This is a genomic window from Chryseobacterium sp. FH2 (genome assembly GCF_001045455.1).
GTDB lineage: Bacteria > Bacteroidota > Bacteroidia > Flavobacteriales > Weeksellaceae > Chryseobacterium.
The window spans coordinates 288,037-345,707 of the sequence record NZ_LFNE01000004.1 but is presented as its reverse complement, the minus strand read 5'-3'; the positions used below and the strand labels follow the sequence as shown (position 1 = coordinate 345,707).

General features: G+C 34.8%; 49 protein-coding genes (2 of these 49 only partly in view). 33 read left to right on the top strand and 16 right to left on the bottom strand.

The window, feature by feature from the left end; genetic code table 11:
• From ACM39_RS08765 to ACM39_RS08755, 3 genes are all read left to right on the top strand, one after another.
• Positions 1 to 950 carry the 3' portion of an FGGY-family carbohydrate kinase gene (locus tag ACM39_RS08765; RefSeq protein ID WP_048510648.1) on the top strand. The gene continues 436 nt to the left of window position 1, outside the view, so only the last 950 of its 1,386 coding nucleotides appear in the window; its start codon lies beyond the left edge, outside the window; it ends in the stop codon at positions 948 to 950.
• A 4-nt stretch (positions 951 to 954) separates the two neighbouring features.
• Positions 955 to 2,106, top strand: coding sequence for an alpha-hydroxy acid oxidase (locus ACM39_RS08760; protein ID WP_048510647.1), 1,152 nt, complete (start codon positions 955 to 957; stop codon positions 2,104 to 2,106).
• A 195-nt stretch (positions 2,107 to 2,301) separates the two neighbouring features.
• Entirely contained in the window at positions 2,302 to 2,745 is a 444-nt protein-coding gene (locus ACM39_RS08755; RefSeq protein WP_048510723.1) for a nuclear transport factor 2 family protein, read from the top strand.
• A 69-nt stretch (positions 2,746 to 2,814) separates the two neighbouring features.
• Here the strand turns inward: ACM39_RS08755 and ACM39_RS08750 are convergent, their stop codons facing one another.
• From ACM39_RS08750 to ACM39_RS08725, 6 genes are all read right to left on the bottom strand, one after another.
• Positions 2,815 to 3,861 carry a winged helix-turn-helix domain-containing protein gene (locus ACM39_RS08750; RefSeq protein ID WP_048510646.1) on the bottom strand — a complete coding sequence of 349 codons (1,047 nt, stop codon included), beginning with the start codon at positions 3,859 to 3,861 and terminating at the stop codon, positions 2,815 to 2,817.
• A gap of 326 nt (positions 3,862 to 4,187) precedes the next feature.
• Positions 4,188 to 5,279, bottom strand: coding sequence for a twin-arginine translocation signal domain-containing protein (locus tag ACM39_RS08745; protein WP_048510645.1), 1,092 nt, complete (start codon positions 5,277 to 5,279; stop codon positions 4,188 to 4,190).
• A 172-nt stretch (positions 5,280 to 5,451) separates the two neighbouring features.
• Positions 5,452 to 6,858 carry a polysaccharide lyase family 1 protein gene (locus ACM39_RS08740; protein WP_053073312.1) on the bottom strand — a complete coding sequence of 469 codons (1,407 nt, stop codon included), beginning with the start codon at positions 6,856 to 6,858 and terminating at the stop codon, positions 5,452 to 5,454.
• Positions 6,859 to 7,112: 254 nt separating this feature from the next.
• Entirely contained in the window at positions 7,113 to 9,248 is a 2,136-nt protein-coding gene (locus tag ACM39_RS08735; RefSeq protein ID WP_048510644.1) for a hypothetical protein, read from the bottom strand.
• A gap of 536 nt (positions 9,249 to 9,784) precedes the next feature.
• Positions 9,785 to 13,348, bottom strand: coding sequence for a DUF4450 domain-containing protein (locus tag ACM39_RS08730; RefSeq protein ID WP_048510643.1), 3,564 nt, complete (start codon positions 13,346 to 13,348; stop codon positions 9,785 to 9,787).
• A gap of 1 nt (position 13,349) precedes the next feature.
• Positions 13,350 to 14,753, bottom strand: a complete 1,404-nt coding sequence (locus tag ACM39_RS08725) for a glycoside hydrolase family 28 protein (protein ID WP_048510642.1) — start codon at positions 14,751 to 14,753, stop codon at positions 13,350 to 13,352.
• 311 nt (positions 14,754 to 15,064) lie between these two features.
• Here ACM39_RS08725 and ACM39_RS08720 point away from each other — a divergent pair, with 311 nt between their 5' ends.
• The 3 genes from ACM39_RS08720 to ACM39_RS08710 all read left to right on the top strand — a co-directional run bounded on the left by ACM39_RS08720 (position 15,065) and on the right by ACM39_RS08710 (position 17,689).
• Positions 15,065 to 15,337 carry a hypothetical protein gene (locus ACM39_RS08720; protein WP_048510641.1) on the top strand — a complete coding sequence of 91 codons (273 nt, stop codon included), beginning with the start codon at positions 15,065 to 15,067 and terminating at the stop codon, positions 15,335 to 15,337.
• A 323-nt stretch (positions 15,338 to 15,660) separates the two neighbouring features.
• A complete protein-coding gene (locus ACM39_RS08715) occupies positions 15,661 to 15,981 on the top strand; it encodes a hypothetical protein (protein WP_048510640.1) in 321 nt (106 codons plus the stop codon).
• A gap of 409 nt (positions 15,982 to 16,390) precedes the next feature.
• Positions 16,391 to 17,689 carry a T9SS type A sorting domain-containing protein gene (locus tag ACM39_RS08710; protein ID WP_048510639.1) on the top strand — a complete coding sequence of 433 codons (1,299 nt, stop codon included), beginning with the start codon at positions 16,391 to 16,393 and terminating at the stop codon, positions 17,687 to 17,689.
• Positions 17,690 to 17,805: 116 nt separating this feature from the next.
• Here ACM39_RS08710 and ACM39_RS18715 read toward each other — a convergent pair whose 3' ends face one another.
• Positions 17,806 to 19,413 carry a tetratricopeptide repeat protein gene (locus ACM39_RS18715; protein WP_082140552.1) on the bottom strand — a complete coding sequence of 536 codons (1,608 nt, stop codon included), beginning with the start codon at positions 19,411 to 19,413 and terminating at the stop codon, positions 17,806 to 17,808.
• 518 nt (positions 19,414 to 19,931) lie between these two features.
• On the opposite strand from ACM39_RS18715, the gene ACM39_RS08700 reads away from it, so the two are divergent.
• The 17 genes from ACM39_RS08700 (at position 19,932) to ACM39_RS08620 (ending at position 33,806) form a co-directional block, all read left to right on the top strand.
• A complete protein-coding gene (locus ACM39_RS08700; protein ID WP_131701433.1) occupies positions 19,932 to 20,747 on the top strand; it encodes a hypothetical protein in 816 nt (271 codons plus the stop codon).
• Positions 20,748 to 20,765: 18 nt separating this feature from the next.
• Positions 20,766 to 21,671: a hypothetical protein gene (locus tag ACM39_RS08695; RefSeq protein ID WP_048510637.1), complete on the top strand. Its 906-nt coding sequence runs from the start codon at positions 20,766 to 20,768 to the stop codon at positions 21,669 to 21,671.
• An 18-nt stretch (positions 21,672 to 21,689) separates the two neighbouring features.
• Positions 21,690 to 22,490 (top strand): hypothetical protein, encoded by an 801-nt coding sequence (locus ACM39_RS08690; RefSeq protein ID WP_048510636.1) that lies wholly within the window; start codon positions 21,690 to 21,692, stop codon positions 22,488 to 22,490.
• A 65-nt stretch (positions 22,491 to 22,555) separates the two neighbouring features.
• Entirely contained in the window at positions 22,556 to 22,768 is a 213-nt protein-coding gene (locus tag ACM39_RS08685; protein ID WP_048510635.1) for a hypothetical protein, read from the top strand.
• Positions 22,769 to 22,944: 176 nt separating this feature from the next.
• Positions 22,945 to 23,250, top strand: coding sequence for a hypothetical protein (locus ACM39_RS08680; RefSeq protein WP_316932888.1), 306 nt, complete (start codon positions 22,945 to 22,947; stop codon positions 23,248 to 23,250).
• Positions 23,251 to 23,258: 8 nt separating this feature from the next.
• Entirely contained in the window at positions 23,259 to 23,582 is a 324-nt protein-coding gene (locus ACM39_RS08675; RefSeq protein ID WP_048510633.1) for a transposase, read from the top strand.
• 315 nt (positions 23,583 to 23,897) lie between these two features.
• Entirely contained in the window at positions 23,898 to 25,397 is a 1,500-nt protein-coding gene (locus ACM39_RS18710) for a hypothetical protein (protein ID WP_053073310.1), read from the top strand.
• 78 nt (positions 25,398 to 25,475) lie between these two features.
• Entirely contained in the window at positions 25,476 to 26,327 is an 852-nt protein-coding gene (locus ACM39_RS08665; protein ID WP_117590732.1) for a hypothetical protein, read from the top strand.
• Between the two features lie 10 nt (positions 26,328 to 26,337).
• Positions 26,338 to 27,171, top strand: coding sequence for a hypothetical protein (locus ACM39_RS08660; protein WP_048510631.1), 834 nt, complete (start codon positions 26,338 to 26,340; stop codon positions 27,169 to 27,171).
• A gap of 12 nt (positions 27,172 to 27,183) precedes the next feature.
• A complete protein-coding gene (locus ACM39_RS08655) occupies positions 27,184 to 28,089 on the top strand; it encodes a hypothetical protein (protein WP_048510630.1) in 906 nt (301 codons plus the stop codon).
• Between the two features lie 191 nt (positions 28,090 to 28,280).
• Complete coding sequence (locus ACM39_RS08650) at positions 28,281 to 29,036, top strand: SDR family oxidoreductase (protein WP_048510629.1); 756 nt, start codon at positions 28,281 to 28,283, stop codon at positions 29,034 to 29,036.
• Between the two features lie 85 nt (positions 29,037 to 29,121).
• The gene (locus ACM39_RS08645) at positions 29,122 to 29,484 is read left to right on the top strand and encodes a DoxX family protein (RefSeq protein ID WP_228377083.1); all 363 of its coding nucleotides are present in this window, start codon (positions 29,122 to 29,124) and stop codon (positions 29,482 to 29,484) included.
• Entirely contained in the window at positions 29,481 to 29,897 is a 417-nt protein-coding gene (locus tag ACM39_RS08640; protein WP_048510628.1) for a hypothetical protein, read from the top strand. The genes ACM39_RS08645 and ACM39_RS08640 overlap by 4 nt, the downstream gene beginning before the upstream one ends.
• Positions 29,898 to 29,913: 16 nt before the next feature.
• Positions 29,914 to 31,287 carry an aldehyde dehydrogenase family protein gene (locus ACM39_RS08635; RefSeq protein ID WP_048510627.1) on the top strand — a complete coding sequence of 458 codons (1,374 nt, stop codon included), beginning with the start codon at positions 29,914 to 29,916 and terminating at the stop codon, positions 31,285 to 31,287.
• Between the two features lie 11 nt (positions 31,288 to 31,298).
• A complete protein-coding gene (locus tag ACM39_RS08630; RefSeq protein ID WP_048510626.1) occupies positions 31,299 to 31,967 on the top strand; it encodes a potassium channel family protein in 669 nt (222 codons plus the stop codon).
• Between the two features lie 6 nt (positions 31,968 to 31,973).
• Complete coding sequence (locus ACM39_RS08625) at positions 31,974 to 32,990, top strand: bestrophin family protein (protein ID WP_048510625.1); 1,017 nt, start codon at positions 31,974 to 31,976, stop codon at positions 32,988 to 32,990.
• 81 nt (positions 32,991 to 33,071) lie between these two features.
• Entirely contained in the window at positions 33,072 to 33,806 is a 735-nt protein-coding gene (locus tag ACM39_RS08620; RefSeq protein ID WP_048510624.1) for a hypothetical protein, read from the top strand.
• A gap of 88 nt (positions 33,807 to 33,894) precedes the next feature.
• On the opposite strand, the gene ACM39_RS08615 is transcribed toward ACM39_RS08620, so the two are convergent.
• The 4 genes from ACM39_RS08615 to ACM39_RS08600 all read right to left on the bottom strand — a co-directional run bounded on the left by ACM39_RS08615 (position 33,895) and on the right by ACM39_RS08600 (position 39,480).
• Complete coding sequence (locus ACM39_RS08615; protein WP_048510623.1) at positions 33,895 to 35,349, bottom strand: sigma 54-interacting transcriptional regulator; 1,455 nt, start codon at positions 35,347 to 35,349, stop codon at positions 33,895 to 33,897.
• Between the two features lie 6 nt (positions 35,350 to 35,355).
• Positions 35,356 to 36,498 (bottom strand): vWA domain-containing protein, encoded by a 1,143-nt coding sequence (locus ACM39_RS08610; RefSeq protein ID WP_048510622.1) that lies wholly within the window; start codon positions 36,496 to 36,498, stop codon positions 35,356 to 35,358.
• 299 nt (positions 36,499 to 36,797) lie between these two features.
• Entirely contained in the window at positions 36,798 to 38,114 is a 1,317-nt protein-coding gene (locus ACM39_RS08605; protein ID WP_048510621.1) for a sensor histidine kinase, read from the bottom strand.
• 22 nt (positions 38,115 to 38,136) lie between these two features.
• Positions 38,137 to 39,480, bottom strand: coding sequence for a sigma-54-dependent transcriptional regulator (locus ACM39_RS08600; RefSeq protein WP_048510620.1), 1,344 nt, complete (start codon positions 39,478 to 39,480; stop codon positions 38,137 to 38,139).
• A 204-nt stretch (positions 39,481 to 39,684) separates the two neighbouring features.
• Here ACM39_RS08600 and ACM39_RS08595 point away from each other — a divergent pair, with 204 nt between their 5' ends.
• The 4 genes from ACM39_RS08595 to ACM39_RS08580 all read left to right on the top strand — a co-directional run bounded on the left by ACM39_RS08595 (position 39,685) and on the right by ACM39_RS08580 (position 45,575).
• The gene (locus tag ACM39_RS08595) at positions 39,685 to 40,932 is read left to right on the top strand and encodes an efflux RND transporter periplasmic adaptor subunit (RefSeq protein ID WP_048510619.1); all 1,248 of its coding nucleotides are present in this window, start codon (positions 39,685 to 39,687) and stop codon (positions 40,930 to 40,932) included.
• 29 nt (positions 40,933 to 40,961) lie between these two features.
• The gene (locus tag ACM39_RS08590) at positions 40,962 to 41,684 is read left to right on the top strand and encodes an ABC transporter ATP-binding protein (protein WP_048510618.1); all 723 of its coding nucleotides are present in this window, start codon (positions 40,962 to 40,964) and stop codon (positions 41,682 to 41,684) included.
• 124 nt (positions 41,685 to 41,808) lie between these two features.
• A complete protein-coding gene (locus tag ACM39_RS08585; protein WP_048510718.1) occupies positions 41,809 to 44,223 on the top strand; it encodes an ABC transporter permease in 2,415 nt (804 codons plus the stop codon).
• 53 nt (positions 44,224 to 44,276) lie between these two features.
• Positions 44,277 to 45,575 carry a TolC family protein gene (locus ACM39_RS08580; protein WP_048510717.1) on the top strand — a complete coding sequence of 433 codons (1,299 nt, stop codon included), beginning with the start codon at positions 44,277 to 44,279 and terminating at the stop codon, positions 45,573 to 45,575.
• A gap of 81 nt (positions 45,576 to 45,656) precedes the next feature.
• On the opposite strand, the gene ACM39_RS08575 is transcribed toward ACM39_RS08580, so the two are convergent.
• The 4 genes from ACM39_RS08575 to ACM39_RS08560 all read right to left on the bottom strand — a co-directional run bounded on the left by ACM39_RS08575 (position 45,657) and on the right by ACM39_RS08560 (position 47,460).
• Positions 45,657 to 46,229 (bottom strand): ferritin-like domain-containing protein, encoded by a 573-nt coding sequence (locus ACM39_RS08575; protein ID WP_048510617.1) that lies wholly within the window; start codon positions 46,227 to 46,229, stop codon positions 45,657 to 45,659.
• Between the two features lie 118 nt (positions 46,230 to 46,347).
• A complete protein-coding gene (locus tag ACM39_RS08570) occupies positions 46,348 to 46,959 on the bottom strand; it encodes an alpha-ketoglutarate-dependent dioxygenase AlkB family protein (protein ID WP_048510616.1) in 612 nt (203 codons plus the stop codon).
• Between the two features lie 35 nt (positions 46,960 to 46,994).
• Positions 46,995 to 47,222: a hypothetical protein gene (locus ACM39_RS08565; protein ID WP_131701432.1), complete on the bottom strand. Its 228-nt coding sequence runs from the start codon at positions 47,220 to 47,222 to the stop codon at positions 46,995 to 46,997.
• 10 nt (positions 47,223 to 47,232) lie between these two features.
• Entirely contained in the window at positions 47,233 to 47,460 is a 228-nt protein-coding gene (locus ACM39_RS08560) for a hypothetical protein (protein ID WP_048510614.1), read from the bottom strand.
• 187 nt (positions 47,461 to 47,647) lie between these two features.
• Here ACM39_RS08560 and egtD point away from each other — a divergent pair, with 187 nt between their 5' ends.
• The 4 genes from egtD to ACM39_RS08540 are packed head-to-tail and all read left to right on the top strand — an operon-like array spanning position 47,648 to position 52,317.
• On the top strand, positions 47,648 to 48,634 hold the full coding sequence (gene egtD / locus ACM39_RS08555) for an L-histidine N(alpha)-methyltransferase (protein ID WP_048510613.1): 987 nt from the start codon (positions 47,648 to 47,650) through the stop codon (positions 48,632 to 48,634).
• A gap of 15 nt (positions 48,635 to 48,649) precedes the next feature.
• The gene (gene egtB, locus ACM39_RS08550) at positions 48,650 to 49,822 is read left to right on the top strand and encodes an ergothioneine biosynthesis protein EgtB (protein ID WP_048510612.1); all 1,173 of its coding nucleotides are present in this window, start codon (positions 48,650 to 48,652) and stop codon (positions 49,820 to 49,822) included.
• A 9-nt stretch (positions 49,823 to 49,831) separates the two neighbouring features.
• Complete coding sequence (locus ACM39_RS08545) at positions 49,832 to 50,755, top strand: ABC transporter ATP-binding protein (RefSeq protein WP_048510611.1); 924 nt, start codon at positions 49,832 to 49,834, stop codon at positions 50,753 to 50,755.
• Positions 50,752 to 52,317, top strand: coding sequence for an ABC transporter permease/substrate-binding protein (locus tag ACM39_RS08540; RefSeq protein ID WP_048510610.1), 1,566 nt, complete (start codon positions 50,752 to 50,754; stop codon positions 52,315 to 52,317). The genes ACM39_RS08545 and ACM39_RS08540 overlap by 4 nt, the downstream gene beginning before the upstream one ends.
• A 56-nt stretch (positions 52,318 to 52,373) precedes the next feature.
• Here the strand turns inward: ACM39_RS08540 and ACM39_RS08535 are convergent, their stop codons facing one another.
• Positions 52,374 to 55,265: an AsmA-like C-terminal region-containing protein gene (locus ACM39_RS08535; RefSeq protein WP_048510609.1), complete on the bottom strand. Its 2,892-nt coding sequence runs from the start codon at positions 55,263 to 55,265 to the stop codon at positions 52,374 to 52,376.
• A gap of 636 nt (positions 55,266 to 55,901) precedes the next feature.
• Between ACM39_RS08535 and ACM39_RS08530 the strand changes: the two genes are divergently transcribed.
• Both ACM39_RS08530 and ACM39_RS08525 read left to right on the top strand, forming a co-directional pair.
• A complete protein-coding gene (locus ACM39_RS08530) occupies positions 55,902 to 57,377 on the top strand; it encodes an ATP-binding protein (protein WP_048510608.1) in 1,476 nt (491 codons plus the stop codon).
• 4 nt (positions 57,378 to 57,381) lie between these two features.
• Positions 57,382 to 57,671 carry the beginning of a response regulator gene (locus ACM39_RS08525; protein ID WP_048510607.1) on the top strand. Its footprint extends 3,322 nt past the window's final position, so the window shows 290 of its 3,612 coding nt (coding positions 1–290); it begins with the start codon at positions 57,382 to 57,384; the stop codon falls past the right edge of the window.

The following is a 57,671-nucleotide window of genomic DNA, read 5'->3' as shown; positions in this document are numbered from 1 at the left end:
AACATCCGGAAACATTCAAAAAAATTCGTTACAGTCTTCATTTGCCTCAGTATTTATCATATTTATTTACAGGAATTTGTGTCTCGGAATTTACCTCAATAGGTTGTCACACCAATTTGTGGAACTATGATAAAAACGATTATCATGAGTGGGTTTACGAAGAGGAAATAGATTCTTTATTACCGCCAATTGTACCAACTTCAGCAAGCATCAATACATCTTACAGAAACAAAAAAATTAAAATCGGGGTGGGAATTCATGATAGCTCTTCTGCATTGCTTCCTTATATTTTAAGCAAAAAAGAACCATTTTTATTACTTTCGACAGGAACCTGGAGTATTTCTCTGAATCCTTTTAATGATGAAAGCTTAACAGATGAAGATATTGAAAATAATTGCCTGAACTATATGCGAATTGATGGTAAACGCGTAAAAGCATCCCGTTTTTTCATGGGTAACGAGTATAAAATTCAGGTTGAAAAATTATGTGCCCATTACGGAAAAGAATATGGCTTTCACAGGGAAGTGCAGTTTGATCAGGATTTGTATCTCCGCTTGATGAAGCATAAAGCGGTGTATTTTCGTTTTGAAGGGATTGCACTGAAACGGAAAATGATTAGCGAAACAGATTTAAATTCTTTCCCGACTTTTGAAGAAGCCTACCATCAGTTAATGATCGAATTAATGGATTTACAGATTCATACAATTAAAAATGCCATAGGAAATTCAGAAATTGAAACCATTTATATTGATGGAGGGTTCACAGATAACGATGTATTTATGAAGCTGATGTCTCATCATTTTCAGCATTACAGCGTGATGTCCACACATTCTCCGCTGGGCTCAGCGTTGGGAGCGTCGATGGTCATTTCCAATAAAGAAATTGATGAAACTTTTTTACAACAGCATTATCAGATGAATTTGCTTCAACCTTTAATTTTTAATTCTTAAAACCATGTCATTTCCATTTGATACCCGTTATGCTTCACTTGAGCTCCTTATCGAAAGAGCTAAAAAAAGAATGCCCCGTTTCGCCTTCGAATATTTGGATGGCGGTTGTAATGAAAATATAAACCGTGACAGAAATACAAACGAACTGAGAGATGTTCTGCTTCGCCCGCGTTATTTGAATAATAATTACGCTGAAGCAAATATGGAAGCCGAATTATTTAGCGTAAAATATTCTGCACCTTTCGGAATTTCCCCTGTTGGTTTACAGGGTTTAATGTGGCCAAATGCTCCTGAGATTCTTGCAAAAGCGGCTTTTAAACACAATATTCCTTTTATTTTGAGCACTGTCACAACAAGTAGTATTGAAAGAATTGCGGAATTAACGGAAGGAAAAGCCTGGTATCAACTGTATCATCCGAGAGAAGAGTGGTTGCGGGACGATATTATTGACCGTTGTGAGGCTTCTGGTTATGATGTGCTTGTTGTTTTGGCTGATGTCCCTACTTTTGGTTACAGGGCAAAAGAAATCCGAAACGGCTTGGCAATGCCACCTCAACTGAATTTCCGAAATGTTTCCCAGGCTTTGGTAAAACCCCAATGGTGCCTGGAAATGCTGAAACATGGTGTTCCCGGTTTTAAAACGATGGAAAAATATATGGATAAAAACATGAACGTGAAACAGTTGGGACAGTTTATGAATTCCACTTTTTCCGGGAGATTAAATCCAGATAGAATAAAGGCAATTCGTGATAAATGGAAAGGCAAGCTGGTTATTAAAGGTGTCGCTTCCGATGAAGATGCGGAAGAAGCTGTAAGGTTAGGTTTTGATGGAATGATTATTTCCAATCACGGCGGAAGACAGCTGGATGCCGGAGAGTCTACCATTGCCGTAGTCAAAGAAATCAGCGAAAAATACAAAGATCAAATCAGAATAATGATGGACAGCGGGGTAAGAACCGGTCCTGATGTTGCCCGTGCATTGAGTTGTGGTGCAGAATTTACCTTTATGGGTAGAACATTTATGTATGCCGTAGGTGCTTTAGGGGAAAAAGGTGGTGATCATATTATTGAGATGCTCAAAATGCAGTTCAGACAGGTGATGGAACAGCTTTGTTGTGAAAAACCTGAAGATTTACAGAACTTCAGGGTAAAATAAAATATTTTTAATAGTATTCATTAAGACATGTATGTCTCAAAAGTTTAAATTATTTGAGTGAGTTATCATTCCGAGGCAGGAAAAATCTTAGAATCAACAAGGTTAGATCCTTTATATTTCATTCAGAATGGTATTGGATACTTTTACTTTTTAATAAATAAAAGAAATAAAGAAAATCAATTTACATTTACAATTATGATTAAGAAATTAATTTTTGCCATAAGTTTTTTAATGGCATTCGCAGTATCAGGACAGAAAAAAAATGATACAGATGCTGTCACTGATGCTGCTGAAAAGCTGAGGTTGGCGATGATAAGCGGAGACAAATCAATATTAGAATCTTTGATTTTACCGGAATTAACTTATGGACATTCAGGAGGTCATATAGACGATGCAACGGAATTTGTGGAAAAATTGGTCAGTAAAAAATCAGATTTTGTGACCATTGATATTACCAACCAAAGTATCGCTATCGTCGGAAATACAGCGATTGTTCGGCACCATTTATATGCAACGACTGCTGATCTTGGAAAAGCTCCGGGCGATGTGACATTGGAGGTATTATTGGTTTGGGCAAAAACCGGAAACCACTGGAAATTACTAGCCAGGCAAGCCGTAAAATCTGAAAAGAAAAAATAAATCATCAAAATGATAACTATTAAAAAATTCGCAGAGTCAGCTTTGCGAATTTTTTGAATGATATAAGTTTTACAGAGAATCCCTCTGAATAAATTTAAAAACATTGTTCACCTGTTCCTTTTTATTTTTCAGGATCATATAGGCGGCAGATTCTCCCATTGCTTTAAAATCTGTTGTAATCACAGTAATTCCGAGCAATTCTTTGAGGGGAGTTTCGTTATAGGAAATAATTCCGATGTCTTTCCCTAATTCAAGGTTTTTCTGTCTGATCTGCTTGACCAAATTTACCAGGTCACGTTCCCGGATGGTAATGAAAATATCTTTTTCCTGCAGTTCCATGTCCGGATAAATCTCGTTGAGAATTTCATAATCCAGTTTAAAATCCCTGCAAAAATTCTCAAATCCGTGTACAATACGGAATGGATAGGGATGTACGGACTTATCAGGATAGACCAAAATGATTTTTTCGTATTTCTTTATTTTGGCTAGACCTTCCTTTAAGGCATTGTAAATGTCATGTTCAAAATCCTGAAAAATGGAACCGTATTCTCCTGAGATGTCGGGTTTGGTATTGTCCAGCATCAGCAATTTATTTTTCGGAATTTTTTCAATCATTTCTATGACTTCTCTGGTAGAACTGGTGTGCTTGGACTGCTCATCCCGGAAATGTGGCATGATCACATAATAATCAAATCCTCCCAGATTCTTTTTTAAAGAATTAATAAAAAGTGTTTCATCGCAGTGATAAATATACATTTCAACGTTTCCTTTGGTACCGATTGCATTAACAAAATAATTATAAATCATCATTTTATACGTGCTGGGTTTGTTGATCAGGAAGAAAATATTGATGACATCATTTTTATTAATACGTGAAATATAATAACCTTTTCCCTTTACGGATTCGATGATTTGCCTTTTTCGAAGTTCTTTATAGGCTTTTTCTACGGTATCTCTTGAAAGAAAGCAGGATTCGCTGAGCTCGTTTATGGAAGGAATCTTTTCTCCAATCTTAATTTCTCCGCTATCAATTCCATTGAGAATAGAATCTACAATTTGTTTATATTTAGGAACTCTGGAGTGCTCGTTGATCATTATTTCAAATGTTTCTGCCATGACATTTAGATAGGAAATAGTATTTCAGTTAAAAAAACAGTTACAAAAATTAACTAACGATGTGAGACAAGTTACAAAAATTTATGATAACTTGTTTTTAATATGTTTTAATGATTGATAACATATTAAATTTTTCATTTTCAACAGATTATTATTATGAATATTCTGGCAGAGACTAAACCAAAAAATACAAATTTTAACATGAAACAGCCAAATTGCAATATTTTCGATTTAAAAGTCAAGTTGGTAATCTGAAACAGATTTTGTAATAAGTAATGATTTAAACTTTTGATATAGGTGAAAATACAAGATCGGGTTTAAACAATTTAAATTCTGGGATTTGTAATTTCAAATATAAAAGGTGTTGAAGTTTCATACTTTCCTCCTTGTGTTGCCCCGAATAGGAATTTTGGGGTTTTCGTGTCTTTGTCCATCAAAATCATTGGACGTTCCAATCTTCCGAATCGTTTTAAATGTTTAGGCGGATCGGGTTCATTAATATAACTCTTCATGTCGAGATAAGCTATTTTCGGTTTTGACCAGCTTAATCCGTCTTGGGAAGTTAAATGCAGACCGTACTCGTGGTTAAAAAATCCCATATCGCGTGCTATTATGTGAAATTTTTCATTTTGTTTCCAGATAAAAGCATCTTCCAATTGGGCATTATCGGGCAGCAATGAAAAATCAATTACAGGATTTGCTGCCACTTTTTCGTAAGGGCCTGAAGGATGATTGGCCTTTGCCAGTCCGTATTTTCGGTTTCCCCTGACAGTTCCTTTTTGATTTTCATATTCTTCGGTATTCCAGGATTTATAAAAAAGCCAAAATTTACCGTCATTTCCTTTTACAAAAGCCGGATTTGTAGTGCAATGGTCGTCCCAGGCCCCTTTTTCTCCGGGAAGAAGTATAGGTGTTTCAGATCTGATCCAATCTCCATCAAGATTTTTTGAAGTTGCGAGCCCAATTCTTTTGGTATTTGTTTTTCCATTGGAATTTCCCATATAAAATAGATAATACTCATCATCTACTTTGGTTATTAAAGGATTATGACAAGTGGTAGCATCCCAAAATCCGCTTCCTCTGGGAGCGAGAATAATTTGTTTATGCTGGAATTCATCGAAAGGAGATTCCGCTTCTGCACGACAAATTTCAGAACCATTGAGCCAGCCACCCATTCCTTTTTCTTTTTTCCATCTGGAATAAAAAAGATGAACCTTTCCGTCTTTACCCCAGATCGGAGAATTACACCAGATAAAGTAATTTTCCAATGAAAATGGCCTCCCGATTGGTTTTAAATTGAAATATGGCTTATCAGAACGGGATGTATTTGTAAATGACAGCCCCAAAGCTACAGCTGCAATTCCAATGGCTGAAGTCTGTAAAAAATCTCTGCGTGTAATATATCCTGATTTGTTCATCTAATGTTGGTTTACCGCTAATTTAGCATAAACATACAAATAGAGTATCCTGCACTTTCGGTTTATTGTTTGGTCTGAATTAATCTGATGAGAATTATCTGAAACTAACCAAGCCCAATAAATCAATTAATAGTTTTATTGGGCTTGGAGTTAGGGAAATTTATACGCAATTTTATTTCATTATATTGTTGAAATATACTTCAATATTTAAATAATTTTTACAAAATTTATTGATTTTTAGGGCATCTGAAGCATCACGGGGGTTAAGACCCATTTTGATTTCAACAGCATCCGGTATTCCATCCAAATCACTGTCCTGAGCACTTTGATAGGCAGGGTAATTACCCAATCCGCTGTTAGCAATAGGAAGATCGGTTTCCCTGTAAACATACATACCCTGAGTTCCTTTTGAGCTTACTTCGGAAATAATTAGGTCATCCACTTCATCCCGAGCCGGAAAATTGGCCCCGGCATTTTGTATAACGTGGTAAAAAGCCTGATTAGCAGATAAATTGGTTGTTTTGAGCGGATAATTAAATGGCGCATCCATAAACTGTACTGGTGTATTTCCCGGAAATCCTGTTGTATTATGAGGAACTAAATTCCCATCCAAAACACCGTTTTTATTGTTATCGTAATAATTTCCGGATTCATACATATGAAAAGTGCTGGTTCCTCTGCTGAACGGGGTAGTCTGATTGTCGACATTTAAAGGGCCTGCGACAAAATAATTATTGATAATATTTACTTCTGAAATTCCTGCGGAATCTCCCATAATATAACCATCTCCGGAAACCGTATGTCCATAAGTATTCCCTTGGTTGCCATAATTGTAAATGACATTATTAACGAATTCGTTCTTGCCCTTTACTTTAGGATTTCTTGTTTTGTTACTTTCATATAAAGATTTTAAAATACTGACGTGACCCTCGGTTTGCATCAAACCACCTGCAGAATGATTATGACGATGTAATCCCTGTGCGATAATAGAATTCTGGATAGTTATACTGTCTGGTTCAAAGCCTTTATTATCCCAGTTGATGGAAAAAACTTCGTCAAGTCCCCACGAAAACGACATGTGATCCAGCATGATATGTTTGCCGTTGGCAATTCCTGAAGCGTCGGTGTTTTTAGATAAAGTATTTGAATTTCCCAGTCTTATTCTGAAATATCTTGCAATCGTATTATTTGCACCTGTAAATGACACTTTCTGACCATACAAAACGATTCCTTTCCCCGGAGCAGTTTGTCCGGCAATGGTAAGATTGGGTGAAATTGCGACAGGAGACTGTAAATTAATAATACCACTTACAGAAAATACAATAAACCTTCCGGGTTGGCTCACCGCGTCCCGAAAGGAACCCATTCCGCTGTCATTCAGGTTATTGACGATATACACTGTAGGATTGGCCACGCCTCTTGCACCTTTTGAAAATTTTCCAAAACCTTCTGCTTCAGGAAAAGCTAAAGCTCTTTCTGCGTTACAGATTTCGGTTGTTGGTGCACCTGAGCCGGGTTCTTCATGATTACAGGATAAAAAAAGCAGAGAACACAAAAGCGTTGTTGTAATTTTTTTCATATATAATAAATTTTTGATTGATTTTATTAAATTAGGAATTTGTGACTCTGAAATTATCCTGTACTATACTGTATTTTTAATATTATCTTAATGACGTTGAGAAAGTTACAGTTTGATAGCATTTATAAGCCTTATAAAATTTAAATAACCTAATATATTAAAGGTTTGAATATAGAATGTTGCCATTCATCAATCTGTTTATAACAAAAAAGCCTGCCATTTCTGGCAGACCCTAACTAAAATATGAATGTTTTTTAAGGCATCTTTTTAAAACCTTCGGCTTTTATTTTCCAGCTTCCATCTTTCGGAAAACCTGGAAATTCTCCTGTCGAATTATCCCAACCTTCCAGCATCATTGCAACAGTAGTTAAAACGCCGCCATTTCCCGGAAGATAAATTCTCAGTCTTCCATCTTGGTAATTATGTCCGTTTTTTAGATAAGTATTGGTTTGAATATCCATAAATAAAGCATCCAAAGCCTTATTCGGAAGACCTAATCTTGCAGCATTCATTGCCGTCATTGGGAAATCCCAGCCCCAGGTGTGCCCCCAGTTCCATCTTGCCCAAACGATATCCAATGTGTTTTTCATAATTTTTTTATCGAGTTTTGGCGATTCGGGGACCATTCCCAGTGCGCCAAGAACGGCAGGATGGTCTGTCATCCACTTCGGAAATGTGAAAGAATCTTTTGCGGATTCAGTCGATAAATAAACGCCATCCTGAACCGGAAGCGGAGCCAGTTTTGTAATCACATCATCCCATTTTTTATCCCTCGATTCTCCTAATCTTTCTTTCCATTGCTGGGCAACTTTCAATGCCCAATCCCAATACGCCACTTCATAGGTCGGGTTATATGTATCTTTGGCAGGGAATACTTCCTGTGCAGGAATTACGCCTTTTCCAAGATTGTAGCGGTTTTTCTCTTTGTCGTAAGTCGCAAAATCAGCCATAAATTCTGCTGTCGCAAAAACCAGGTCTTTATATTTTTCAAGAACTTTTTTGTCCTTGTTATGACGATACAAAAGCTCGGTCATATAAATCAGATGCGGTTGTTCCCAAATCAAAAAAGCAGCAACGGAAGATGGGCTTTCATTGCCTTCATTATCCGACATTTTAATCCAACGAACACCCTTGTAACCTTGTCTTTCGGCTAATTTTTTAGCTTTTTCAAACGACCTGAAATAATAATCCAGCTGCTTTTCCAGAATCTCCGGCCTTCCCCACAAGGCGAAGTGAACGCCGTGCCACCAATGCATTTCTGTATGCGGTTTTCCGTACCAGCTGTTGAATGTCAAACCGGTTTCCTGCGGCGGATTGCTTCCTCCACACTGAATTTTCGTTAAATATTCCGACAATACAACTCTGCGCTCCAGTTCGGAGGCTCTCGGGTCTGTACTCCCTTCAAAATCAACAGCTGCACCGCTTTCCCAGAAGTTTTTCCATCCTGATGTGCTTTCTTTTTCAGCATCAGCAAATAATGTTTTATTACTTTTTAAATTTTTAGCTGAAAATTCAATACTTAATTCGATAGTTTTGTTTTTAACAGAAGGTTCGTAAACGAAATAATGTTTTCCTGTTTCACTTAGTTTCCCGTCGGTAAAATATAACCGTGTATAATAATCGGCGGTTTGTAGTTTATGCTCAATCAATCCCTGAGTGGGGCTGGATGAAATCAATTTTGTTGAATGTTGATTTTCGTTTCCATAAAAAGCTGCGTCATCCAAAAATTGTCCGGTCGGAGAAGGATAACGTGCAAAAACTTTTAATCTTTTTTGACCAATTAAATCAGACTCGATTTTAACTCCGATTTTGTCTGAAGTTTGGAAAGAAGCCGTCCATACTTTTATCGGAGTTCCTTCCAAAGAAAATTCACTTGTGATAATTCCTGTCCACAAATCAATTTTCTGATTGATGTTTTGTAAATCGGAAATTTTTGCTTTCTGGCCGTCTTTTTTAGTCAGTTCAATACCGATATTTCCCAGTTGCAAACGATGCTGATTCACCCGGAAATATTCAACCGCTTTTTTATTTCTTTCAGGTTCTTTGAGCTGAACGCTATATAACGCTTTTCGCCCGTCGTTATTGAAATCGTAAGGCTTTAAAGTTTCCTCAAACTTATAATTTTCCGTATTCGGAAAGCTGTTCCAGCCCCATTCTGATTGGGTTCCCAAAGAAACTCCGTTTTTGTAATATTCAGGGAACGACTGCATTCCGGTGATGTCAACGGTGTAGGCAAATTTCCCGTTTCCCACTGTCAAAGACGATAAAGTATCCGCTTTTGTGTTGACGATATTATGTCGCTGAACGACCTTTTTTCGGTCTATTTTCTGGGCATTTAAGGACGAAAATCCTATCAGGAAAAGACTTAGATATAATGTTAATTTCTTCATTTTTAAATTTATTTTATGGAATCAGGCATTTTCAAATTTTAAATAGGTTTCGGCTAAAACCTTGATGTTTTTCATTATTTACAGATGGTCTAAAGCCCCGCCACTGTTGATGTTTTATAACTTTTTTTTAGTATTTGATTGTATAAATTATTACATATAAGTTTTAAATTTCTTGCTTTTCTGATAGCGTTCCTACGGAACGCATTTTATGTCTTGGTTTCTTTTGCTACACAGATAACGTTCCTATGGAACATTTTTTATTGATTCCGTTAGGAATCATATCTGTGTAGATAATTTTAGCGTAAATTTTTGGGCGTTCCGTAGGAACGGTATCTTTTTTCTGTTTTATTTTTTAAACATTCTATAAAATCTAGATTAAATTTTAGATTTTATTTATTTATCTACGCTTGTCATTGACTCCGTCGAATCTTCGATTTCTGAGCGAAACAAAGTGTAGTGAAGAATCTTTTTAATCACAAATAGATTCCTCGTTCCTCGGAATGACAACCTTCAATTATATTTACTAATCATTATCACTATTTCAAAACAGTAGCACTCATCATTCCGATGACAACATCGTTGCTTACTGCGGTTAATTTTATTGATTTTAATTCTTTGTTCGCATCAATTGGCAAATCTAAAATTGTCGCAGCTCCGCCTTCTACAGCGCGGTCTGTAAATCCTTTGATACTTGAATATTTACTTAAAGTTCCGCCTTTGTACAATTCTCCTGTCTTCAGTTTTACACGATACGGAATCTTATCATCCGGAATTTCAAAAGCGAAATTATCATCAAACAAATCCTGCTCAATCGGCCACCAATTCACCGGATTTTTCAGTTCTAATGCTATTGTGGAACCGTCCGCATATTGAACCGTAATTTTTCCGTTAATAATCTGTGACTGCATCGGATTGGTAGAACCCGCCATTAGGAAGTAGATTTTCTTTCCTTTGCCTGAAACAGGAATTTCAACAGAGTTCGGATAATTATCCCACTGACTTATAAATGCAATATTTTTGTCTGAATTATCTATTAAAAAAGGAATTCCAAGGAAATCAACCTTGCCGTTTTTTCTCTTGTTCATCAATCCGCTGTCGTCGATTTGAGCGTTGATTAACGGATAACACCAGTTTCCGATTCCCTGCCAAGGAAGCTGCAGGGTAGGAACTTCCAGTCTTGGAGAAAGGTATTTCTGATTGAAAATCTCAGTCACCTTTTCATTGTATTTTGAAGCTAATGAAATGTTGTTGAATTCGCCTTGATTCTCAATTTCCCAGTCTGTAATTTCAATATTTTGTTTGATTCCGTTGTAATCGAGTTCAATAGAATTGGTTCCTTTGCTTAAAACATTGACCGGAATTTCAATCGATAACTTTTGGTTTTTTTGAACTGAAAAAGTTTTATTTAAACTATTAACAGTCAGTTTTCCATTAATTGGATTGGATGATTTTAATTGAATCTGCAGTTTTTTATTGACCCATTTTGTTTCCAAAGGAAAACGGATGTCCACATTGACGGGTTGCCACCAAGTTGCTCCGTTCTGCTCGACCTGAACGAAAAATGTTCCTTTCCTTTCTTCTTTAATTAAATCAAACTGATTCCCATTTCGGGTTTTAATCAATTCCTGAGGGTCAAGAACGTCTTTGATTTTCTTTTTTGAATCGAAATTCAATTGAAGATTTTCAGAAATATAATTGACATAATCGGTTTGCTCGTTTTTCAGTTCTTCTCCTGAATAATTGATTTCAATTTTAAAATCTTTTCCTGTCGGCGTTTCAAACTGAACAAAAGGTTGCAGAATGGAATTGGGTTTTATTTTCCAATCCACTTTTTTACCATTCACATTTACCGATTTGATGCTGGGATGATTTACCGGAATCTGCATTTCCAGCGAAACCGGATTTTCATAATTTGATTTAAATACATACTCAGTTTTTTTCGCAGTTCTGGTAAACTGATATTCCCAGTCCGGAAGTTTCAATTCTGCAGAATTCCAGTCTTTTGGGAAACCCGGCTTGATGCTGATTTTATTCTCCAGTAAATTCGGATTAACCCCGAAAAGTCCTTCCGTCAACGTTCGTGAAGCCACACCAATCGGGTCGGCAAAATCTCTGTACAATTCACCACGAAATGCATCGTAATGAGAAAGCTGCTCAAAGTTCCCCGGACTGATGCCGTAATACATACTTTCAACCAGATTTCCTTTCCACAGTTGGTAGGCATCCTCGTTTCTTCCGGCTTGCCAATATGCCAAAGCGGTCTGTAAATTCTCTGCCAGAGCGACATTGTTGATAGACCAGTCGTAAGGCTGCCAATTTGTAGTTGATAATGTGTAATAATCTTTATTTTGTGCACCTTTCACCGTCACCGGAATTTTAGGCGTATGATTATTAATATATTGTAAGTTTTGGTAATTCTCAAATTCATTCAGAATAAACGCATCCGAAACGTGATAAATCGACCAGATTCCCGGTTTGTCGTGAATGATTTGATTGCCCAAAGCATCTTTATACTCCGCAAAATAACCTTTGTTTTTAATCCAAAGCTGGTTTTTCATTGCCTTTAAAATCGCATCAGCTTCCTGCTCGTAAGGCTGAGGGTTTTCACCAATGATTTTCGCCAGTTTTGCCATTTCACGGTTGGCCCTGTAATTATACGCCGAAGTGTGCGTCACTTTTCCACCAGAATATTGCAGCGCATCGCTTGCCCAAATTGCCGCATACGCATCGTACAAATCGTCACGTTTGAAATTTCGTTTTTCCCAATCCATATGACGAACCATCGTAGGCCACATTTTTCTTAGAAATTCTTTGTCTTCGGTATAATTAAAATGCGAAAACATCTGGTCAAAAAACACCAGGTTCATATCGTAATGATGCGGTTTTGAGTTGTCATTTGGATTCCTGGAAATATATCCGCTTGAAAAAACAGAAGTTCCCATTTTTTCTGCGTGTCTTGCCAAATGCAGCAATGTATCCATTTCGACAGGCGCAAAATCGGGCTTCAAAACCTGTGAATTGGCATAACTTTCAAAATGTTCTTTCGCTCTGTCGTGCCAATGTAAAGCATCAGCTGTGTAAGCGCCACGCCACGCATTCAGCCGCATTCTCCAGGCAACAGCGCCGTGAAGGAAGGTGGGGCTTTCCCAAATTCCGTCGGCGGCAACCGCTAAATTGGCTCCGAAATTATTCAAATCTGCATCCGGAGTTTTTAATTGAATTCTGTTGGTTAATGCTAAACGTGACTTTTCAGCTTCATTAAAAATGTTTTTCAACGCTTCATCCGAAAAGTTTTTATCAGATTTTCCTTTTTTAATCTGAATATAAACAGGATTTTTCTGCGCTGAATAACCTGCGTAAACAATCGGAGATTTTTCTGTTTTATTTTGAGTGAAATCTAAAAGTTTTTCTAAAGTTGTAGCATCGGTTTGCTGTAATGAACTGACATTAGAAAAACTTCCGCTGACGGTTTGAGTTTCTTTTTTCTTGTTTAAATAATTTAATTGGAATTGATTTTTATTAATTTTAAACTGATTATTCAGACAATATTCAGGTAACAGATAAAATCCCGATTCCGGGTCTGCACCGATGTCGCCGTTTCTGCTGAAAGTCGTTCCGCTCGCTCCTCCATAAACCGCGTAGATTTTTGTTGATGAATCTATGTTTTCAGTTTCCATTTTTACAACCAAACCTTCTTCTTTAGCTTGTGCTAAGACTGTCAGTTTTAAAGTTCCGGTTCCAAAAATCGGGTCTTTGATTTCATATAACATCGAACCCGGACGATAACGGGTTTCAATTTTATCAGCATTAATTAATTTCTTAATTGAATTTCCTTTTTGAATCACAAATTGAAGATTGCCGCCCATTCCGGGAAGATAGAGTGCAAATTCCGGTAAATCTCCGGCTTCAACTCTCGAAGCACGGTTATCGCCATACAAAGCCCTGTTGAATCTGTATTTTCCGTTGACCAGTAAAAAATCGCCTTTATCTTCTTTGTAATGCAGTTCACGCTCGTTGTTCTGCCAATGTTTCGACTGGGAAAACGAATGTGAAAATGCCGACAAAGCAATCAGTCCGGCGACAATGGTTTTTCTTCGCATTTTATGGTTTTAACTCGGTTAATGGCTGTCCGTTAACGGTTACATTTTTTAAAGTCGCATTTTTCAGGTAATCCACTTTATAAGGGATTTCAACGCCGGTCATTTTAGTATTAATCATTGTGAAATCCGTTACCGGGGAAGATTCATAGGCATCAGAGAATACAGCATATTTTCCGCCTTTTTCCACCGTTAAATTTTCTACCCAGATATTTCTGATAGTTGGAATGAAGTTTCCGGGTTTTTCATAATGCATATTGAAACGTACCGCTGCTTCTTTGTAAGCACCGACTTTTGTGTTGTAGAAAAATACATTTTCGATGATTCCGCCACGGCTTGAACTGGTTTTAATTCTTAAAGCACGGTCAAGATTCTGGCTGTCCATCACGTTTCCGATAGCGTAGATATTTTTTGCTCCACCTGCGATTTCGCTTCCAATCACAACACCGCCGTGACCGTCTTTCATTTCACAGTTTTCGATGATGTGGTTTTCAGCAGGTCTTCCGATGTCTCTTCCGTCCTCGTCTCTTCCTGATTTGATGGCGATACAGTCGTCTCCTGTGTCAAAATAGGAATCTTTAATCCATACATTTTTACAAGCTTCAGGGTCGAAACCATCGTTATTAGGGCCGTGGCTGATGACTTTTACTCTTTCAACCAAAACATTTTCACACAAAACGGGATTCAGATTCCACATCGGGGAATTCTTGACCAGAACATCTGCCATATAGAAGTTTTTGGATTTATAGGGCTGAACGAAATTTGGTCTCAAATAATATCCGTCTCCGAAAATTCTTTCTCTTGCGGGTTTCCTCTGAGCCATATATTCGTGAAGCTTTGCACGGGCAGGATTCTGTCTTCCCGGGCGAGACTCGTTGTAACCATATTTTGTGGCGCCGCACCAGAACCACCAGTTATCATTATCTGCATTTCCGTCTAAAGTTCCTTTTCCGGTGATGGCGATGTTTTCTTCTGCGTACGCGTAAATCAATGATGAGTAATTCATACATTCCATTCCTTCCCAACGTGTGAAAACGATAGGGTAGTCTTTGCTGTCCTGACTGAAAAGAACAGTAGAACCGTCGCTTAAATGAAGATTGACGTTACTTTTTAAATAAATTGCTCCCGTCAAGAAAACGCCGTTTGGAACGATAACTCTTCCGCCGCCTTCAGCATTACATTTCTCAATCGCTTTTTTGAAAGCTTCGGTATTTTTCGTTTTTCCGTCTCCAACTGCACCGAAATCTGTTATCAAATAATCTGCTTTTCTGAATTCAGGTTTTTTGATTTGTTTTTTTAAAGCTTTGATTTCTTTTAAGGGCTGTTTTGCGGAAGTCCAGGGCTGGTATTGGGCTGATAAAGATATTGATATTAGGCATATTAGGAAGAGAAGAATATGTTTTTTCATAATGTTGGAAAATTTAGGTATAATATAGGCAACTGTTTTCAGGACATTTTTCTTTATTTATCGCAATATAGAATTATTGTTGATAAAAATTGTCCTGCACTGTCGGTATCATAAAAACATTGAAAGTTTCATTCTTATTAAGATTATGAAAAAGAATTAAATGTAGAGTTAAACTATGGCAGTTTCTCGTTCTTTTTTATATCTAGAAAAAACGTATAATATTATGTTATAAAGTATTAGGATGTAAAATTGTATTATTAATACTGTGTTTGTATATAATAAATTATATATATTTGCAAAAACACAAATTAATGACGAAAATATATTCTATTTTTATCATCTTTTCGTTTCTTTATTTTAGTAATGCAAAAAAGGCTAATACAGGAATTGATAAAGGATATTCTATACAGTTTAATAAAAATTCAACATATAATAATTTGCCGTATCGCTATTTCTCCGATACAGCTTTAGTATTTGATGAATTTCAAAGTAGTGAAAATTTAACTAACTTTATTATCCCTAATGAATTTACCGAACTTTTATCTGGTATTGTTATAAAAAGGAAATTTATACCCAAGTATTAATATGTATACTCGTTTTTGATTCCACAGCAAGGGATTGAGGTTGGAAAGAAAAACTTCTAATCAAGATCTATTGAAAATCCGGATTTAAATGAAATAATTTATAGTTAGATATGACTATAGTTTTTGTGTATTACTGAAAAAAATCTTTTGTGAAAATGAAAATTAACAATACAAATTTTTATAAGGCTCTAGAATGAAATGATTGTAAAAGTTATCAAAGAGAAAAACTTAAACAAGTAAGATTATTATCTTCTCTCTGATTTACAGAGATTCCTCGAATAAATAAAATACAGAATAATAAATATCAAAAAACACAAATTAAAATGAAGCTAATTGAAATAATTGAAGCGTTAAGAACAAATACAATACAAGATTTATTAAATGAAAATTCCGTCGCTATCAAATATGATTTGATCGATATATACGCAAAATATTCATTAGGAATAGAATCTGATTATTATTTTTTTAATGCAAAGAAGAGACCCCGAACCAATATATTTGAAGAAAACGGAATTAAATATGAAAATCTTTGCTCATTATCAAAATTAAAAGATTTAGTATGTAGTTATGCCAATTTAAATGCCAAAAGGACTAGTGAAATTTTGGTATTTGATGTTCTTGATTATTTGGAAAATGAAAAATAATATACACAAATCTTATTTAAAATACTGCTGGGACTGTATTGTATTTTTCTATCAAACAAATTCTATGTAATCTTAGGTATTTTTCTTAAATATTTCCCGAATTTCTAAAGAGATAGGTTTTAAAAAAGAAATGCTGGAAAGCTGTACTCTTTTATGACTGAATACTTTGGTATTAGAAGTTTTAAAAAAATTATAAAGTTGAGGCCAGATCAGTTATCTTACAGAGGTCTTCGGCTTTACAGCCATTTCAAAAAAGTAATTCATTCTTGTTAAAGCTGATAATTGAAAGGATGAAACAGGCTTGTAAAATTAGATAAATTTGAAAAATGATTTCTTAATTTCTCACACACGTATATTTCAAAAACGACATAAATAAGGCAATTTTGAGATAATAAAATATTTTTTAGTTATGAAAAAAGTCTACTTACTTTCAGCCTGCTTATTTTTAAGCAGTTTGAATGCTCAAAGCAATCTAAGGGTTTTAACGGGCTGGGGAACACGTCTTTATGATATCAATAACAATGGCAATGCAGTCCATTCCGGAGGCTATTACAATTATTCTACAGACTCAAGTATACCCATAGAATCCGTCGCTGATGCAACTAACCGACTGAATAATGAAGAAAATATTGCGGGAAATATGCCATTTATAGCAACGGATGGGTCAAACCTGAGCCAGGCAGCTTATAGAAAAAACGGAGTATGGACAGCAATTGGCTATTTCCCTGGGGATATACCTGGAAATAGTTGGTTTGGAGACACAAAGGGAATTTCATCAAACAGTATATATGTAGCAGGACAAATGACGTCCAATAATCCCGGAAGTAGCTATCCTTTTATTTTTAATACGGAGACCGGTACGCTTACTAAGCTTACAGGTGATCTTACCTACACCAATGGTCGCGGGGCTGATGTAAATGATAACGGAATTGTGGCTGGTTGGGTAGATAGAGAAGATATTTTCGGAACAGGAACTTTTCGGGTACCTGCATACTTTGACACCAACGGAATTTTACATTATATTGATTTTACTACTCCTGAATATGGAGAGGCCAATGATGTAAATAATGCAGGACAAATTGTGGGCTATAAAGGAAGTAAAGCTTTTATTTACAATACTGCCACCAATGTATATCAGGCTTTTGATGCGCCTTCGGGATATACCGATGCTGTATTTGTATCAGTATCAGAGAATGGTACTGCTTTAGGATACTGTGGAATGATAGGTGATAGGGAAGTAATTATTTATCATCCGTCTTTAGGGGCCAATCCCATTTTACTTACTGATCTTTTGATTTCTCAAAATATTCCAATAGCCACATTTGATACAAAGCTTGGTACTGGAATGGGAATATCACCAGATGGGAAGTATATTTGTGGATTTGATAATACTATTCCCCCGATATTTGCTGCAGGATGGATTGTTAAACTAGACGATGAAATACTTGCTACAACTGATGTAAAAAACAATGATTTCAAATTTAATATTTATCCCAACCCGGTACAGGATTTTCTTAATATTTCCAACGAAAAAATAATAAAGTCGTTATCTATATATGATCTTACCGGAAAATTGTTAATTAACAATAAATCAATTAATAATAAAAACATTAAAATAGATTTGTCTATGATTACCAAAGGAATATATGTCGGAAGTGTAGTCTCAGATAAAGGAAACATTAAAACTTTTAAAATTATAAAGCAATAGGATTTATTTTAACATTATAAAAACGGTTTATCAAAATTTTGATAAACTGTTTTTATAATGTTCCTCTTATGATTTCTTTTTTCAAGAAATAGACTGAAAATAGTTGTCGTTTTTTATTAAGCTTCTATATTTATATCATCTTTTTTGAGCTGGCTTATAAAATAGGAAGGAGTAACTCCGGTTTCTTTTTTAAATATAACAGCGAAGACTTCTCTTGAAGAAAATCCGCAGGCTTCTGCCAGATAACTTATCTTATATTCCCGGAAAACAGGAGTTTCATATAATTTGTTGGTGATATAGTGTATCCGGAGTCCGTTAATATAATTATTAAAACTTTTACCTCTGTGCTGCTTTATAATTTCTGATAGGTATCTGGGATTCGTATTTAATGAATTTGATAAAGAAGTGAGGTTCATGTCTTTTTTCAGAAACTTTTCAGATTTTTCAAATTTAGAAAGTTTATTTAATAGGGAAGTGGTAGTATCTTCAGAGATATTTATAACGTTTTCGGGGCTTTTATCATCAACTTCACTTAAAACAGGCTCAATTTCTTTTATTTTTGTTTCATTTTTGAGGGTTTCAATAACTGTTTTATATTTCTTGTGAATGTTATTTTGATTTTGTTTCCAGAAAAGCCAACCTCCTAATGATAGCATCATAATAATACATGAAGCTATTATTACTATTTTTTGAATATCACTGGTATATATTTTTTCTTTTTCATCAATAATATGTTTCACGGGGGTATTTATTGCTTTTTTTTCTATATTTATAATACTGTCATTCAGTTTAGTATAGAGGTTCATATATTTTTTAGAAATTTCTTTTTCCCCAAGTTCTACGCATGATTTAAAGTAGACTTCATAAATATCCCTTCGAATATAAGGAAGCCCAACCCCTTTTTCAAGGGCTTCTGCCTTTTCTGCAAGAGATTTCGCTTTATCATATTTTTTTTGATCAAAATATAACCATGCAAATTCATTAAGAACAGTTACTTCGAGATCTTTACCAACAACATATTTTTTATTCTGACAAATTTCCAGTGCTTTTTCAAAATAAATTTCTGCATCTTTTGTGCGGTGTAATGCGACACTTGTTTTTCCTAAATTAATGTAAGACAGAGTAATCGTAAAATATTTTTTATTAATAAAATCTTTATTTTCGTCTAAAAGAATGGCAGATTCCAAGCATTTTTTCTGATAGTACATTACAGAATCTATAGGTGCATTGATATGTGCATAATAACTCGCAAATACGTTGTAAACCATAGCCTTTTGGTAGTTTTTATCATTTTTAGATGTTATTTCTCCTGAAATTTCTAAGGCTTTTTTTAATTCTTTCAAACATTCGTCATTAAATCCTAATTCTGTATAAGAAGAACCTCGAAGTCTGTAAGTATTCGACAATATCACATTATCATTTATTTCTTTTGCTAATTTTTCTGCATCTTTACTTATCTCGATAACTTTTTTGAAATCTCCTGCATCATAAAATTTAGCCATCAGAATATTATTGCATTCCAGCATACCTTTTTTATATCCTTTTTCTTTAGCAATGCGATAAATATTTTTGCAAAGCTCAATACTTTTATTGGGATTATTTGCAGACAGTGATTTTGCTTTTTGAATATCAGCATCAATTTGTGATTCAGTATAAGACTGGGCATATATAAAACTGAAAATCACACATACCAAAAGTAGAATAATTTTTTTCGTCATCATCATTTCATAAAGTTTTTTAGGGTTGCAATTTTAATGCTATTTTAATGTTTACTTATGATTATCCTGTAATAGATTCCGAAATTATAACAGTATAAATTTAGATTAAAATATTAATAACCAATGGTTTGAGTCAGAAGTATTTTGATAATTCTTTGTTAAATTATTGGTAATATTACATATTCAAAATTTCACATTCTTTCTTGTACATACTTTCACATTTTCTTTATGTTAAAATACGACTTATTTTGAACACTAATGTTATTATTTAGTAATAATAAAGCAATTCTTAATCTATTTTTTAAGTTGAGATTTCCGAATTCACAACTCATATTACTTTGAAATGACCCTTAAAAAGCCCTAACATTGTACTGTAATTCTAAAGAATAATTGAATTTACCTTTGAATCTTCGTAATATACTGATTCTAAAAACACACACACGACAAATGATTAAAAATTTAATTGCTTTTGAAAAAAAAGAGTTTGATCCAATTTACAGTTAATAACACTTAAAAAATTGATGATGAAAAAACACTATTTTATTTCGCTAGTTATGTATGGGGCTCTGTGGCATGCTCAAATAGCTATTGCTCCCAATCCTTCCGACCACGACCCGCATCAGAATTCAATTCTGGACGTGAAATCTACAACACCTTCAAAAGCAGTGTTGTTGCCCGTAGTTTCACAGATTATTGATGCGGCAGATCCTGATAATGATAACAATTATAGAGGAGCAATAGCCTACAGTAAAAACAATGCTACCATTTATGAACATGACGGAACCAATTGGTCGAGCATCTACAATTATGTTGTAGAAGTCAGGCCGCAGTATTTTGCCCATTTTTCACGTTCCACTAATCTTAATCTTTCCTGCAATGGCGGTTTTCTTCCTCCTTATGGCTGTTCAGCTTCAGGGATTATATCACTTACAAATGCCGGAAGTTCTGATTTTCAGGGAAGTTCTATGAATCTTTCTTTGGCATCAAACGTTGTAACAGTAAACGAAACAGGTTTGTACAGAATTACCTACAGGTCTTATGCTACTTTCAACGGATTGAATACGAACGAGATACAGTTAAGACTCCAAAAAGCAGCAGTGGCAACGCCTACAGTATTCTCAACGATTGATTCTAAGTCTTTTACAAGTGCTAATGACAATCTGGGATATTCACCTGTTTTTAACGGATCAATCGTTATACAGGTTAACGCTGGAGAAAAATTCCGTTTGCAAGGTTTTATGCAATCCGGATTTTCACCTTTGGTTAACTCGTCAACCAGCTTTCAAAATAATAATACTTACGGAGCAGGTGAGTTGATTTTCGAAAAAATTGTTTTATAAATCATTAATTCTAAAATTATGTATCCTAAAATATATGCAACAGTTACAGCTTTACTGGCTGCAACATTTTTCAATGCACAGGTGATGATTTCCAAAACGGCTGGTTCTGCTCATCAAAATGCTTTACTAGACATAAAAGATGCCACCAGGGGCACGATTTTTACCCGTGCTGAAAATATTACCGCTTTCCCATTGTTTAATAATGCTGAAGAAGATTATTTTAATGACGAAGCCGCTCTCGAAGGTGCAATTTTGTACAATAAAGAAGACAAGCAGTATTATAAATACGATGGAACAACGTGGATTCCTGCGCTTCAGCTCGGAGGATGGTACAATCCTTATCTTACAAGAAGAAAAGCTGACAACTCAAAAACATGGAATTGTTTAGGAGTACAAATTTTCAATCCGTTCCCGCCATTTACTCCTATAACTGTAAGTACATGTAGTGTTTTAGCACTTTTTGGAAGTAATAGTAAGCAGACTATTTCGCTCTCTCCTGTTAATAACAGATCTCAATTATTAGTAAATAACCTGAATACAACAATGCCTACAAATGGTGCTGATAATGTAATCCAAATACCGCAAGCCGGGCTTTATCATATTTCCGGAGTTACGGGATTTGGTGGGTTTTCATTAGGATCCTTAGGAAAAGATGCTACATTTTGGGTAAGTATTGATGTTAGTTACGACGGAGGTACAACCTGGTCTACATTGGCATTTGAAGAAACCAAGCTGTATGGTGGAATTTTTATTGATTTGGGGCAGGGAGGAAATAAAAGTGCAAGTGTTTCTGCTTCTGTTACATTACCTGCAAATTCACGGATAAGGCTTCAGGCCGCTGTAAATACAGATTCTGTAATATCTACCTTTTCAAATTCCATGGATCATAGAGAAACCTTCGTTAATATTCAAAAATTAAGATAATCCCATAAAATTAAAGTAATGAAAAAATATTTAACATTGACAGGTATGTTGGGATTCATGTTGGTAAATTCCCAGGTTGTTATAGGAAGTGAAACCCTTTCCAGTACTCATACCCAGTTGGAACTTCAAAATTCGGGGCAAAAAGTACTGATTCTTCCTGTTGCGGAAAACGAAACCACATTACCAAAATATAACAGTTCTCAACCCGATAAGTATGACGACGATGCCACGATGGAAGCCATGCTGATGTACAATAAAGATGAAAGTCTTACAAAAGTTTATGATGGTACAAAATGGGAACAGGCCTTTAATCCTAAAAACAGATCAACTACCTGGACGCGTGCTAATATAAACAGTACTAATATGACCTGCATTTCTACTTCTGATCTTTTTGGGCAGCTATTACAGCTTTGCAGTTCTGATAATTTAAAATTTTCTGTTCCTGCAAATAGTCCGCAGTTTTCTGATTATCTGTCCGTTGTTAGAAATCCTGAAACTTTCAGGATAAGACAGAAAGGACTATACAGGATCAATTTTAATGTATTGTTCAGTGGTTTTACAGCCGGATTTGATTTTAACGGTGCCCGAATTACAATAGTTGCTGTGGTGAATGGAGTTGAGAAGGCTTATATGTCGGGTATAGCATCTCCTTTTATCAATGTGGGTAATTATCTGGTTTCTACAGACAGCGTTTTATTTTTAGATGTCAATAATGATGTTACGTTCCGTCTGGTTTTAGATGGATCTTCTTGGTCTATCAGTAGTTATAATTTTGGAGGTACATCAGAAAGTAGTGTAAGTATCGAAAGAATATTATAAATAGGGCAAGATTATTCTGAAAGCACAAATGAAAATTTTATTTATAAAAACATTACTTTGAAAAAATGCAACAAAATAACTATGAGGTACTTATAGGAAAAACAATTTTGGAAGCTCAGTTTTTGCTAAAAGATTATAAACTCGAGAAGATACAAGCCGTAGGGTATGAATGTATCCTTAAAAAATATTTCTTCGGGTTAGTAAAAAAAAGACTGTTTTTATATTGTACGGATAATACGGATAACAGAGTAAGAGATATTTATGTTACCACTTATTAAAAAACACAAATTTTAAATATAAAATATTTTTATTCATGATTCTCGATCTGAAAAATATCCATATTGGAAAGTTAATATGTGAGCGTGTGACAGAAAAGGGGTTTGATTCATTTCGAATATGTAAATTTTTAAAATGTACTGATCTGGAATGGAAATCAATACAATCCCAAAAGTCTTTGGATACTGACATTGTATTAAGGCTGAGCACTTTGCTTGAGTACGATTTTTTCAGGGTTTATTCCCAGCACCTGATCTTATATGCTCCTCAAGCCAATGCTCATTATAACAATATTGCAAACAAAAAATCCTCACTTCCATACTATAGAAAAAACATTTACACAAAAGAAATGGTAGATTTTGTTTTGGAGCAAGTAGAAAATGGTATTAAAACAAAATCACAGATTATAGAAGAGTACAGAATTCCGAAAACGACTTTATATAAATGGATAAGTAAATATAATCACTTAAAAAAAGAAGAATAAAGAAAGATATGGAAAACACACCTGATTATAAAAAAATATACAGTGATATGATTAATATAAAGTATCCTGAAAAAAAAGAAATATGTGATCAATTATTATCCAAAGCTAATTTATCAACACTAGACATTATAGAAATTAGCAGGATTCTTTTCAATAAAAGTTCTAAAGAAAGTTCTGGATTTAACCAAAGACACCGTTCTTATAATAAATCGACAATTTTTCAAATATTAGAATATCAGAAAAAAAATAAATTGAATAACTCCCAACTTGCGAAGCATTTTAAATTAAGCAGGAATACAGTGACAAAATGGAAAAATCAGTTTCCAATGTAAGGAATTTCAATTTTTGTTATTTTCTGTGTACATATGACTTTAGCACTTTCAACAGATTAATGATTATTAACTCAATATATTATCCTAAAACATATTTAAACATATATAAAAATGAAAAAAAGCTATCATTAGTAATTTTATCTTGTCATTAACTTCTGCTCAAATAGGAATTAATACAGGGAATTTGAAGCAATCTTCTATATAATGAAAACCGGTTCTTCTGTCACTGTGAAAAGACATAGCCGGAGTAAGAAGATCCTATCACAGAAAAATTCCAATTAAACATTACAAATTATAATTAAAAAAAAACATAAAATGAAAAAAAGTATCATTCTCTTAGCCACCTTAACTATTTCTACAGTAGTTTATTCTCAGGTGGGTATCAATAATGATAATCCCAAAGCCACACTGGATATTACAGCAAAAACAACAGATGCTACAAAAGCAGAAGGTATCATTGCTCCCAGACTTTTAGGTGACCAGATCAAAGGCAAAGACCTACAGTATGATGCCCCCCAAAAAGGAGCCATTGTATATGCTACCTCGGCTGTGAATGCTCCATCTGCAAAAACAATCAATATTACAGCAGAAGGGTATTACTATTTCGACGGGTCGATCTGGAAGAAATTCGGAAACGAAACTGAACCTTGGTATAACCAGGCAGACGGTACTCAGGCTACGTCCAATACCCAGAATATCTATCAAACAGGTAGAGTAGCTATTAATAAAGCCACCACTGACAAACAGTTGGAAGTAGCCGGAGATATAAAAGCTACTTATAATGGTTCCGGCGTTCATAGCTTTTTTGATACTAATTTCTCAGGTATTGGAGAAGGCTCTAACATGTTGGCGAGCGCAGATAGCGAAGATCTGAACACTGCATCAAAGGCAAATATGGTTTATACAAATAATATTGCAGGTATTACGGGATTTTCGAGTAAGAACGGAACTTATAAAGCCGAGGTCGCGGGAACTTCTCTCCCGGGGGTAAGTTCTGCTCAGCTGAGATCTGCTAATGATTCAAATCAATATCAGAGTGTGATAGGAGCAAATACAACCATAGGCGTTGAACTATATGATAATCTAACTTCGGGATTAGGGTTAGGATCCAGAGTTACGATCAACAGGGCAGAGGGTGTTAGATTTCGTTTCTTCAATTCAAGTGGTGCGAATGAGGGACAGTATATTTTCCCTAGAAATAACGGCTCTGTCAATCAGGTGCTTACCACAAATGGAAATGGTACTGCAGCAGCCTTATCTTGGAAAGATGTTTCGTCACTAGCACCGGAACCGTGGCAAGTACAGGGCGGAACTACTGCAGCCACTGCCAATACACAGAATATTTATCAGGCAGGAAGTGTTTCCATCGGATCATCAATGCCTATTGCACCGTTTACATCCAATGGATCTACCATTACTCCAAAATTATCTGTTAGCGGTGATGTAGCTGCTACAGGAGCTTTCTATACCACTACAGGTAAATATGCCGATTATGTTTTTGAAGATTACTTTGATGGTACATCTAAGATCAACAGTGATTACAATTTCAGATCATTAACAGAAGTTGCAGCATATGTTAAAGCTAATAAACATTTGCCGGGGGTTACCGCCATTAAAGATGTTTTAAAAACTAAAGACGGCTATACGGTTAACTTGTCAGAGTTATCTATACAGCAATTAGAAAAAATAGAAGAGTTATACTTATATACCATAGAACAAGAGGAAAAAATTGCCCATCAAAAATCAGAGATCAATCAGTTGAAGCTCCGTATGGAAAAATTAGAACAACTTCTTTTGAAACAAACCAATAATTAATAATCCAAATTTCTTAAAATGAAAAATAATTATAAAGGAATACATAAAATACAACTACTGTCAATATTCTATTGCTGTATGGGGTTAACCTATGCTCAAACAGGGATAGGAACGCAAAATCCGCAAGGAGCTTTACATGTAGATGGTGGTAAAGATAATGCAGCTACCGGAATACCAACAGCAACCCAAGTATCTAATGATGTTATTATTAACAAAACAACGGGCTTTATTGGTTTAGGGGTGCTTGCTCCAAAGGTAAAATTAGATATGAGGTCAGCAGCTAATGAAAATGCTTTAGGTTTAGGTACTACTAATATGTCTGCGGTCACAGCTGCTGCAGGTGCTGTCCGATATGATGTGAACAATGTACCCGTAGGAGCAAAAATTGAGGTATCAGATGGCTCTGTGTGGCATAAAGCTTATGTTGCTCCTCAAAAAGCGGTAGTGGTGGTACGTAAAGTTACAAGTCAATCAATAATACAGGGTTCGGCTACTACTATTGACAATTGGAATGTAGTACGTGATATGAGCAACAGTTTTGTTCCAAATACAGGTGAATTTACAGCTCCTCGTGATGGGACCTACACTTTTTTATTGACTTTTAATTTTAATAGTGCTGTTATTAATGACGGTTCCAGAGTTGAATCTCAGTTTTATAATCCTACAACAAATACAGTTTTGGCCAGTGTGTATAAAACATTTGGCCAATCGATGACGGGGACTTCCGACGATGCCAATTCTACCCGAACCACACAGGCCGGAGGATCAAGTACCGTTACACTTACCTTATCTGCCGGTACAAAAGTAGTGGCAAGACTGCTCCATACTCTTGTCACGAGCGGTTCCGTTTCACTTAGGGTTACTAGTGATTCTTCAAATCCTGCAAATCCAGATGATGGGTTTAATAATTTAACTATTATAGAACATTAAAAAATACATTATGAAAAAGAAAATTAATATCATATATAAATTATTGCCTTGTATTTTAATTTTTTCTGCGAGTCAAATAGCTGCACAAACAGGGTTTTTCACCCAAAATCCTGTACATCCTCTGCAAATAGATGCTGGAAAGGACAACGGCTCCACACCAGATGCTGGAAAACTGTCCAATGATGTGGTAGCAACATCTGACGGTAAATTGGGAGTAGGGCTGCTAAATCCCATAACGAAAGTAGATGTCCGTTCAGCAGATAATAAAGGTCTTATTGGTGTTGGTACCAATACACAAACCCCAGCCGAAGCCGGCGCTGGTGCAATACGCTATAATACGGGTGGTTTTTTAGACTACTCCGATGGTGAACAGTGGATTTCTTTACCACTTGCACCACCAACTAAGGCACTTGTAAATGCCAGCAAAAGCTCTGCCCAAAATATCCCTAATAATACTCTCACCTATATAGAGGGCTGGACTGAAACAGTTGATTTCGGCAATAACTTCAACAGTAATGGTACTTTTACGGCGCCACGTGATGGGTTCTATCTGGTATCCTTCAGTATTACTTTAGCTAATGGCAATATACCTAAAAATACTTTTATAGAAACAGCAATAGAGAGTAGTCGAACCAGTGATAATATTCCAATATTTAAAACGGTAAATTCTTATCCCGCATTTCAGGCTGGTGCGGTGAGTAACTATATAAGTGGTAATTGCAATGCTATTTTTAACCTTAAAAAGGATGATACTATAAAGTTTAGTGTTAAGCATAATATAGGTAGTGCAAGAAATACTTTAAATGATGGTAAATTAAATAATTTAAGCATTAGCGAATTGTAAAAAAGCATAACAATGATGATACAACAAAATAAAATAAAAAGTTTAGCAAGTACTTTTATACCTATGTTATTTCTAGCAACACAGGTCAATGCCCAAATAGGAGTGGGCGTACAAAGCCCTACAAATCCTGTCGAAATTAAAACTGATGCGGGAAATGTAATTGTAGATAATACAGGTAAAGTGGGTGTATTGGTTGCCAACCCAAAGGTAGCTGTAGATTTACGTAGTGGTACCAATGGTTCGGTAGCAATAGGAAATACTGATAAAACAGCTGCGCAGGCTGGAGCGGGTGCATTACGCTATGTTGCAAGTCCGGCAATTGGGGTAAAAGGTTACCTGGAATTTTCTGATGGTACCGATTGGATTAGTTTCTATCCTAAAGGTAAGCCACGTATTGTGGTAATGGCTAAGAAAACGACTCAAGATACGTATGTCTTTGAAAGTACAATACCTTCAGAGTTGGGTACTAAATCAGGTATTGTTCAACGCAGATCTTCTTATTTAACTAATTGGACAGAAGTATTAGATTCTGATTCGGGTGTTCCAACTACTAATTTTGATCCGGCTACGGGTGAGTTTATAGCACCGCGTGCTGGTGTATACTTTGCAACCTTTACTTTTGCATTGCAGCCAAGTCAGGTAAATACAGGAGGAAATAATCAGACAGAAGCTATTTGGGAAGTTAGAAATCCAGCCGGAACAATTACCCAAAGGGTAAAAACCAATAATGGCTACGCTTCGGATACTGGAGCTAATTCAGTGCCCGTAGGTTCGGCCTGTACAGTAAGTGTTTATTTGAATAAAGGAGATAAATTAAGACCTTTTACCTGGATTACAGTAGGGTTTGATGGGACAGTAAGCCAATTTGATACTTCCGGAGGCGGAATTTACAATGCCCTTACTATAGTAGAACAATAAGAATTTAAGCAAGGAAAACAAGTTTTTATCAGACTGACCTATAAGAGAGGAACTTCTAAGGTATAGCTCATTGTGAGCTCGAAGAGGCGTCTATGAAATTCGGAAAATCTAACAACTTCCGAAAAGTTCACCACGATTTGAAGTATGAAGATGATTAGATTTGTTCTACCTAACAATTAAAAAAACATTTCATGTCAAAAAATGATGTAAAAGGAAAAGTAGTATTAATTGCCGGAGGTGGTAAAAACCTTGGCGGATTACTAAGCAGAGATTTTGCTGCAAAAGGCGCAAAATTAGCAATTCATTACAATAGTGAAGGCTCTAAGGCAGAAAGTGAAAAAACTTTGGCTGAAGTTCAGGCTTTAGGAGCTGAAGCATTTTTATTCCAGGGAGATTTGACCAAGGTAGAAAATGTTACCAAACTCTTTGATGAAACAATTGCTAAATTCGGGGGTATTGATGTTGCCATCAATACGGTAGGTATGGTACTAAAAAAACCATTTACCGAAACTACAGAAGCAGAGTATGATACAATGTTTGGTGTTAACTCAAAATCTGCTTATTTTTTCCTGCAGGAAGCAGGTAAAAAACTAAATGATAATGGAAAAGTCTGTACAATTGTAACTTCGTTATTAGCTGCTTACACTGGTTTGTATTCTACATATGCAGGTGCAAAAGCTCCGGTAGAACATTTTACAAGAGCAGCTTCTAAAGAATTTGGTACAAGAGGGATCTCTGTAACAGCGGTTGCACCGGGCCCGATGGACACCCCTTTTTTCTATGGGCAGGAGAGTGATGATGCAGTAGCCTATCATAAATCTGCTGCAGCATTAGGAGGATTGACTGATATCAAAGACATTGCACCATTAGTGGAGTTTTTAGTAACTGACGGATGGTGGATCACTGGCCAGACTATTTTTGCTAACGGAGGTTATACAACAAGATAGATCTAGAATACATAATTGACTAAATAATGGATAATTAGGGTTTTATATAAAATTCGATTATCCATTGTTTGTTTAAAGTTAAAAAATGATGGCGTTAAAAATAATCAATTCACTATTAATCCTAATAGCTGTATTTATGGGGCTGAAGCAAGGCTATGCTATGTTTTCGGGTAAACCTGAAATGATAGAAATGTTTGGTAAATGGGGATTTAACAAAACAGGGTTGGTTATAAATGGATTAATTACAATAATAGCTGCTTTACTGATTCTTTTTCCCAAGACTTTTGTTTGGGGAAATTTTATGATGGCTGCGGGGATATTGCTCATTATTTGTTTTCATCTTTTAGATAAGGATGTGAAAGGTGTTTACGTTGAATTACCTTTTTTATTGATAAATCTGGTAATCATTTATTTGCAGCATCCTTTCAAAAGCGGGTTCCTTTTATGAAAAATTTATTCATAATTCTGGCGGCTTGTTTTGCAGTATCTTCCTATGCACAAAAAACTGAAAAAATCAACAATAATTATAAAAACCAACAAATTATGGATTTAAATAAAATAAAGAACGAAAACGTAAAAAATGCGCTCGAGGCATTGGAAAGCGGAGATGAAATTTGGTATTCTTACTTTACAGAGAATCCTGAGATGACTGATGATGGTAACAAGGTAGATTTTAAATCTTTCTTTGCAAAGGCATTGGGAAATGAAAAATTCCTTAGCATTGACAGAGTGGAAAATGAGGGGAAAGATATCTATGGAAATTTTAAGGCAGGGAATTGGGGAACGTTCATGGTTTTCTTTAAATTCCATCAAAGTGTCGGCGGAAAATTTGACAGACTGGATATAGGGCAAGCAAATTAATTTAAAAAAATAGATCATGAATAACTATCAAGCTCTTTTTGATATACAAAAAGAGTTTTTCTATACAGATACCACCAAAACTTATGATTGGAGGATGGATCAGCTCAACAGACTGGAAAAATTGCTTACTGAAAATCAGGAAGTATTTTGTCAGGCTTTAAAAACAGATTTTAATAAACCTCCTTTCGAACAGCTTTTTGAGATTACTGTACCACTAGGGAATATAAAATATTATAAGGAAAATCTGCGGAAATTAATGGCTCCGGAGCAGGTAGCAATACCTAAAGGATTAGAAGAGACAGGAAATAAAGGAATTATTTACAAAGAGCCTTTTGGGGTTACGTTGGTTATTGGTCCCTTCAATGCACCTGTTTTATTACTGCTTGATCCTGCAATTGCAGCATTGGCAGCAGGAAATCCTGTGGTTTTAAAACCGGCTAATACAACGCCAACTGTTGCTGCGCTTTTTAAAGAACTTATTCCAAAATACTTTGAACCGGAAGCCGTAAGTGTAGTTACCGGAGGAAGAGAAGAAATTACAGAATTACTGAAATTACCATTTGATTTTATCTTTTTTACAGGAAGTTCTGCCGTTGGAAAAGTAATAATGCGTGCTGCTGCCGAAAACCTTACTCCTGTTATTCTGGAATTGGGAGGGCAAAATCCGACCGTGGTAGACGAAACCGCTAATCTTGATATTGCGGCTGACCGCATTATCTGGGGGCATATGGCAATATCCGGCCAATGGTGTATCGCTCCGGGTTATATATATGTACACGAAAGTATTGCCGATGAGTTTATAGATAAATTGAAAAAGGCAACCATAAAAATGTATGGCGAAGACCCTAGTGAAAGTCCCGATTTTGCAAGAATGATTAGTGAACACGATGCTGAAAGGGTAGCTTCCTACATCATTCCGGAAAAAGTAGTTCTGGGAGGACGTTTTAACATCAAAGACAGATATGTAGAGCCTACAATCCTATATCCAAGTACATGGGAAGATGCAGCCATGCAACAGGAAATTTTCGGTCCCGTATTTCCGGTATTGGTGTACAATGACCTAAAAGAAATTGTTGAAATCATTAAACGTAAACCTAAATCACTGGCCGCTTATTTTTTTAGTAAAAATCAAACGAATATTGATTATTTTCTGAATGCTGTATCCTTTGGAGGCGGCTGTATCAACCAAACTAATCTGCATTGCTGGATAGACAGCCTTCCGTTTGGCGGAGTGGGCTATGCCGGGATGGGAAAATACTACGGAAAAGCTGGCTTTGATGCACTGAGCAATACCAAAGCGATGCTGATCGGAAATCCAGATTTGGAATTAGACGTTTTTCCTCCTTATGCAGGTAAAGATATTGCTAAAAACCTGAGCGTATTTGGGTAGGAATTGGAATTATGAGTGAATTAATACTTGAAAAGCTGGGTAAAAGAAAATACGAGTTATTATTTTTTGCATTAATTCAGCATTTATTTATAGGAGTTTTCTTAACAGACCTTACTTTTTATACAAGAGTAATCTGGCCTGTCAATATGCTGTTATTAGGGTTGGGAAGTATTTTTATATTTACAGGAAAACACAGTTGGAAGCATTGGTTCCGCAATATTCATTTTATTATTGTGCTGTTGCTTCCTATTGGTATTCCGTTTTTTAAAGATATTTCGTGGTATTTTGCCTTTCTTAATATTAACTATGTGATATTTTTTGCTTTCCTGTTTTTAGAGCTACTGCGTTTTCTATTAAAGCCGGGATATATCAACAGTGATATTATTTCAGCTTCGGTATGCGGTTATTTTTTACTTATTGAAATTTCAACATTTTTACTGCAGATTTTTGAGTACCATGATTTTAATTCTTTTAAAGGAATTGATATTTCTTCACCGGCAAGTATTTTTACAGACTTAGTATATTTTTGTTCTATAACCTTTACAAGTATCGGTTTTGGAGATATTACACCCAATACGCACATAACTAAATTAATTACTGCCTTTATCGGTATAGGAGGTCAGTTTTATACAGTAGTATTGGTAGGAATTTTAATCAGCAAATTTTCATCAAAAAATTAATTTAATATGAATATAAGTTCTCATTATAAACTCTATCATTTCCTTCCCTGGACAAGAGCAAAGATTTATAAAATGCTTCTTTTAAGTATCATTCCTACATCTTTATTTTATTTTCTTGATTGGAAATGGCTTGCCATTCCTTGGGTTCCTGTGGCTCTGCTTGGCACGGCAACAGCTTTTATTTCGGGGTTTAAAAATACCCAAACTTACAACAGAATGTGGGAAGCACGCCAGATTTATGGTGCTATTATTAACAGTAGCCGGAGTTTTGGGATTTTAGTAAAAGATTTTATACGTTCCGAAGACAAGGCGATTGAAAAGGAGATGCATCAGCAAATTATTTACCGCCATTTTGCTTGGCTTACCGCTTTACGTTTTCAGTTGCGAGAAACAAAAAGCTGGGAAAATATAAAAACAAAAAGCTACAACCGTGAATATCTTAAGTATTATAAAGTCCCGGAATGGGAGAGCAGCTTAGATGAAGAATTGGAACCATTTTTATCGCAAGAAGAATACCTCTATATTTTATCTACCAAAAACAGAGCTACACAAATGATAGCTTTGCAATCATCACAATTAAAAAATCTCAATAAAGAGGGTAAAGTTTCTGATTATAATTATGTTGCGTTAGAAAACCAATTAAAAGAATTATATGATCAGCAGGGAAAATGTGAACGGATTAAAAATTTCCCTTATCCCAGACAATTTTCGAGTATTAATTTATATTTTACCAATGCTTTGTGTTTTTTACTGCCTCTTGGATTTATAGGTGAGTTTTCTAAAATGACAGAAAAATTTGGAGAAAATATCATCTGGCTTGCCATACCTTTCAGTGTATTGCTAGGGTGGGTATTTTTAGTTTTGGAACAGATAGGCGAAAGTACAGAAAACCCATTTGAAGGGAATGCTAACGATATTCCGATTACACAGATAAGCAGGAATATAGAAATCGACCTGCGCGAAATGCTGGGAGAAAAAGACCTGCCTCCGGTAATTGCAGCACAGAATAATATTGTTTTGTAAAGTATTAGCCATACATAAGTAAATCAATACGGTTCGTTTTAATCAGATATCTGTTATTGATAAAATAAAATTATATAAATTATGAGTATAGAATCCGTTAGAAAATGGTATCCAAAAGCTTTAACATCTATTGATACTGTTAATCGTTTATTAGACACCATTGAAAAATATTTAGATTTAAAACCTGATCAGTTAATGCATGCAGACAGTATGTGTTGTGATGATGTGAATGCTATACAATATCCACCAAGAGCTTATGAAATGCTTGGTCCTTTTCATTTGGGAGGTTTGGATGGTTTTCCTTTCGCGGGTATTACAGGAATGAATGCTTTTGCCCATCACGTTCCGGAAGATGGTGCTGTAATTATATTTTATGCCCCGCATATAGGAATTACCAAAAATGGAAACATAGGTGAGATTAGTAGAATAGGGCAGAATGGCAGTTCTGCATGTTGCGGTGCTGCTAAAGGTGCCCTGGGAAAGCTTTCAGCGGGGCAGATTGTTGAAGGAAATATAACTTCATTAGATTTTCAGATGAATACCATCGAGCAGATCTTTCATCATCATAAGAACAGAATTCTGAATGCTGAAAATCAAATATTTGAAGCTACCGAAGTGATGTATGAAGCTATTGATGAAAGGATAGAAGTTTTAGTGAAAGAAACTAATTATCCGTGTAAATATGTAATTTTGGTTGGGGGTATTTTTATCAATGGAGATAAGGATATGGGATCTTTCTGTCAGTATAAAAAGTTCGAATATATTGATCTGGAATCCGGTGAAAGAAAAAGTCTGATAAGAGAATACTATGAATAATTTAAATATAAAAAAAGGAAAAAGGAGCTATTTATTAATGGCTCCTTTCTTTTTAATAAGTTTTATGGTTTTTCAATTAGAATATACCTTAATTACGTAAAAACTGACCAATATCCGCAGAATCAAAAGTAAAAGCAGTTTGATTTTCAGATTTATCTAATTTTTTACTGATAGTTAATGCCCATAAAACCAATTCTTTACAAAAATTTTGATCTTCCATACTCAATTCTGAAGCATTTTCCTCAACTACTGCTACTAAAGGAGCTACGCTGTTGAGCTTGTTGTAGAACGTTTCATCCGTGTCAGTGTAATTGAGTTCAAGATGATTCTTGTTAAACCATTTGATTAAGTCGGTGTACGGAGTTTTTATGCTTTCTTTTTCCAGTTTGGATATTCGGGGGAAAATATGTTCAAATTGTACCATAACGGCTTTATCAATTAATATTTTCGCCACGTAATCCGCACCTTCCTGTTCACCTTCATAGACAAGCTCAATTTTTCCTGTTATCGACGGAATGATTGACATAAAATCAAGCAGACGAACGGAAGTCTTTTCAGCATTTGTTTCTATTAAGCGCAATTTTGCTGCTGCTACTAGATTTTCCATAGCACTGATGGTGAGTCTTGCACTTACGCCACTTTTTGCATCTACATATTCGCTGTTACGTGCAGCAAAAGCAACCTCTTCCAAAAGATCTTTTGCCAGATTGGGAATTTGTATCTGTGACTTATCTCCACTCGAAATCATCGCTTCCTGCTCCGTAATCTGCCTTGCGAGAGCAATCGTTTTTGGATAATGTGTGAAAATCTGTGATCCAATTCTATCTTTCAAAGGAGTTACAATACTTCCCCGGTTGGTATAATCTTCAGGGTTTGCAGTAAAAACAAATTGGATATCAAGAGGCATTCTCAATTGAAATCCACGAATCTGAATATCTCCTTCCTGCAAAATATTAAATAAGGAAACCTGGATCCTTGCCTGTAAATCCGGCAGTTCGTTTAGTACAAATATGGAACGGTTCGCACGCGGAATCATCCCGTAATGTAAAACACGCTCGTCTGAATAAGGAAGCTTTAAGGTCGCTGCTTTTATGGGATCGATATCACCAATCAGATCAGCAACATTCACATCGGGTGTTGCCAGTTTTTCAAAGAAACGATCGGAACGGTGTACCCATGAAATCGGAGTTTCGTCACCAAGTTCTGCAATAAGATCTCTTGCGTATTTTGAAATGGGCTGAAATGGACTGTCATTAATCTCAGAACCTTTTACAACCGGAATATATTCATCAAGAAGATTCACCATACTTCTCGCTATCCTCGTTTTTGCCTGCCCTCGCAACCCTAAAAGATTAATATGGTGACCGGCAAGAATAGCTTTTTTTAATTGCGGAATTACAGAATCTTCATATCCCCAGAGACCTTCAAATACAGGTTTTTTAGCTTTAATTTTTGTAATTAAATTTGCCTGGATTTCCTGATTAATTGTTTTATCAGTATAGCCGGAATCTTTTAATTCCTTGAATGTAATATCGTTTTTCATTTTCTTTTATATTCTCTTAATTCTATTTTTTTCGTAATCTTCAAAAATCATTTGTCCTAAACCTGAAAGACCTGTTAAGAAAGCCTTTCCTTTATTTTGAGCCGTAAATGCTTCCACAAATTGTCGCAGATAAGGATCTTGTGCAATCATAAAGGTAGTGATGGGAATTTTCAATTTTCTTGCTTGTGCCGCTTTATTCAGACATTGGGTAATAATCATTTCATCCAGGCCATAGCTATTCATATAAAATTCTCCGGTAGGCAATTTAATACAACTTGGCTTTCCGTCAGTAATCATAAAAATCTGCTTGTTGGTATTTCTTTTTCGGCGAAGAATATCCATTGCCAGTTCTAAACCGGCAACAGTATTGGTATGATAAGGCCCAACCTTCAGGTAGGGAAGGTCTTTGATTTTAATAGGCCAGGCTTCATTTCCGAAAACAATAATGTCAATGGAATCTTTGGGATATTTTCGTTTAATTAATTCTACCAATGCCATTGCCACTTTTTTGGCAGGGGTGATGCGGTCTTCACCATACAAAATCATAGAATGGCTGATGTCGATCATCAAAACAGTGCTCATTTGCGCTTTATGCTTGGTTTCTTCTACGATAAGATCATCTTCTGTCAGGCGCAAATCCGAAATCCCGTTATTGATCTGAGCATTTTTTAAGCTTTCCGTCATATTTACCAGGGACAAATCATCTCCATATTGATAGGAACGATTTTCACCATCCCGCTCGTCACCGATTCCTGCTTTTGGGGTACGATGATTTCCTATCCCGCTTTTTTTCAGTTTCCCAAATATCTGATCTAATGCGTACTCACGTAAAGCAGCCTCTAATTTTGCGGTCAATATATTTTTGCCTTTTCCGGATCCTGAATTGCCATCTTTAGGATCATTATCTTCCTTGATATATCCGCGTTTTTTTAAATCTTCCTCAAAATCTTCGAGGGAATATTCATCATTAAAAATGTTATATTCTTTATCAAGCATATCGAGCCATTCAAAAGCTTCCTCGATATCACCTGAAGTATGGGTAAGCAAATCTTTGAAAACATCAAAAACCCGGTCAAAATGTGATATTTCTTCAGGAATATGTTTACTGAATGTAAAGCCTTTTTGAAAATTAAAATCTTTATTTGTCATAAGATGCTGCTTTTTCTGTTACCTGCCTTTACTATAATTGTCATAAAGTTAGTAAGTTAAGCGGATTGTTTGTTAGTTTAATGTAAGGAACCTGCCAGAAAATTTTCTCTATTTCTTCCCTTTATTTTAAACATACAAGTTATGAAAATATCATAATTAGGAATGCTTCCTGAAAATAGAAAATACTAATGACCGTGATATGAAATGAGAATATATCTTCATGAAAAATTAATGAGCCTAATATTATTACTCAAACAGATTTCAAAATTAATAAAATTATGATTTTGGGAACTTTGAATTTATTTTATAAACCACATCTCAAAGCAGCTTCCTTCTTCCAATGGTTCATAGACAAGATATCCCCGATGAGCTTCCATAATACTTTTTGAAAGAGTAAGGCCAATTCCTGAGCCTCCATTTCTTGTGGTAAAAAACGGAAGAAAAATTTTATCTTTGATTTCATTGGTAATGCCTGAACCATTATCTGTTACACTTAAAATTACTCGATTGTTTTGTGATTTTATTGAGGTTTTAATAATTTTTTTTTGTTTCTCGGAAACGGCAAATATCGCGTTGAGATACAGATTGATAAGACTTCGTTCTATCATTTTTTTATCCGCAGAAACAAAATGATCTTCCAAATTTAAAATAACCTGAATATTATTTTTTTCGAATTCCCGTTTTAAAAAATCGATGGCAGATTCTGTTATTTTTTTTAGAGAAACATTTTTAAACAGGGGCTTTGGCAACTCTGCGACTTGCCTGTAATCGTCAACAAAATTGAGAAGCTGTTTTGATTTTGAATTGATAATCATAAGACTTTCTTTCATTTCTTCCTGATCATCTTTGTCAACAATATCTTGATTGCTAATATATTCTAAATTTTGGATTAAACTATTAACGGGTGTCAATGTATTTAAAAGTTCATGAGAAATAACCTTCATGAGATTATTCCAAGCCAATTTTTCTTTTTGTTCAATGATTTTCTGAACAGATTCTAAAGTTATAATATAAAACCGGTGCTGTACATTCTTAACTTGTTTTGTTCTCAGGGAAAAAGACTGTTTGGCATTTTGACGAATAGAAATGTCAAAGAAATCCTGTGAGCTTTCATAATCTGTCTTTTCAATTATTCGATAAAATTCAGGAATTTTAGAAGCATACAGTTCCCAAGAGTTATATTTTGGGATTTCTAAAATTTCAAGGAAAGAAGGATTTACATAAAAAACCTTCCATTCCTTTTCTATTTCAGATAAAATCATCAGACCAGTATCTAATTGGTCTAAAATACTTTCATAAAGTAGTTTATAGGAGGATAAAGAAAGGTATTCGCTTTTACTTTGATAATATAGATGTATGCTGCTATTAATTAAATCAGAATCTTCTTCCTTTGGAAATAATGAAAAATCTTTTTTTATGATAGATTGAATAATTTTCTCTGTTTTTGAAATTTGAGATAAAAATGAAGCGTTTGCTAAAAACAATAACGTAATAGTCAGTAAAGAAAAAAGTATCACATTAATCCATCTTTCTTTGACAAAAAAATGATAACATAAAACTCCGCTGATGATACACAAAGAGAGGTAAATCAACCAGATGTAATTATTTTTACTCATTAAAATTTACATATATATTCAATTATAATCCGAATTTTTCCATTCTTCTGTATAAAGCAGCCCTTGAAAGCCCCAAATCCTCAGCAGCTAAAGATATGTTTCCTTTATGTTTTGTTAAAGCTTTTTTTATGAGTGTTTCTTCCATTTCTTCAATATTAAGATTGATAATTGTACTTTCATATTCTTCAGATTGAGGCATTAATAGTTGAAGATGTTTGTCGTTTGATAAAATTACGCTTCTTTCTATGCAGTGATCAAGCTCTCGAATGTTTCCCGGCCAACGGTAATTTTTGAGTTGAGTTAATAGATTTTCGGATAATTCTAAATTGGGTTTATGATATTTTAGCCTGTATCTGTCTAAAAAATATACTGAAAGAATATCAATGTCTTCCTGTCTCTCTCTTAACGCGGGAATATTAATTTCTACGGTATTGATTCTATAATATAAATCCTGACGGAAGCGGTTCTCGGCTACGGCTTTTTTCAGATTTTCATTGGTTGCAAAGATGAAGCGGACATCTAATAATCTTTCTTTTGTTTCTCCAATTCTGGATAGTTTTCTGTTTTGGATTAAACTCAACAGCTTAGTTTGAAGTTGCAGAGGAAGATTGCCTATTTCATCTAAAAAAACAGTCCCATTTTGGGCATTTTCTATTTTTCCTGCATAGTCCTGATAAGCATCTGTAAAAGCTCCTTTTTTATACCCAAATAATTCAGCTTCAAAAAGATTTTCAGAAATACTGCCTAAATCAACATGCACAAAAGGTTCGCTTCTCCTGCTAGATTGTTCATGAATAGACTCCGCCAAAACATATTTTCCCGTTCCGTTTTCACCTAAAAGAAGAATATTGGCATCAGTTGGGGAAACTTTTTTTATTTGTTCAAGGACTTCATGCATCTTATCCGAATGACTATCCAGCTGATATTGATTGCTTTTTATATTAATATTTTCCCATTGACTGAGTTTTTTATTTTTTCGGGAAATATCTACCGCAAGGTTTACGGACGCGTACAGTTTTTCGTTATTCCACGGTTTGAGAATGAAATCAGAAGCTCCGTTTTTTAAGGCTTCGACTGCCAATTCCACTTCACCGTATGCGGTCATGAGAATAATGGGAAGCTGTGGCTCAAGGGTTTTTATTTCGTTCATCCAATACAGACCATCCTGGCCATTTTCGAATCCTTTTCTAAAATTCATATCTAAAACAACGGTGTCAATTTGATTTTCAGTTAAAAATTTGACGATTTTTGACGGTTGGCTGAGACAGCTCACCTGTGAGAAAAATTTTTTAAGCCAAACCTTTGCAGAAAATAAAATATCTTCATCATCGTCTACAATCAAAATATGAGCTTCTTTTTTACGCATTATCTTTAATAATTAATTAAAATAAAAAAAACTCATTTGAAAAATATAAGCTCAGTGTTCGTTTTCGTACAAAAAGTGTTCGAAAATGAACAGTTTTCAGAATAGATTTTAAAGCTTTATTCCAGATTTTCAAAGACTTACAAAATTATAATTTTATGGCACTTGCATTGTGTAATTAATTGTAAGCAAACGAGTTATCTTAATATGGATACGAAAATAGTAAAAAAGAAATCTAAACTGAAATTTGTTTTAACCGGATTGTTGATAATTGTGGGATTATCCCTCTTCAGCATGTATTTTATCAAACAAAAAAAGACGTATAATATTTCAACAGAAGAGATTCAGGCTGATGAAGTTACACATGGGAAGTTTGAAGATATGCTGATGGTAACTGCACAGACGCAATCTCTGAACTCTTCTCTGGTAAATGTTTTGGAAGGTGGTGCGATAAAGCAACTATTTGCTGAGGACGGGCAGATGCTGATCAAAGGTCAGCCAATCGCACAGGTTTACAATCCGAATACAGAATTTAATTACCTGAATCAGGAAACGGGTATTATGCAGCAAATCAGCCAGATGAGAAGTACCCTTCTTGAACTTAAAAATCAGGAGTTTGCTGAAGATAAAGAACTATTACAGTCTCAAAATGATTATAATACAGCTTTGCAATCATATAATTTACAAAAACGTCTTTATGATGCGGAAATAGGTAAAAAGACAGACTATGATATAAGCCTGCAGAATCTTAATTATCAGAAACAAAGAAAATCAATCATAGAAAAAGGAGCTTTTAACGAAAAAAAATCCAGAGGTTCACAGATAGCTGCTGTTAATTCCTCCATCAGCCAAATGGAAAAAAGTCTTGAGATATTACGTTCCAATAAAAATAACTTTTTGATTATGGCACCTGCATCCGGGCGGCTGTCATCTTTTAATGTTTCAATCGGAGAAAATCTTACTACAGGGCAGAGCATTGGTAAAATTGATTGGATGGATGGATATAAGCTGGTTGCCAAAGTTGATGAATATTACATTAATAAACTTCAGAACGGCATTAAAGGAAATTTGGATAATGATGGTAAGCAATACAATGTGATTATTACAAAAATTCTTCCTGAAGTAAAAGACGGTCAATTTTCCACAGAACTGAATTTTACAGACGAAAAACCGCAAAACCTGAAAATAGGGATGACTTTTGGCGTTAAACTTAAGCTTTCAGCAGATACTCAAAGCATGATGATTCCTAAAGGGAATTTTTATAAAGATACCAACGGAAAATGGATCTTTGTAATAAAGGGAAATAAAGCAGAGAAAAGAAATATTGTTTTGGGCCGTGAAAATCCTTTATATTACGAAGTTGTTTCAGGGCTGAAAAGTGGTGAAACCGTGATAACATCAGATTATTCAGATATTAAAAAATACGAAATCCTTGAGATTAAAAATAAAAATTAATTAAACTTTAAACGTAAACAAGAATTACAATGATCAATATTCAGAATCTTTCTAAAATTTATAAAACTGAGGACGTACAGACCAATGCCCTGAGCAACATAAGCCTTAATATCAAAGAAGGAGAGTTTGTAGCCATTATGGGGCCTTCAGGTTGTGGAAAATCTACATTTCTTAATATTCTTGGCTTATTGGATGATGCTTCTTCCGGTTCCTACAAATTTGCGGGAGAGGAAACAATCAAGGCAGGAGAAAAAAAGAAGTCTGCGATTCGAAAGAAAAATATAGGATTTATTTTCCAAAATTTTAATCTGATAGACGAGCTAAATGTTTATGAAAATATAGAATTACCATTAATTTATAACGGTGTCTCCTCTTCTGAAAGGAAAAAGCGTGTCGAGGAAATTATGGAACAAATAAATATCAGCCATCGTGCAAAGCACTATCCACAACAGCTCTCAGGGGGACAACAGCAGAGAGCGGCAGTTGCAAGGGCTCTGGTAACGAAACCGAGATTAATTCTTGCTGATGAACCTACGGGAAATCTTGACAGTTCAAATGGCAATGAAGTGATGAATCTTTTAGCAGAACTTCACAGGGAAGGTTCTACCATTGTGATGGTAACGCATTCTTCTTACGATGCAGGTTTTGCATCAAGGATTGTAAATATGAAAGACGGCGAAATATTTAATGAAGAACATGCTTCTCAAAGAAAAGATGTCTTTGAAAAAGCGGACGCTAAAGAACTGCAATAGTTTCATCAACTAAATTATATTCTAAAATTAATAACCGTGGAAGCTCTGCTTCTTTGATGTTAGATATATTTTCGACTTATGTCGTGTTGAGAATATGCCTTCATTGCTAAATAATTATAAAATTATGTTTAATAACTGGCTCAAAATTGCTTTCATCAATTATAAAAAAAACTGGTTGTCAACTGTAATCAATTTGTTTGGACTGACAGTTGGTCTTACCGGATTTATGCTCATTCTGATGCATTGGAATGACGAAGAATCTTTCGAAAAATGGAACCCGAAGAAAGATAATATTTATTATTTCCAGACTTATAATAAAAAAGAAAATATTTACGGAGCAGCTATTTCTTATCCGTTAGCAGAAAATGCTTCTAAACGAATCTCTGAAGTTCAGGATTATGTTTTGATAACCAACAATGGAATTGCCTATAAAATGATAACCAAAAATAAAACTGCTTATGTCGAAGAAGGTTTTATGGTAAGTGATAATTTTTTCAATCTTTTTCCATTTACACTAGCCGCAGGAAGCTATAAAGAGGCATTTAAAAATGACAACAATATCAGTATCTCTACAGGAACTGCCAAAAAGCTGTTTGGTAAAACTGATGTTGTCGGAGAAACCATCAAACTCAATAATAAGGACTTTATAGTAACGTCTGTATATGAACTTCCCAAAGGAAACAGCCAGATAAAACCTGAATTTGTTATAAAACCTGCAGAGCAGTTGAAAAATGATAAGGAACAATGGGGAAATTTCAATTATGCCGGATTTTTCCTGCTGAAAAAAGATGCAGACCCAAAAGCCTTTGAAAGAAAATTTCAGGATATCATAATGATGCGAGCGAAGAGAAATTCCAAAAATACAGGAATGACACCTCAGCAATATATTGATACTTATGGACCGACGTCGTCTATATTAACTTCACTTGACAAAATAAAACTTCACGCTGAATCATCGTGGTTCGGAAAACCGGATTTCAAAACGTTGATGATTCTGTTCGCACTTTCTGTTCTGATTGTGATTTTATCAGCAATTAATTTCATCAATCTGAAAACGGCACAAGCTGCCCAGCGAGCTAAAGAAATTGGGGTAAGAAAAGCGATTGGAAGTACAAAATCTAAACTTATTCTTCAGTTTTTATTGGAGACTTTTGTGATTTGTTTTGTTTCGTATCTTTTGTCCCTAGCATTGACAGAGCTTCTTTTACCAAGCTTCAACAAGTTTTATGAGAAGGAAATCGTGATGGACGATTGGCATATTTACTTTTATTCATTCTTGATGGTGATTCTGGTGACGCTTGTTTCAGGACTAATTCCAGCGACTTATCTTGCTAACTTTAAAGCAATAGAAACCTTAAAAGGAAATTTTGCCAGAAGCAAGCACGGAATCTGGCTCAGAAACGGAATTCTGACCTTACAATTGATTATTTCTTCATTTTTTATTATCGGCGGATTGGTTATCAGTCAACAGGTGAAATATATGATGAATAAAGATTTAGGTTTCAATGGAAATCAAATTTTTCAGATTAATTTTAATGATTATAGCAACGGAAAACCTTGGCTGAAATATGAAAGGCTAAGAACCGAAATGGCGAAAATTCAGGGTGTAGAAAGTATTTCGTATGGAGAAGCGCCTCCCGGAACCAACAATTACAGCAGTTCTAATATGGATTATATGAACACCAGTATCAATGCGCAGCACGGTTCTATGGACTATGGTTATCTTCAGTTTATGGGAGTTAAGCTTCTCAAAGGGCGTTGGCTGAACCCAAAATTATCCTCAGATACGATAAATAGTGCATTGGTGAATGAAGCTTTTGTCAGGAAATTTGGATGGACAAACGATCAGGCAATGAAAAGAGACATCAGGCCAGGATTTGATTATAAGCCATATCATATTGTTGGGATTATAAAGGATTTCAATATCAGAAGCTTGCAAAGTGAAGTAGAGCCGATGATATTTTTCCACTATAGGGAAACCGAATGGAAAAGATTCAATATGAACAACATTCAATTAAAACTAAAAGCAGATGACATAGAAGGGACCGTAAAAAGGCTTAAGAGTTATTGGATGGATAATGTAGAGCCGGGCTATCCTTTTGATTCATATTTTATTGATAAAAAATTTGCAAAAACATTCGAAAGATATCAGAAACAGCAGACACTTTTTACAATTCTGAACGCAATGGTTTTGATGGTGGCGTTATTAGGGCTATTTGCTTTATCTTCATTGATGATTGAGCAGAAGCTGAAAGATGTTGCTATCAGAAAAACGTTAGGTGCTTCAGATGGGATTCTCATTGTTGGTTTAACAAAACAATTCCTTTGGATTACGTTAATTGCTGTTTTAATTAGTATTCCGATAAGCTATTATCTGATGAACGAATGGCTGAAAGATTTCGCTTACCGGATTGATATGCCGGTTTGGCCGTTTATCTTTAGTTTGTTTGTTCTGCTTCTTTTGACATTTGTGGTTGTAAGCATCAAAGCTTATCAGGCAACAAAAGTGAATCTTGTAAAATATCTTAAATACGAATAATGCTTATTGGAAAGTCTTATTTTCATTACAATATATTTAAATTAATTTTTTACATGAAAAATTTTATTTTCATATTTTTTGTTGGGTTATTTCCTGCACAACAAACCTGGAACCTGCAACAGTGTCTGGAATATGCTTCTGCAAACCATCCGCTTGTAAAACAGGCAACAGTAAATATTAAAAGAAATGACAGACAGATTGCTGCATCAAAGGGAATGCTATTGCCTTCTGTAGATGCAGCGATGAATCATAGTTATAGTTTCGGTTCTTCAATTAATCAATCAAATAACCAGAGGGAAGCGCTTAATACTCAGTATGATCAGTTTATAGTACAGGCAAATGTTGAACTTTTCAATTGGCGGAATTATGTTACTATCTCCTTGTCAAAACTCAACAAAGAAACAAGCACATACAAACTGAAACAGGCTCAAAATGAAGTAAAACTGAATGTTATCCAGACGTTTTTTGCCTATCACAACAGTAAAAGCTGGCTTGAAGTTTTAGAAACTCAGATTTCAGGAATTGAAGAACAAATTAAACGAACTGAAAAAGAAGCTGAGATAGGAAGCCGTTCAAAAAGTGATATTTATGATATAAAAGCCAACTTAGGAACCTTACAGGAGCAGTGGGTGACGGCGAAAAACCAACGTGATTTGGCAAAAATTAATCTTCTTAACGCTTTGGCTATTACTCAGGATTCTTTAGATTTTGTGATGAATAATGAAGAGATTTTATCACAAGAAGACTTTAATACCCCTGATTTTACTAAAAGGTTATTAGAAAATAATCCGGCATATCAGGCAATCATTGCAGACATCAAAGCTCAGGAAAAAAATGTAGATGTCATAAGATCTGCTTATTTGCCAAGCCTTACCGGAAGTTACAGTTGGTCAAGCTTTTATAACAAATATTTAGGTAAAAATGATATTTCTACGACGGGGTTTTCAGATCAGTTTACTCAAAATAAGAATCAATCTCTGTCTTTCGGACTTAATATCCCGGTTTTTAATAAGCTTCAGATCAAAAACAATACAGAAATTGCAAAATTGAATGTGATTAATTTCAGTTATGATAAAGAATTGATTGTTAATAATCTTACACAGAGTATTACCTCAATCAAAGCTCAATTTTTAAATGCTCAGGAAAAGTATGGTATTTTGGAATCAAATTTTGAAAATCAAAGACTATCCTTTCAGAAATCAGAAGAAAAATATAAAGAAGGCCTAATGGATGCTTATACTTTTTTTGTAGTAAGAAACAATTGGCTTCAGGCAAATTATAATCTGATAAGCAGCAAAAATGATGTGATTCAGCAGACAGAATTGTTAAAGGTTCTGAAATCCGAGTTATAATTCGCTAAGTAATTTCTAGCAAAAAAAAAATTTAAGAAACCTGTAGAGGTCTCTTAAATTTTTAATTGCTGTAAATTACTTTTACTTTGCTTTAGCATTTAAAGTGGTATCAGCGATTTTTGTTAAGGTAGAATCACAGTTCTTTTCTTCTTGAAGAGTTTTTAGCAAATTTTTAAGACATTCATCTTCTTTTAAAACTTTGGCATAAGCGGCTAGGGTACCGTAAGTAGCGATTTCATAATGCTCTACTTTTTGCGCAGCAGCGATAATACCTGCATCTCTTACCGCTCCTGGCTGGGTCTCCTCCATAATGCTTTTGCCTTCATCTAATAATCCTTGCATGGCATCGCATTTTTTGGCCTGAGCTTTTTTTCCCAAAGCTTTAAAACATTTTTCCAATCTGTCTACATGTCCCTCAGTTTCGGTAATATGTTTTTCAATAGCAGTTTTCAGCTTTTCGCTGGTTGCATTTTTCTGCATTTTCGGCAATGCTTTCACAAGCGCCTTCTCTGCCCAATAAATGTCTTTCAGGGAATCTTCAAATAGATCTTTCAATCCTTTTGCTGCATCTTTCTTGGCGGGAGTTTTCGGAGCTGCTTTTTTTGCCGGGGCCACTTTAGCACTTGTTTTTTTAGTTGCTGTGTTAACTTTCATAATAATATAATTTAGTGATTAATTTTAATAATGTAACTTCTGCAATTATAAGACCAATGTTATATCTTTATTTATTACAGATATACCGTATCAGGGTTGTGGTATGAACTAATATAATTTACAGTTTTCGTACCAAACGAAATGTAAGATTGATCCGCGGTTGCATTGGTTTTGAAGATTTAGCAATGCGATGCTCCCAATTTACCTGTAAATCACCTTTCATAAAGAGTAATGAGCCATGCTGAAGAGGCAAACTATACTTTTGATGGTGATTATCAACTTTCCTAAAGTCAAAGTTTCTTACCTGCCCCAGACTTACGGAGGCAATAACAGGCCTGTTTCCCAACTCACTTTCTTTATCGCGGTGCCACGCTACAGAATCATTGCCGTTTCTGTATAAATTCAGTAAAACAGAATTAAACTCATATCCCGAACTTTCTTCTATTCTATGCTTTAAAAGTAAAAGTTCGGGGAGCCAGGGGTTAACATTAAATTGACGGCCATCAAGCTTATAAGATATATTATCATCACCAAACCAGGCAGTAAGTCTGGGGGTGATAACTGTTTTATCATACATCTTTTGAGTCGTTTGTTTCCAGGGAACTATTTTTAATAGCTTTTCTTTAAGTTCATCGGCTTCTTTTTCCGTAAGAAAATGCTCTGTATATTCTAACAATTCCTCAGGAAATTGATAATAATCTTCAGAGCCGAATAAACTTAGCTGGTTCATAAACGTCTTTTAAGAGTAACAAATTCTTAAATTTTTTAATCTTCATCTTTTTTGAAACTTACCACTTCATAATCATCCTGAGAAGTATATTTTTTACAACTCTCATCCGTAAAAGAATCAGGCTTTTTCACAAAATCCTCAATATATTTTGTGCTATCATCAGTATTGGCAGGTGTGATTACGATATGATAATTTTGAAGTACAGACTCATCGGCTTTCTCCAAAGCTTCTTTCTTATATTGTTTAGCTTCATTATATTTCATAAGATGTTTTTTAGTTTTCAAAAATAATTCTTCCGTCAAAAGGCTCACTCCAGTTTATAAAAATACTGTCATTATTTCTTTTTATTTCGGCCTGAATAGTTTCGTATTCTCCTGTTTCATTTTTTCTTTCAACTGTTAAATTTGAGCCCTGACCGATTTCCAGAGTTTTAAACTCTAACTGATATTGTCCTTCGTTATTTCTTACGAATTCTTCTTTTTTAAAATCTTTACTTGACATGGTGTGATATTTAATTGTATTAATGAATAAATTGTGCCATTATAAGTTTATTAATAATATTAATCAGTTTTTTAAATTAAAACGTATATTTAAATTAATCAAATTCCATAAGGGTATTTTTATGGGAAATGATGCAGATAGCGGCAAGAAAGTTGTATTTACCTAAAAACCATAGAAAATATTAAATATGAATTTACAGCTAGATACCAATTCTGAGATAGAGAATGATCATAAGGAGAGCTTTCGAAACGATGTTATTGCAGGTTTAAAAAGTAATCCGAAAAAATTATCTTCGAAATATTTTTATGATAAAATAGGGGATCATCTTTTTCAGGAAATCATGACAATGCCGGAATATTACCTTACAACATGCGAGTTGGATATATTCAAAAACAAAACGGCAGAACTTACCAATCTTATAATGCAGGGAAATGAGCCATTTGACCTGATTGAATTGGGTGCAGGTGACGCCATGAAATCTTCTTATCTTCTAAAATACCTTGTTGAGAAAAAGGTGGAATTTACTTATATGCCTATTGATATTTCCGGGAATATTCTTTCGATATTAAATGAAAAATTTAAAAAGCAGCTTCCGGACTTGAAAATTACCAGTCTGGAAGGTGAATATTTTGAAATGCTTAAAAAAGCTGCCTCATTGTCTTCCAGAAGGAAAGTTATTTTGTTTTTAGGCAGCAATATCGGGAATATGAATATTGATGAGGCTGAAAAATTTCTCACTGATATAAACCAAAATTTGACTTCCGGAGATATTCTTTTAATAGGATTTGATTTAAAGAAAAACCCACACATTATTCTCAATGCTTATAATGATAAATCTGGTATTACAGCAGCTTTTAACCTTAATCTTCTGATCCGTATTAACAGAGAACTTGATGCAGATTTTAATATAGGGCAATTTCAGCATTATCAGAATTATGATCCTGTAAGCGGAGCTTGTAGAAGTTATCTTGTGAGTCTCAAAAAACAAGATATAACGATAGGTAATGACACGATTTCGTTTGAAGAAAATGAATTGATTGATATGGAAGTTTCACAAAAATTTTCTGATGAAAAAATAAAAGAATTAAGTGAAAAATCAGGTTTTAAAACGATAGGTGAAATTAAAGATTCAAAAAAATGGTTTGTAGATACCGTATGGCAAGTAAATAAGTAACCAAAATTATAAATCATGACACCAAATCCCATTATCACAGATTTAGTCAGAAAATATATTGACATTCGTAAACATTCTGAAGAGATATGCGCTTCTTTAGAAATTGAGGATTATGTAGTGCAGCCAATAGTAGATGTAAGTCCTCCCAAGTGGCATCTTGGTCATACAACCTGGTTTTTTGAAACTTTTATCCTTATTCCGAATTTTCCCGATTATAAAGTTTTCGATGCTCAATATAATTTTGTTTTTAACAGCTATTATGAAACAATCGGGGCAAGGGTAATTCGTACTGACAGAGGAAACCTGAGCCGTCCTTCTGTTTCTGACATTTATAAGTATCGACAATATGTTGATGAACAGATGGAAAACTTTCTGCAAAGCGAACTGGTGAACAAAAAAATAGAATCATTATTAGAGTTAGGGCTTAATCATGAGCAGCAACATCAGGAATTATTAATTACCGATATTAAATATATTTTAGGACACAACCCACTTTTTCCTGCTTATAAAAAAGAACCAAAATCCCCCAAAATACATCTTGAAGAATCTGAAATGATAAAATTTTCTGAAGGAGTCTATGAGATTGGGTTTAATGGAAATGGTTTTTGTTTCGATAATGAACTTGATAGGCATAAAGTTTATTTAAATGATTTTGAAATTGCTGATAGATTGGTTAGCAATAGAGAATATGTAGAGTTCATGAAAGCAGGGGGTTATAACGACTTTAAACATTGGCATGCCGAAGGTTGGGACTGGGTAAAACAAAACAATGCAAAGTCCCCTTTATATTGGCATTTTATGGATGGTAAATGGATGAATTACACCTTAAATGGTCTGGAAGAAGTAGAGCTGAATGAGGCTGTTTGTCATATTAATTTCTTTGAAGCCTCAGCTTTTGCATCCTGGAAAGGAATGCGTTTGCCAACCGAAGCAGAATGGGAAGTGGCATCTGAACATTTTGAATGGGGGAGCCGCTGGGAATGGACGAATTCTGCATATTTACCATATCCGGGCTTTAAAAAAGAAGCCGGTGCTGTCGGTGAATATAATGGGAAATTTATGGTCAATCAAATGGTTCTTCGCGGAGCTTCAGAAGCCACACCTGCCGGGCACAGCAGAAGTACCTATCGTAATTTTTTCCCGACGAATTTGCGTTGGCAGTTCACAGGAATCAGGCTTGCTAAATAACTTTTGCCAATGATAACAGTAGAATCGGTTTCAAAGAATTTTAATGGAAATCCTGCAGTAGACAATATTTCTTTTCAGGCTCATAACAAAGAAATTTTTGTGCTTTTAGGAACCAGTGGCTGCGGAAAAACGACAACCCTGAAGATGATTAATAGGCTTATAGAGGCAGATTCTGGGAATATTTTGATTGACGGTAAAAATATCCGTGATCAAAAAATAGAGGAACTACGGATGGGGATCGGTTTTGTAATGCAACATTCGGGATTATTCCCTCATTATACTATTAAACAAAATATTTCTGTAATTCCGGAATTGCTAAAATGGGATAAAAGGAGGATACAAAACAGAACAGAGGAGCTTTTGGATAAACTCCATCTTTCCGAAGATATACTTTCACGTTTTCCCAATGAATTAAGCGGAGGGCAGCAGCAAAGGGTAGGAATAGCCAGAGCTTTGATTGCCAACACACCGGTTTTATTAATGGATGAACCTTTCGGAGCATTAGACAATATTACCAAAGCTGATATTCATTCAGAATTTAAATCGTTGGAAGAGCTTAAAAACAAAACAATTATTCTCGTTACTCATGACGTACAGGAAGCATTTGAACTTGGGCACCGGATATGTTTGATGGATAAAGGGAAAATTATTCAAATTGATACACCAAAAGAAATGCTATATCATCCTAAGAATGATTTTGCAAGGAACTTTTTTGTTGAAAACCGACTTTTACTGGAATATAAGATAACATCTTTACAGGATATAAATTTTTGTTTTTCTGATTCTGAAAATTTACATGATAAATTCAAATTTAATGAAAATACCAATGTCTGGAATGCTTTACAACAATTGAGTTCGGATAATAGGAATGCTGATGATTATGAAAAATTGATCAAGGCATTTAATGATTACAGAAAATTACAGATAGTATGATGCAACAAAGTCTTTGGCAATTCATTATAGAACAGCATATAAAGTTGGAAACTCAGATTGTCCAACATCTTGCCCTTACTTTTTTGTCTTTATTTTTAGCAATTATTATAGGTGTACCTTTAGGTATACTGATTGCCCGAAGAAGAAAACTTTCCAGCCCTGTGCTTGGGATTGCGGGTGTTTTACAAACTATTCCCAGTATTGCTTTGCTGGGTTTTATGATTCCCGCTTTGGGAATTGGCATAGCACCGGCCATTGCTGCTTTGTTGATTTATGCCCTCTTGCCTATAATTCGTAATACCTATACGGGAATTACAGGTGTAAATCCTATCGTCATTGAAGCTGCAAAAGCAATGGGGATGAATAAAAGCCAGCTCCTTTTTAAAGTGGAACTTCCTTTGGCAATGCATGTTATTATGGCGGGGATAAGAACCGCGGCTGTGATCAATGTTGGGGTAGCAACGTTAGCATCATTTGTTGCGGCAGGCGGTTTGGGAGAATTTATCTTTGGGGGAATTTCACTCAACAATACCAATATGATTCTTGCAGGAGCAATTCCTGCAGCATTATTGGCTATATTGTTGGATCAGACGATTGCACTTTTGCAAAAATCGGGGTATCAATTGTTTCAAAAACTAAAATATATAATTTTTGTTATATTTCTCACTGTTGGAGTTGCTTATTTTTGGACTTCTGTTTCAGAAAATAAGATTAAAGCAGGTTTTACCCCTGAATTTATGGGAAGGCAGGATGGAGATCTGGGTTTACGCAATGTGTATGGACTTAATGTAAATCCTCTGGTTGTAAGTGATGCCATAATGTATAAAGCGGCTTACGAAAATGAATTAGACCTTATCAGCGGATATTCTACTGACGGTCGAATCAAAGCATTTGATTTGTATGTACTGAATGACGATAAAAAAATATTTCCTCCCTATTTTGCAGCACCGATTATTAAAACAAAAACATTGGAAAAGTTTCCTGAGCTGGAAACAACATTAAATTTACTGGCTGGAAAATTTAATGACTCTATTATGACAGATTTAAACTATAAATCTGATTACCTTCACCAAACACCTGAGAAAATTGCTAAGGATTTTTTAATTAAAAACAATTTATATAAAAAAAAACGTAGAGGTAATTCCGGAACTTTACGAATTGGCTCAAAGATTTTTGGTGAACAATATATCCTTACAGAAATGTACAAAATGTTGATTGAAGGTTATACAGATTATAAAGTAGAGACCAAAACAGGATTGGGAGGAACTAAAATTTGTTTTGACGCATTAATAAATGACGCAATAGATTTTTATTCTGAATATACAGGAACAGGACTTCTGGTTTTACTAAAACCAACGGAACAAACCATTAAAACGGTGACACAAAATCCGGATAAGACATATGATTATGTCAATTCCGAATTTAAAAAACAATATGGGATTCAGTGGCTGCAACCGCTCGGATTTAATAATTCATATGCTTTAATGATGCGTAGACAGCAAGCAGTAGAATTGAAGATAAAAAATATATCAGATTTAAAAAATTATCTGGATTCAAATTAAAAAGGCTCTAAATATTGATATTTAGAGCCTTTCTTAAATGTATCTGAATAAAATTTTTATTTCTCTTTGAGATCTTTATTGATTTGTTTTTCTGCGTTTTTGGCTTTCTGCTCTTGAGCTTCCTTATCTTTACGCTGTTGTCTTCTCGTTTTTTTCTCCGCCCGTCTCTCTTCACGAATCACCTTATTTGATTTTTTATTATATAAGGCAGCAATAATCCCCTGACCTTTTTTACTGAAAATCTTAACTTTAGGATTTTCGTGAGTTCCTGTTACCACAATCGGAAATCCTATCCATCCACCAGGCGGAAGACCAATTCTTACCTGTAAATCTAGTAACCCGTTAAAACTTGTTGTTCCGCTTATGGAAGGTCTCAAAATTGAAACTTTAAAGGTGAACTTATCAACATGAATCAAGTTATTTTTAATATGAGTTTCGATATTTACACCTTTCATATCGGGGTTATCAAAAGCATCGGCACCGATATTATCACCGACCGCGGAAAGCATTTTGAGATTTTTCACTTCTACATCACGAAGGTTTACAATTCCTCCACCTTCTAATGAAGGATAAATTGGGCTCATATTTTTATCAAAATCACCCTTCAATTTATAATCCAGCGATACAATTCCTTTTACATCTTTTGCAGCAGTTGCCATTTCACGCACCATATCTATTTCTTTATAGGCCCGCTGAACATCGAAATCCTGAACTTTAAGTACCACATCATAATTGGCTGTTAAAGGAGATTCATCCTGATAACGTGCATCGATATTCATTCGGCTTCCGATAATGTCAAAAGATGTATTTTTAAGATAGACTTCACCGTTATTTACAGAAGCAAGGCCTTTAAGGTGATTTAAATTTAACCCTTTAAATTCAACCTTTTTGGCATTAGCTTCCAAAGCTACATCCAGATTTTTAGGGATAATTACAACACCGCTGCTTTTCGGATTTTCAATTTTTGCATAGTCAACTTCAATTGATTTTTTTGTATTATCTCCATTTTTCAGCGCCATAAATTCATCAATCAATATGTAATTGGAATTCAGTACAAATTTTCCATGAAGTGTACCCTTCCTTTCAATAAAGTAATTTATGGTATTTAAAAGATAGCCATTCAATGCAAAGTCTGATTTCCCATACGTGGCAAAGAACTTTCTGAACCACATTTTTTCGTTTTCAAATTGGAAATTTCCTTCTTTTATATAAAATGATTTTGGTAAATATTCTGTAGTAGCCTTTATATTTTTTAAGATTAAAGTCCCTCTGTTGTCAAGTTTGCTGTACTGACCTGTTGTGGCATAGCTTTGTCGCCCGTTTAAAGAAAGATCTGCCATAATTAATCCACTGAGATCTAAGCCTTTTTTAGCAAAAACTCTATAAATCCTTCCGACATTCAACACTCCTTTTGCTTTTACTTTGTACAGAAGATCTTCAAAATTCTGTAAATCGGCATTTACAAAGACAGGATTTCCTTCAAAATCAAAACTGAAAGGGTTTAGTTTTACTCCGAGACTTTTGAAAGTACCGTCAGTATTATTGATATTGGCTACCAGGTTTATATTCTGAATAGGATTGGGATAATATTTGGTTTTTAGCCAGCCGTTCTTAAGATTAATATATCCGTTTGTTCTCGGAAATAGTTTTTTATCTAAATTAAAAATTCCGTTTGACTTAATATTAGTATCCATAAGTCCGCGCATATCAATATCTTTTAATCCTAATGCCTGTTGTAATGTCTGAAGATTGACCGCTCCTTTTATATCTGCTTTAATCATCATTTCATCTAAGCCTTTTGTGGATACATAAGCACGGAAACTATTGTTTTGGCCAAGATCAAAATTTAGTTTTCTTAAATCTATTGCAAGCTGATTCGTATCTAAGGATGGTAAATCCACATTCAAATCCATATTAAGATTATTCATCGGAACGGGCGCTTTTCCGTTGGAAACAAAACCATTTTCTACTAAAAGACGTACTTTTACTCTGGGTTTAAGGTTTTTCGGTTCACTGAATCTTCCTTTTATATTGAAGTACAGGTTACTATTGCCTTCTATTTTTGTGTCTTTTGCCCAGTCGAGATATTGTGGAGGCAATACGGAAATCATTTCACGAATGGTAGTTTTTTCAGAGGAAGCTTGTATATCAAGATTATATCCGTCTTTAAGAATACTTACAAACCCAATAAATTTTAATGGAAGATCATTAATTTTTAATTCGTTTTTTCTTAATACAAAAGTCAAGGCATTGGTATTGACTCTGGTAACCAAATCAGCATGCAGCGTTTTTTGTTTCGCATAATATATTCTATTTAAGCTGAAATCAACTTTATCAATATCAAGGTCGGTTTCCAAATCAAAAATATCTTCACTTAAACCTCCTTTTCCTGTATAATTCAGCCCTTTTGCATCTACTAAAATTCTTGCAGCATGATCATTATATTTTACGTGGCAGTTTCTGAATTTAATCAGATCAAGTTTGATAGATGCACCTGCTTCTGTTGTATCGGACGGCTTTCCGGACGGTTTGGAGGTGTAGACATTATAATTTGCTTCTCCTTTGCTATTTACAAAAACATTTACATAGGCATTTGTAACATATATTTCATCAATTTTTACTTCACGGTTGAAAATCAGATTTTTTAAATTTATTCCTACCGCAACTTCTTTTGCGGCAAGCAGAGTGTCATTCTGAAAAGGCTTTGAACCCTGCAAAACCAGGTTGTCCACAGATACTGTAAGAGACGGGAAATGTCTGAAAAAAGTAAGCCGGGTACTTTTATAATCAAGTTTCCCTGAAAGGTGTTTATTAGCAAATATTTTTACCTGTTCAGATATCGTTCCGGGAAATAAAATAGGAATAATAAACATCAAAAACAGAATTGATACCAATGAAATTCCACTCCATTTTAGGATTATTAGCGTTATTTTCTTAAACCTTTCCATATGCAGATAATTTTTGATTTTAACAGTCTTTTAGATATGATATACATATATAATTGTCAATTATCTAAAATCAAGCCAAGAACAATATTAACTGTGAAATCAGGTAAATCATAAAGATTTGTTAGAGCTTTGTTAAAATAAGATAAAAAGGGCTTTAAAATATATTGTTTGACAGAAATGTTTTAGATTTGCAACCGATTCTCATGTTTAATTGAGTTTTCATGGTTATTAGTTTTTAATCCCCGACGATAGTTGGGGATTTTTTTTGCTATTATATTAAAATAAAACTCCTGAAAATCTCAGGAGTTTAAAAATTGATAATATATATGTAAAGTGAAAAAAAGTGTTGTCACTCTGTATTCAAACACTATGCCGAGAATAATCAAAATAAGTGTAATTTTTACTGTAATAGAAGGCTTTTTTAGTATTTTATACACTTAAACAGTTGAGGGACTGCCAGAAACGTATTTGTTTTACTGTAATATTCTTTTGTGAATATTTTTCTTAAAATTTAGTTTAAAAGTTTATAAATGTGGTATGTGTATAGAAAATGGTTGAAAAATAACCGTTTTTCCGAATATTGTGATTATTTTTGACATCTAAGTAAACATAATAAATTATTGATTTTACGTTTTTATGATCTTAATTGTTGATGATAACCAAAATAATCTTTATTCACTGAAAAAATTGCTTGAATCTAAAGATTTTAAGGTCGATATAGCCGGTTCTGGTGAAGAGGCGCTGGGGAAAGCACTTAAAAATAATTATGCCCTAATTATTTTAGATGTACAGATGCCGGAAATGGACGGATTCGAGGTTGCTGAGGCATTAGCTGGTTACAGCAAAACCAAGGAAGTACCCATCATATTTTTATCTGCTGTAAATACGGAAAAAAAATTCATCACGCGTGGATATGCTTCCGGTGGGAAAGATTATGTCACAAAACCTGTAGATCCTGAAATTCTTTTATTAAAAGTTAAAACTTTTTACAGTCTTCAGGAACAGAATTTGGCGATGAAAAAAACACAGCAAAGCCTCGAACTTGAAGTAAAAGGGAGAAGAGAATCTCAGGTTACCATGAAATCTCAGATTGATCACTTTCACCTGATGCTGGAATCTTTACCGCAGATTGCCTTTACCTTGAATGAAGAAGGAATTGTAGATTTTGTGAATGGGAAATGGTATGAATATTCAGATTCTGATACAGATTTTCCTGAAACACATCCGGATGATCTTAACATAAAAGATGAATTTGAGCGCTGTAAAAGAAAGGGAAAAGCTCTTGAATTAGAGATCAGGATAAAAAATAGTAAGTCGGGAGTTTACCGTTATCATTTATTGCGCGTAACACCGGTACATGATGGGAATATTATTAAAAACTGGGTAGGAACTTTTACTGATATAGATGATCAAAAAAAAGTAGAGAAAGAAAAAGACGAGTTTTTAAGTATCGCCAGTCATGAGCTGAAAACACCTCTTACAAGCATAAAAGCTTATGTCCAGCTGTTAGATCGTAAACTGAAACTTGACAAAGAAAGTGCTGAAGCCGGATTTATGACCAAAGTCCAGGATCAAATCGAAAAACTGAATAATTTAATCACTGATCTTCTTGACGTTTCCAAAATAGAAAACGGAAAACTTAAAATCAATAAAAAACCTGCTAATCTGGAAAATGTTATTGATAATGCGATCGAAACTATTTTGCAGACCCATGATGAAAATAAAGTTAGGATAGAGCGTCACGGAATCAAACCTGATATCTTAATTCCTCTTGATGAAGTACGTATTGAGCAGGTTTTAATCAATTTCCTCACAAATGCCATCAAATATTCTCCTCAAAATAATCAGATAATTGTCACAACATTTGTAGATGAGGAAGAGCAGGAAGTCAAAGTAAATGTGACAGACTTCGGAATCGGTATTCCTGATTTTAAACAAGATGCTGTTTTTCATAAATTTTACCGTGTAGAGGAATCATCACTGCAATTTCAGGGAATGGGAATCGGTCTGTTTATCTGTTCTGAAATTATCAAACAACATCACGGAAATATTGGAGTATCTAGTAAAGTAGATGAAGGATCTACGTTTTATTTCACTTTACCTTTAAATTAATTTTATGCCGAAAAAAATCATTAGAAATCTTCAAGTTGGAGTAGGCCTTTCTTTACTGATTTTAATAGCAAGCTCTGTCGCGTCTTATTTGAGTATACAAAACCAGATGGAGCATCGCGAAGACCTGTCTAAAAGCCGACGATCGATAACTGCAGTAAAGGATGTACTGATTTCTCTGTTAGATGCTGAGACAGGAAACAGAGGCTATCAATTAACAGGAAGGGAAAATTTTTTAGAACCTTATTATCGCAGCTTAAAGGATTTTCCCAAGGCAATAGAGCGGGCAAAATCTTT

What these genes read in the sequence shown, in the direction of transcription:
- ACM39_RS18715 (WP_082140552.1), bottom strand. Translation starts at nt 19,413, where the DNA reads ATGATGATGACGAAAAAAATTATTCTACTTTTGGTATGTGTGATTTTC.
- ACM39_RS08630 (WP_048510626.1), top strand. Translation starts at nt 31,299, where the DNA reads ATGAGTGAATTAATACTTGAAAAGCTGGGTAAAAGAAAATACGAGTTA.
- egtD (WP_048510613.1), top strand. Translation starts at nt 47,648, where the DNA reads ATGAATTTACAGCTAGATACCAATTCTGAGATAGAGAATGATCATAAG.
- ACM39_RS08675 (WP_048510633.1), top strand. Translation starts at nt 23,259, where the DNA reads ATGGAAAACACACCTGATTATAAAAAAATATACAGTGATATGATTAAT.
- ACM39_RS08665 (WP_117590732.1), top strand. Translation starts at nt 25,476, where the DNA reads ATGGGGTTAACCTATGCTCAAACAGGGATAGGAACGCAAAATCCGCAA.
- ACM39_RS08745 (WP_048510645.1), bottom strand. Translation starts at nt 5,279, where the DNA reads ATGAACAAATCAGGATATATTACACGCAGAGATTTTTTACAGACTTCA.
- ACM39_RS08565 (WP_131701432.1), bottom strand. Translation starts at nt 47,222, where the DNA reads ATGAAATATAATGAAGCTAAACAATATAAGAAAGAAGCTTTGGAGAAA.
- ACM39_RS08570 (WP_048510616.1), bottom strand. Translation starts at nt 46,959, where the DNA reads ATGAACCAGCTAAGTTTATTCGGCTCTGAAGATTATTATCAATTTCCT.
- ACM39_RS08720 (WP_048510641.1), top strand. Translation starts at nt 15,065, where the DNA reads ATGACGAAAATATATTCTATTTTTATCATCTTTTCGTTTCTTTATTTT.
- ACM39_RS08600 (WP_048510620.1), bottom strand. Translation starts at nt 39,480, where the DNA reads ATGCGTAAAAAAGAAGCTCATATTTTGATTGTAGACGATGATGAAGAT.
- ACM39_RS08540 (WP_048510610.1), top strand. Translation starts at nt 50,752, where the DNA reads ATGATGCAACAAAGTCTTTGGCAATTCATTATAGAACAGCATATAAAG.
- ACM39_RS08590 (WP_048510618.1), top strand. Translation starts at nt 40,962, where the DNA reads ATGATCAATATTCAGAATCTTTCTAAAATTTATAAAACTGAGGACGTA.
- ACM39_RS08735 (WP_048510644.1), bottom strand. Translation starts at nt 9,248, where the DNA reads ATGAAGAAATTAACATTATATCTAAGTCTTTTCCTGATAGGATTTTCG.
- ACM39_RS08625 (WP_048510625.1), top strand. Translation starts at nt 31,974, where the DNA reads ATGAATATAAGTTCTCATTATAAACTCTATCATTTCCTTCCCTGGACA.
- ACM39_RS08545 (WP_048510611.1), top strand. Translation starts at nt 49,832, where the DNA reads ATGATAACAGTAGAATCGGTTTCAAAGAATTTTAATGGAAATCCTGCA.
- ACM39_RS08660 (WP_048510631.1), top strand. Translation starts at nt 26,338, where the DNA reads ATGAAAAAGAAAATTAATATCATATATAAATTATTGCCTTGTATTTTA.
- ACM39_RS08535 (WP_048510609.1), bottom strand. Translation starts at nt 55,265, where the DNA reads ATGGAAAGGTTTAAGAAAATAACGCTAATAATCCTAAAATGGAGTGGA.
- ACM39_RS08620 (WP_048510624.1), top strand. Translation starts at nt 33,072, where the DNA reads ATGAGTATAGAATCCGTTAGAAAATGGTATCCAAAAGCTTTAACATCT.
- ACM39_RS08710 (WP_048510639.1), top strand. Translation starts at nt 16,391, where the DNA reads ATGAAAAAAGTCTACTTACTTTCAGCCTGCTTATTTTTAAGCAGTTTG.
- ACM39_RS08650 (WP_048510629.1), top strand. Translation starts at nt 28,281, where the DNA reads ATGTCAAAAAATGATGTAAAAGGAAAAGTAGTATTAATTGCCGGAGGT.
- ACM39_RS08690 (WP_048510636.1), top strand. Translation starts at nt 21,690, where the DNA reads ATGAAAAAATATTTAACATTGACAGGTATGTTGGGATTCATGTTGGTA.
- ACM39_RS08740 (WP_053073312.1), bottom strand. Translation starts at nt 6,858, where the DNA reads ATGAAAAAAATTACAACAACGCTTTTGTGTTCTCTGCTTTTTTTATCC.
- ACM39_RS08750 (WP_048510646.1), bottom strand. Translation starts at nt 3,861, where the DNA reads ATGGCAGAAACATTTGAAATAATGATCAACGAGCACTCCAGAGTTCCT.
- ACM39_RS08685 (WP_048510635.1), top strand. Translation starts at nt 22,556, where the DNA reads ATGCAACAAAATAACTATGAGGTACTTATAGGAAAAACAATTTTGGAA.
- egtB (WP_048510612.1), top strand. Translation starts at nt 48,650, where the DNA reads ATGACACCAAATCCCATTATCACAGATTTAGTCAGAAAATATATTGAC.
- ACM39_RS08755 (WP_048510723.1), top strand. Translation starts at nt 2,302, where the DNA reads ATGATTAAGAAATTAATTTTTGCCATAAGTTTTTTAATGGCATTCGCA.
- ACM39_RS08725 (WP_048510642.1), bottom strand. Translation starts at nt 14,753, where the DNA reads ATGAAAAAACATATTCTTCTCTTCCTAATATGCCTAATATCAATATCT.
- ACM39_RS08715 (WP_048510640.1), top strand. Translation starts at nt 15,661, where the DNA reads ATGAAGCTAATTGAAATAATTGAAGCGTTAAGAACAAATACAATACAA.
- ACM39_RS08595 (WP_048510619.1), top strand. Translation starts at nt 39,685, where the DNA reads ATGGATACGAAAATAGTAAAAAAGAAATCTAAACTGAAATTTGTTTTA.
- ACM39_RS08605 (WP_048510621.1), bottom strand. Translation starts at nt 38,114, where the DNA reads ATGAGTAAAAATAATTACATCTGGTTGATTTACCTCTCTTTGTGTATC.
- ACM39_RS08585 (WP_048510718.1), top strand. Translation starts at nt 41,809, where the DNA reads ATGTTTAATAACTGGCTCAAAATTGCTTTCATCAATTATAAAAAAAAC.
- ACM39_RS08615 (WP_048510623.1), bottom strand. Translation starts at nt 35,349, where the DNA reads ATGAAAAACGATATTACATTCAAGGAATTAAAAGATTCCGGCTATACT.
- ACM39_RS08580 (WP_048510717.1), top strand. Translation starts at nt 44,277, where the DNA reads ATGAAAAATTTTATTTTCATATTTTTTGTTGGGTTATTTCCTGCACAA.
- ACM39_RS08730 (WP_048510643.1), bottom strand. Translation starts at nt 13,348, where the DNA reads ATGCGAAGAAAAACCATTGTCGCCGGACTGATTGCTTTGTCGGCATTT.
- ACM39_RS08695 (WP_048510637.1), top strand. Translation starts at nt 20,766, where the DNA reads ATGTATCCTAAAATATATGCAACAGTTACAGCTTTACTGGCTGCAACA.
- ACM39_RS08560 (WP_048510614.1), bottom strand. Translation starts at nt 47,460, where the DNA reads ATGTCAAGTAAAGATTTTAAAAAAGAAGAATTCGTAAGAAATAACGAA.
- ACM39_RS08700 (WP_131701433.1), top strand. Translation starts at nt 19,932, where the DNA reads ATGAAAAAACACTATTTTATTTCGCTAGTTATGTATGGGGCTCTGTGG.
- ACM39_RS08655 (WP_048510630.1), top strand. Translation starts at nt 27,184, where the DNA reads ATGATGATACAACAAAATAAAATAAAAAGTTTAGCAAGTACTTTTATA.
- ACM39_RS08645 (WP_228377083.1), top strand. Translation starts at nt 29,122, where the DNA reads ATGATGGCGTTAAAAATAATCAATTCACTATTAATCCTAATAGCTGTA.
- ACM39_RS18710 (WP_053073310.1), top strand. Translation starts at nt 23,898, where the DNA reads ATGAAAAAAAGTATCATTCTCTTAGCCACCTTAACTATTTCTACAGTA.
- ACM39_RS08610 (WP_048510622.1), bottom strand. Translation starts at nt 36,498, where the DNA reads ATGACAAATAAAGATTTTAATTTTCAAAAAGGCTTTACATTCAGTAAA.
- ACM39_RS08640 (WP_048510628.1), top strand. Translation starts at nt 29,481, where the DNA reads ATGAAAAATTTATTCATAATTCTGGCGGCTTGTTTTGCAGTATCTTCC.
- ACM39_RS08530 (WP_048510608.1), top strand. Translation starts at nt 55,902, where the DNA reads ATGATCTTAATTGTTGATGATAACCAAAATAATCTTTATTCACTGAAA.
- ACM39_RS08635 (WP_048510627.1), top strand. Translation starts at nt 29,914, where the DNA reads ATGAATAACTATCAAGCTCTTTTTGATATACAAAAAGAGTTTTTCTAT.
- ACM39_RS08575 (WP_048510617.1), bottom strand. Translation starts at nt 46,229, where the DNA reads ATGAAAGTTAACACAGCAACTAAAAAAACAAGTGCTAAAGTGGCCCCG.
- ACM39_RS08760 (WP_048510647.1), top strand. Translation starts at nt 955, where the DNA reads ATGTCATTTCCATTTGATACCCGTTATGCTTCACTTGAGCTCCTTATC.